The sequence below is a fragment of the Bartonella sp. TS82HLJMH genome (assembly GCF_042193495.1).
Classification (GTDB): domain Bacteria; phylum Pseudomonadota; class Alphaproteobacteria; order Rhizobiales; family Rhizobiaceae; genus Bartonella; species Bartonella grahamii.
The window spans coordinates 1-57,671 of sequence record NZ_JBHILU010000011.1; the positions used below are offsets into that span (position 1 = coordinate 1).

At 38.4% G+C, this 57,671-nt stretch carries 43 protein-coding genes and 2 pseudogenes; 9 read left to right on the forward strand and 36 right to left on the reverse strand.

Going from position 1 to position 57,671, the window contains the following annotated elements; translation table 11 throughout:
- Positions 1 to 473: 473 nt before the first annotated feature.
- The 9 genes from ACFIKO_RS06370 to ACFIKO_RS06410 form a co-directional block, all read right to left on the reverse strand.
- Positions 474 to 1,409, reverse strand: coding sequence for an MFS transporter (locus ACFIKO_RS06370; RefSeq protein WP_375673540.1), 936 nt, complete (start codon positions 1,407 to 1,409; stop codon positions 474 to 476).
- A gap of 1,182 nt (positions 1,410 to 2,591) precedes the next feature.
- Positions 2,592 to 2,837, reverse strand: coding sequence for a hypothetical protein (locus ACFIKO_RS06375; RefSeq protein ID WP_375620141.1), 246 nt, complete (start codon positions 2,835 to 2,837; stop codon positions 2,592 to 2,594).
- Positions 2,838 to 3,281: 444 nt separating this feature from the next.
- Positions 3,282 to 3,446, reverse strand: coding sequence for a hypothetical protein (locus ACFIKO_RS06380; protein ID WP_375673541.1), 165 nt, complete (start codon positions 3,444 to 3,446; stop codon positions 3,282 to 3,284).
- Between the two features lie 171 nt (positions 3,447 to 3,617).
- Positions 3,618 to 4,136: a hypothetical protein gene (locus ACFIKO_RS06385; protein ID WP_375620142.1), complete on the reverse strand. Its 519-nt coding sequence runs from the start codon at positions 4,134 to 4,136 to the stop codon at positions 3,618 to 3,620.
- Positions 4,124 to 5,302, reverse strand: coding sequence for an MFS transporter (locus tag ACFIKO_RS06390; RefSeq protein WP_375620143.1), 1,179 nt, complete (start codon positions 5,300 to 5,302; stop codon positions 4,124 to 4,126). Before ACFIKO_RS06390 ends, ACFIKO_RS06385 begins: the two co-directional genes overlap by 13 nt.
- A 512-nt stretch (positions 5,303 to 5,814) precedes the next feature.
- Positions 5,815 to 7,053: a DUF2087 domain-containing protein gene (locus tag ACFIKO_RS06395; RefSeq protein WP_375673542.1), complete on the reverse strand. Its 1,239-nt coding sequence runs from the start codon at positions 7,051 to 7,053 to the stop codon at positions 5,815 to 5,817.
- 10 nt (positions 7,054 to 7,063) lie between these two features.
- Complete coding sequence (locus ACFIKO_RS06400; RefSeq protein WP_375620145.1) at positions 7,064 to 7,738, reverse strand: hypothetical protein; 675 nt, start codon at positions 7,736 to 7,738, stop codon at positions 7,064 to 7,066.
- A gap of 194 nt (positions 7,739 to 7,932) precedes the next feature.
- Positions 7,933 to 9,135: an MFS transporter gene (locus ACFIKO_RS06405; protein WP_375673543.1), complete on the reverse strand. Its 1,203-nt coding sequence runs from the start codon at positions 9,133 to 9,135 to the stop codon at positions 7,933 to 7,935.
- Positions 9,136 to 9,452: 317 nt separating this feature from the next.
- Entirely contained in the window at positions 9,453 to 10,541 is a 1,089-nt protein-coding gene (locus ACFIKO_RS06410) for a DUF3792 domain-containing protein (RefSeq protein ID WP_375673544.1), read from the reverse strand.
- Positions 10,542 to 10,946: 405 nt separating this feature from the next.
- Here ACFIKO_RS06410 and pyrF point away from each other — a divergent pair, with 405 nt between their 5' ends.
- From pyrF to ACFIKO_RS06430, 4 genes are all read left to right on the forward strand, one after another.
- Entirely contained in the window at positions 10,947 to 11,792 is an 846-nt protein-coding gene (gene pyrF / locus ACFIKO_RS06415; RefSeq protein ID WP_375673545.1) for an orotidine-5'-phosphate decarboxylase, read from the forward strand.
- Between the two features lie 346 nt (positions 11,793 to 12,138).
- Positions 12,139 to 13,626, forward strand: coding sequence for a histidine--tRNA ligase (gene hisS, locus ACFIKO_RS06420; RefSeq protein WP_375673546.1), 1,488 nt, complete (start codon positions 12,139 to 12,141; stop codon positions 13,624 to 13,626).
- 497 nt (positions 13,627 to 14,123) lie between these two features.
- Positions 14,124 to 14,756, forward strand: a complete 633-nt coding sequence (locus tag ACFIKO_RS06425) for a replication protein (protein ID WP_375673547.1) — start codon at positions 14,124 to 14,126, stop codon at positions 14,754 to 14,756.
- 502 nt (positions 14,757 to 15,258) lie between these two features.
- On the forward strand, positions 15,259 to 15,486 hold the full coding sequence (locus ACFIKO_RS06430; RefSeq protein WP_375673548.1) for a hypothetical protein: 228 nt from the start codon (positions 15,259 to 15,261) through the stop codon (positions 15,484 to 15,486).
- 92 nt (positions 15,487 to 15,578) lie between these two features.
- Here ACFIKO_RS06430 and ACFIKO_RS06435 read toward each other — a convergent pair whose 3' ends face one another.
- Positions 15,579 to 16,100 carry a peroxiredoxin gene (locus ACFIKO_RS06435; RefSeq protein ID WP_375673549.1) on the reverse strand — a complete coding sequence of 174 codons (522 nt, stop codon included), beginning with the start codon at positions 16,098 to 16,100 and terminating at the stop codon, positions 15,579 to 15,581.
- Between the two features lie 216 nt (positions 16,101 to 16,316).
- Between ACFIKO_RS06435 and ACFIKO_RS06440 the strand changes: the two genes are divergently transcribed.
- Both ACFIKO_RS06440 and ACFIKO_RS06445 read left to right on the forward strand, forming a co-directional pair.
- Positions 16,317 to 17,945: an alpha-D-glucose phosphate-specific phosphoglucomutase gene (locus ACFIKO_RS06440; RefSeq protein ID WP_375673550.1), complete on the forward strand. Its 1,629-nt coding sequence runs from the start codon at positions 16,317 to 16,319 to the stop codon at positions 17,943 to 17,945.
- Between the two features lie 1,066 nt (positions 17,946 to 19,011).
- Positions 19,012 to 19,347: a zinc ribbon domain-containing protein YjdM gene (locus ACFIKO_RS06445; protein ID WP_015856728.1), complete on the forward strand. Its 336-nt coding sequence runs from the start codon at positions 19,012 to 19,014 to the stop codon at positions 19,345 to 19,347.
- A 1,136-nt stretch (positions 19,348 to 20,483) separates the two neighbouring features.
- On the opposite strand, the gene ACFIKO_RS06450 is transcribed toward ACFIKO_RS06445, so the two are convergent.
- The 4 genes from ACFIKO_RS06450 to murJ form a co-directional block, all read right to left on the reverse strand.
- Entirely contained in the window at positions 20,484 to 21,062 is a 579-nt protein-coding gene (locus tag ACFIKO_RS06450; protein WP_375673551.1) for a NifU family protein, read from the reverse strand.
- Between the two features lie 59 nt (positions 21,063 to 21,121).
- Positions 21,122 to 21,613: a universal stress protein gene (locus tag ACFIKO_RS06455; protein ID WP_273788325.1), complete on the reverse strand. Its 492-nt coding sequence runs from the start codon at positions 21,611 to 21,613 to the stop codon at positions 21,122 to 21,124.
- Positions 21,614 to 21,675: 62 nt separating this feature from the next.
- A complete protein-coding gene (gene trpS / locus ACFIKO_RS06460) occupies positions 21,676 to 22,746 on the reverse strand; it encodes a tryptophan--tRNA ligase (protein WP_375673552.1) in 1,071 nt (356 codons plus the stop codon).
- A gap of 60 nt (positions 22,747 to 22,806) precedes the next feature.
- Positions 22,807 to 24,378, reverse strand: a complete 1,572-nt coding sequence (murJ, locus tag ACFIKO_RS06465) for a murein biosynthesis integral membrane protein MurJ (protein ID WP_375620177.1) — start codon at positions 24,376 to 24,378, stop codon at positions 22,807 to 22,809.
- Positions 24,379 to 24,718: 340 nt separating this feature from the next.
- Here murJ and ACFIKO_RS06470 point away from each other — a divergent pair.
- Positions 24,719 to 24,938 (forward strand): annotated as a pseudogene (locus tag ACFIKO_RS06470) (integrase); the annotation flags it as partial.
- 289 nt (positions 24,939 to 25,227) lie between these two features.
- On the opposite strand, the pseudogene ACFIKO_RS06475 reads toward ACFIKO_RS06470, so the two are convergent.
- The 21 genes and pseudogenes from ACFIKO_RS06475 to ACFIKO_RS06575 all read right to left on the reverse strand — a co-directional run bounded on the left by ACFIKO_RS06475 (position 25,228) and on the right by ACFIKO_RS06575 (position 52,831).
- Positions 25,228 to 28,457 (reverse strand): annotated as a pseudogene (locus ACFIKO_RS06475) (BID domain-containing T4SS effector).
- A gap of 334 nt (positions 28,458 to 28,791) precedes the next feature.
- The gene (locus ACFIKO_RS06480) at positions 28,792 to 30,573 is read right to left on the reverse strand and encodes a BID domain-containing T4SS effector (RefSeq protein WP_375673553.1); all 1,782 of its coding nucleotides are present in this window, start codon (positions 30,571 to 30,573) and stop codon (positions 28,792 to 28,794) included.
- A 210-nt stretch (positions 30,574 to 30,783) separates the two neighbouring features.
- A complete protein-coding gene (locus ACFIKO_RS06485; RefSeq protein WP_375673554.1) occupies positions 30,784 to 32,067 on the reverse strand; it encodes a BID domain-containing T4SS effector in 1,284 nt (427 codons plus the stop codon).
- Positions 32,068 to 32,392: 325 nt separating this feature from the next.
- Positions 32,393 to 33,211, reverse strand: a complete 819-nt coding sequence (locus ACFIKO_RS06490) for a BID domain-containing T4SS effector (protein WP_375673555.1) — start codon at positions 33,209 to 33,211, stop codon at positions 32,393 to 32,395.
- A gap of 319 nt (positions 33,212 to 33,530) precedes the next feature.
- A complete protein-coding gene (locus ACFIKO_RS06495; protein WP_375673556.1) occupies positions 33,531 to 34,916 on the reverse strand; it encodes a BID domain-containing T4SS effector in 1,386 nt (461 codons plus the stop codon).
- A gap of 315 nt (positions 34,917 to 35,231) precedes the next feature.
- Complete coding sequence (locus tag ACFIKO_RS06500; protein ID WP_375673557.1) at positions 35,232 to 36,830, reverse strand: BID domain-containing T4SS effector; 1,599 nt, start codon at positions 36,828 to 36,830, stop codon at positions 35,232 to 35,234.
- A 10-nt stretch (positions 36,831 to 36,840) separates the two neighbouring features.
- The gene (locus ACFIKO_RS06505) at positions 36,841 to 37,041 is read right to left on the reverse strand and encodes a hypothetical protein (protein ID WP_375620162.1); all 201 of its coding nucleotides are present in this window, start codon (positions 37,039 to 37,041) and stop codon (positions 36,841 to 36,843) included.
- A gap of 1,009 nt (positions 37,042 to 38,050) precedes the next feature.
- Positions 38,051 to 39,967 carry a Ti-type conjugative transfer system protein TraG gene (traG, locus tag ACFIKO_RS06510; protein WP_375620178.1) on the reverse strand — a complete coding sequence of 639 codons (1,917 nt, stop codon included), beginning with the start codon at positions 39,965 to 39,967 and terminating at the stop codon, positions 38,051 to 38,053.
- A gap of 182 nt (positions 39,968 to 40,149) precedes the next feature.
- The gene (locus tag ACFIKO_RS06515; RefSeq protein ID WP_375673558.1) at positions 40,150 to 41,778 is read right to left on the reverse strand and encodes a BID domain-containing T4SS effector; all 1,629 of its coding nucleotides are present in this window, start codon (positions 41,776 to 41,778) and stop codon (positions 40,150 to 40,152) included.
- Positions 41,779 to 42,156: 378 nt separating this feature from the next.
- Positions 42,157 to 43,791, reverse strand: coding sequence for a BID domain-containing T4SS effector (locus tag ACFIKO_RS06520; protein ID WP_375673559.1), 1,635 nt, complete (start codon positions 43,789 to 43,791; stop codon positions 42,157 to 42,159).
- A gap of 10 nt (positions 43,792 to 43,801) precedes the next feature.
- Positions 43,802 to 44,017: an antitoxin VbhA family protein gene (locus ACFIKO_RS06525; protein WP_375620165.1), complete on the reverse strand. Its 216-nt coding sequence runs from the start codon at positions 44,015 to 44,017 to the stop codon at positions 43,802 to 43,804.
- 65 nt (positions 44,018 to 44,082) lie between these two features.
- On the reverse strand, positions 44,083 to 45,153 hold the full coding sequence (virB11, locus tag ACFIKO_RS06530) for a P-type DNA transfer ATPase VirB11 (RefSeq protein WP_375620166.1): 1,071 nt from the start codon (positions 45,151 to 45,153) through the stop codon (positions 44,083 to 44,085).
- The gene (gene virB10, locus ACFIKO_RS06535; protein ID WP_375620167.1) at positions 45,150 to 46,310 is read right to left on the reverse strand and encodes a type IV secretion system protein VirB10; all 1,161 of its coding nucleotides are present in this window, start codon (positions 46,308 to 46,310) and stop codon (positions 45,150 to 45,152) included. The genes virB11 and virB10 overlap by 4 nt, the downstream gene beginning before the upstream one ends.
- Positions 46,303 to 47,169 carry a P-type conjugative transfer protein VirB9 gene (virB9, locus tag ACFIKO_RS06540; RefSeq protein ID WP_375620168.1) on the reverse strand — a complete coding sequence of 289 codons (867 nt, stop codon included), beginning with the start codon at positions 47,167 to 47,169 and terminating at the stop codon, positions 46,303 to 46,305. Before virB9 ends, virB10 begins: the two co-directional genes overlap by 8 nt.
- Positions 47,166 to 47,870, reverse strand: a complete 705-nt coding sequence (locus tag ACFIKO_RS06545; RefSeq protein ID WP_375620169.1) for a virB8 family protein — start codon at positions 47,868 to 47,870, stop codon at positions 47,166 to 47,168. The genes virB9 and ACFIKO_RS06545 overlap by 4 nt, the downstream gene beginning before the upstream one ends.
- Positions 47,824 to 48,126 (reverse strand): type IV secretion system protein VirB7, encoded by a 303-nt coding sequence (locus ACFIKO_RS06550; RefSeq protein WP_375673560.1) that lies wholly within the window; start codon positions 48,124 to 48,126, stop codon positions 47,824 to 47,826. Before ACFIKO_RS06550 ends, ACFIKO_RS06545 begins: the two co-directional genes overlap by 47 nt.
- Before the next feature lie 210 nt (positions 48,127 to 48,336).
- On the reverse strand, positions 48,337 to 49,323 hold the full coding sequence (locus tag ACFIKO_RS06555; protein WP_375620171.1) for a type IV secretion system protein: 987 nt from the start codon (positions 49,321 to 49,323) through the stop codon (positions 48,337 to 48,339).
- Positions 49,310 to 49,831, reverse strand: coding sequence for a type IV secretion system protein VirB5 (locus tag ACFIKO_RS06560; RefSeq protein ID WP_375620172.1), 522 nt, complete (start codon positions 49,829 to 49,831; stop codon positions 49,310 to 49,312). The genes ACFIKO_RS06555 and ACFIKO_RS06560 overlap by 14 nt, the downstream gene beginning before the upstream one ends.
- Positions 49,828 to 52,182 carry a VirB4 family type IV secretion/conjugal transfer ATPase gene (locus ACFIKO_RS06565; RefSeq protein ID WP_375620179.1) on the reverse strand — a complete coding sequence of 785 codons (2,355 nt, stop codon included), beginning with the start codon at positions 52,180 to 52,182 and terminating at the stop codon, positions 49,828 to 49,830. The genes ACFIKO_RS06560 and ACFIKO_RS06565 overlap by 4 nt, the downstream gene beginning before the upstream one ends.
- Positions 52,183 to 52,204: 22 nt before the next feature.
- Positions 52,205 to 52,513, reverse strand: a complete 309-nt coding sequence (locus tag ACFIKO_RS06570; RefSeq protein WP_375620173.1) for a type IV secretion system protein VirB3 — start codon at positions 52,511 to 52,513, stop codon at positions 52,205 to 52,207.
- Positions 52,514 to 52,831, reverse strand: a complete 318-nt coding sequence (locus ACFIKO_RS06575; protein WP_375620174.1) for a TrbC/VirB2 family protein — start codon at positions 52,829 to 52,831, stop codon at positions 52,514 to 52,516.
- A 399-nt stretch (positions 52,832 to 53,230) separates the two neighbouring features.
- Between ACFIKO_RS06575 and ACFIKO_RS06580 the strand changes: the two genes are divergently transcribed.
- Positions 53,231 to 53,971 carry a hypothetical protein gene (locus ACFIKO_RS06580; protein WP_375673561.1) on the forward strand — a complete coding sequence of 247 codons (741 nt, stop codon included), beginning with the start codon at positions 53,231 to 53,233 and terminating at the stop codon, positions 53,969 to 53,971.
- A 1,036-nt stretch (positions 53,972 to 55,007) separates the two neighbouring features.
- Entirely contained in the window at positions 55,008 to 55,244 is a 237-nt protein-coding gene (locus ACFIKO_RS06585) for an EexN family lipoprotein (RefSeq protein ID WP_375620176.1), read from the forward strand.
- Between the two features lie 1,051 nt (positions 55,245 to 56,295).
- On the opposite strand, the gene ACFIKO_RS06595 is transcribed toward ACFIKO_RS06585, so the two are convergent.
- Positions 56,296 to 56,631 carry a helix-turn-helix domain-containing protein gene (locus ACFIKO_RS06595; RefSeq protein WP_375673562.1) on the reverse strand — a complete coding sequence of 112 codons (336 nt, stop codon included), beginning with the start codon at positions 56,629 to 56,631 and terminating at the stop codon, positions 56,296 to 56,298.
- Between the last annotated feature and the right edge of the window lie 1,040 nt (positions 56,632 to 57,671).

Sequence of the window (57,671 nt, forward strand, 5' to 3'; positions counted from 1 at the left end):
CCAAAATAAAACCATCGGTTAAGTTGATCTTAATGAGTTTATCGAGGAGTCTATTCGCCGTCAACTCACTCTGCATGTTTGAAAATTTGAGAAAATACTCTGCATGATCAGAAAGGAATAAATGCATTGCGTATTTATTTTTGTATTCGTTCCATTGTTTTTCCATGATAATGCTTTAAGCCTTTAAAGTCTGGACAATTCTGATGCTTGTGGAAGAGCTTTTGGGGGCAAAGTTATGAGAACGTCAATGTTATGATGATTATGGCTGTTTATTCTTGCTATGGATGGCGCTGATGATCTTTTTTCGTAAAAGATATATTATGATAAGCAAAAAGAAAGAGAGAGTCTTGCTTCATATAAGTGGAGAGGGGGGGGTGGGCTTGTCCGAAATTGTCATCTCGATATCGTTGAGTGATGTGCAATCAATCATGGCATGATGGGGGGTGAAGAGGATAATATGCTTTTTCATCAACTTACCTTTTTGCTGAATTTTTGAGTGTGAGGAGAGAGAGGAGGGCGGTACTCAGAGAGGCAATACTCAAGATCTGCCAAACCGATAATCCAAAAAATTCTTGGTTGTAGAAGAGGGAGCCAAGATAACTTTCTGCCATGCCTCCGAAAGCACTGGACAAGCTCATGATTCCAAATGTGCTAGCGATTAAGCGTTCATCTATATTTGTGGCCTCATAATCGAGGCGTATGTAGATCACGATTTCAGCAAAGGAAAAGAGGATGATCGCGAAGAAGAGGTAAAAATAAGAATGCTCAAGAGCGTGGAGGAGGAGGAATGAGATTCCAAACAAAACAAAGGATAATACTTTGGGCGTTTTGGAGTTTTCTTTACATGCCCATTTGGAAACAGACATTTGGAAAAAGATCACGATGAGAGCATTCAAGACAAAAATAAAAGAAGTAGCACTTCCTCCAAAAACCTGATCACTGAACACAGGTATGGTGCTTTCGAGTTGGATATAAAAAAAGGTAAACAAGAATATAAAAAGCGAAACGCCAAGCATGGTCTTGTTGGTGAGCAACGTTCTAAAATCAGAAAAATTTATTTTGTCCAATTTGTTAGTATTAGAGCTTTCTTTTAAGGTGCAGTTCAGAAGAAATAATAAAAAAAAGATCAATCCAACGAAACTAAATAATAAGGAGGGGAGCATTTTAAAAATCAACATTCCAAACAAGGGGCCGATAGAAACCCCTATATTAACAAAGACTGATCTTGTTGCTAAGGCATCCACTTTTTCAGTTCTCGAAACATTTCTTACTAAAAAAGATTTCGCAGCAGGAGTGTATAGATTGCTTCCTAAACCAATGAAGGCGCAAGAGAGGAGGAGGATATAAAAATTATGCGTAAAACCAATGATGAGATAGCCAGGGATTCGTGTTGCTAGACCTAAAAGCATTGTTTTTTTACATGGACATAATCGGAGAGCACCCCTCCTAAGAGAGAGCCTGCCTTTTTGCACAAAAAAGCTACTCCGATGATGATTCCAACTTCTGTTGTACTGAGAGAGTTAAGTTTATTTAAGTAAATCGCCAAAAAAGGGACAACCATAAATATCCCAATATTGCTGAGTAAAGTTGTTATGAGGATGAGTTTTATGCTTGCCTTGAAAGTGAAGAATTTACGCACCATTTTATTTTGCCACCACAAGATTTACTTTTTTTGCTTAAGAAAGTGCATTTAACAGAGCCGTTTCTGAACTTGTTCCTGTGGTCAATAAAATGTCAGCGCATGCAGATTGGTCTCTCAAATTCAGAGTTTTTCCCTGTAAGGTGCATGAGTAGAGAATAGTTTGCTTGCTCCTTGCATGTTGCAAGCGCATTTGCTGAAATTTACCTGTTGTTTTGCATAGACAAGTACTTGACCGATAAAGGTTTGGAGATCAGTTCTTATTTGAAATAATTCAGGTTTTCTTCCTAGTGCACATTCTAAAAATCCTTTGTAGATATTGATGTTAAAAGTTTGGCAGAGTGCTTCACTAATTTGCACGCTTCTTAAGCGTGGATTTATTCAACAACTTTAAAGAAGTTCCCTTCAGTGATGATAAATTCCGTATGTGCAAAGCCCCCATGATAGGAAACAGCTGCTAGGATATTTTTAATCCCCTCTTCTATTCCCTGTAATTGTGCAATGTTCTTGTCTAAGGGAAAGCTGTTACAAGTTTCTTAAAGTCAGGCATGTCTGACATGACCATGCTTGAGAGGGCGAGAAGCTTTTTTTTCCCTCGATAGCTAATGGTTTTAGCACTGTAGAGTGTGTCTGTAAAGAAGGTTTCAATGAGATTTTTTTTGAGGGAAGTATGGTTTTTTATAAATTCCATGATTGCGGTAAATTCCGTTTTATTTTCTGCAAACTATACGTTTTTTGAGTCTGTTCTCTGTGGGGCTTTTAGAATGACAGGATAGGAGAGCTCGTGTGTGGCTTGGAAAGCCTCACGTTCAATAACAGTTACTTGTCCTTTTGTGAGACCTTTTTCACAGAGGATTTTTCTTAAACAAGCTTTGTCTCTACAGATATTTATCGCATAGGCATTTTGGGTTTTATATCCCAACTGGGCGGAGATTTCGTTGACACTTGTCGCTCACGTGTCTGTAAGATTGAGAATGCCACTACAGTTTTTTAAATTTTTGTAATAGGTTATCATTTCCGCATGATGAAATGTATCGCGTTCAATAACACTGAGATGCACGCTTTTAATATAATCCAGTTCATAAAAATCGAGATCTTTATTGTGGGTGAGGAGGTGTAAGTGAAGTGCGAGCGTTTCTGCTGCCTCTATAAGTCTAGCCAAGTCAAAGGTTGAGGCTTCCACCAGTACAAAATGCATCTCTATCTTCTCTTCATGGGAATTATTTGGGGAAAAAAACCGCAAAAATCGTTTGTTTATTCCCTTCAAAATGCGATTATGACAAGGACAACTGTTGTTGATGGACGTTGAAAAAAATGAAAAAGCGCGTATGGGGGCAATAACAATCAAGCGCAAGAGCGCTTGTGGGAAGTTGCAATCTTAGCTTATTTAATTTCCACTAAATCACTATCAGGTACTATAGGATATTGCGAAGTTTGAAAAAAGGATTTTATTTGGGGGGGTATTTTTTCAGAGCTTGAGGAGCGAATAAATTGAGATTTCCGCATAAAGCAAATATGGAAAAATTGCGCTTTATTGATACTCTCTTTTATCAAATAAGAGGATGAGAGCGATGATAAAAGAGCGCTTCTTTTAAGGGTGTGCAGGTGAATTAATGAACAATAAAACTCTATCCACCCGTGTTCAAATTTTTTCACGATAATGCGTTGCATGGTCTTTCGCCGAAAGAGTACAACCTTGAAGATTCAAGACATTTGTTAAATCGTGAATAGAAGTTAAAGCGCCCATAATATTATAAAAGGTTGGTGTTCTTCCTTTCAGGTGTAAGGTATGTTCGTGGTGTTCCACAGTTATATGATTGATCCTATGCAATATGAACACTCTCACCTGTGATGTGCTCAAGTAATGAAGCATCATCAGGATAAAAAAGGATACTCTTCATTCATTGTTTTTAGGCATCATTTTCAGGATGTGTTTTCGCTTGAATGTGTCCTATAAGATGTAAACATTACTGTTTATCTAAAAAACATTGGCAATCTTGGAACACTGGAATCCTATTGGACCAGTTTCTTTTGTGGTAAAGCTAAGAGGTTTAATATCTAATTCAGGGATTATGTCTTTTATTTTCGACACAGATTCAGCTTGAAAGGCTTCCCCAAGATAGAATAGGTTTTTTAGAGTTTTTAATTTTTGCTTCCGAGATATTGTAATAAGTTTATCCGCAAAACTTGGCAGGCATATGATGGTATCGATAGAAAATTCTTCGATAGCTGAACTCAAAGTCTCAAGATCAACCATAGAGGCAAATGGATAATATGTTACTTTGAGCAGTCTACAAATTTCATGTGCAAATAAAAATCCCCCCCATAATCCTCCAGCTGTGAGACAATTTGCAACGGCGTTTACAGAGCAATCTTTAAAGACAGTTTCGAGCTTCTTTGCCGCAGAGTGTGTTACAAACTCATAATTGAGCCATTTATGGCGAAGTGTTTTGGGCACCCTTGTTGTGCCCCCAGTAGCAAAAATTATATGTGACATTGAAGTTCCTTATTTTTTTTAGTTTGCATGAGGCAAAGGCAAGAAGCAAAGGCGGAGATACCAACAATCATGCAAAAGGTGAAAGCGATGTGATTGTTGAAATGGCTGATGATCCATCCACTTGTCCATGAGCCGGCAGCTTGGCCAATATTTGAAATAACAAGAATATAACTAAAAAGAACACTGGCAGAGAGGGATGTAGTTGTTTTCCCTGCTTGATAGTATATTTCTGGAACCATGACAGATTCATAGACACTGTAGGCAATTAATGCAGTCACAGCGGTAAAGACGCCACCCATGAGGAAAAATGCAGCGAAACTTCCCATAAGCCATAATAGGTAGAAAGTTGATTTATCAGAAAGGCTGAGATGTTTATTGATTATTCCTTGCCAGATACAAATACTGATGCCAACAATTGAAAAGAAAATTCCACTATAAGGGGCGAGATTTCTGTCAAATTTATTGAGAAGTGTTGTGGTGGTGATGAAAATTCCCATGAGGAATGCACAAAGCAAAGCCGTGACCAGCAAATAAGCAATAGAACGATTATGTATTATTGTTTTTAAAGAAGAAAGAAAAGGATTCTTTATTTTTTTATTCTTTTCAAGAGATAATGTTTTATGGGGGTAGTGATAAACAATTTGAATGGATAGAACACAAAGATACAAACCAATGAGTGCAAAAAAAACCATTAAGAAGGTCGATGCGTTGTATTTTATGGCACTTGTTGCAACAAGAGGGGCGATAACGACAGCAGCATTTTGAAAAAAAGAATAGAGAGTTAATGCGCGCTTAAGAGCACTTCTCTTGAGATGTTCTGATAAAATTTCTCTCAAAAATGGCTTTGAAATTGCTTTCGAAAAAGCCATTAAGGTAAAAAAGATCAACCATGCAGAAGGTGTGAGCGATAGGATAATGCACACAAAAGCGCTACTCCTTAAAATAAAGGCGGTAGCCATTAAGAGTTTACGCGAAAATCTTTCTAATAAACCCGTTGTGGTTACCATGAGAATGCTTTCAAGGATTACTGATCCAGCGAGATAAAAAGCGACATTGGCAGCAGTTATGAGAGAAGAGTTTCCAAGTAAAGGGAGTACAAAGAAAAAGGAAAATTCAGAAAGAAAAACTGCGCTATAGATGAAAAAAGTTATTTTATTTTTGTCCATGGAATTTCCATAGAAGTGCTGTTAAATGATCAAATACATTTTGTTGTATCTCTTGAGGAAGTTTTGTCAGCCCTGTTTCTGCTGTGCACATTTCGTTGAAATAGTATCCTTCTTGATTCACCAGCCAGTCCACTGCAAGAATATTGTTTTTTGTTTTTTCTACGATGTTTTTAGAAATACCGAGCATGATTTGGATTGAGCAACAGCACTGTGCTCTGATGTTCGCACAACAATCGTAAGATCATTGAGACCTTGATCCTATACCTTCTCCTGATGATTTTGACTATTCCCAATCCTTTTGGATAACCAATTGACATCCCGCATCCTTGCTTTTCCATTGTATCCTTTATGAAGAGGATGTACGAACTCCTCCATAGATTGTCAACATATGAATGGGATGAATGATTTTGTAACCTTTTAATGAAATTATATTTTTTTAGTGGAAGGTTATTCATTCTCTTGAAATAGAGAAGAAAAACGATAGCGTTCGCTAATCATTTTTCAATTCTCTTTTAGCGCATGCGTTGATATTTTCCTCCATGGCGTTGTAAAAAACCTCTCTCAACAAGAGTGCGTCGTAATCGGGCAAAGTCTACTGTAAAGAGGTTGCATATCTTTGAGACTTCAGTTTCGCTATAGATTTTTTCCTTCTGAAAGGCTTCACCAATTTTTGATAGCATCTCTTCTGTTTCTAAATGGCGGTCGCTTAAATTTTCCCTATTCCGCCCATGTTTATTTTCTAGCATTTTCCACACTGTTTCTTCGGCTTGAAATCCTTCTGTTGTGTTGTGAATAAGTCCGAGGTTCAAAAGGCGATTGATGGATTTGTGAATGTTTTTCGCATCTGAATCGACATGTTTGAGGACTTCGGAAAGATTTTTCGCACCAAGGATAATGGCGGCATAAACAGCGCGCAGTGTCGGTGAGGTCATGGCAGAGATCAGTGAATTGCGGGTATCGCGTTTGTGAAGTGCTTCTTTTCCCATGGGCAAAAGATCATTTCGAATGGGCAATTCATTGATTTCTCTTAATTCTGCTTGTAGCGATTGTGCGCGTACAATTTGTTCGGCAGGGGTGCGTTTACGGATGATACCAAGACCACTTTGGCGATATTTGTGGTTTTCAGGGAGTGTTAAAGCTTCATAGGAGCCATCAAGCCGATAGAGGATTTCTTCCCATATGGGAGTTCTAACGCGTCGAACCCGTTGTTCGCCGTTGAGAGCAATTGTTGTTGTCATTGTTGGTTCATGCAAACAAAGATAACCACCAGGAGTGATTTGTTCCCAAAGGGTTATAACAAATCGTACATCATCTGCGGGAGTACCAGCATCAATCCAAGCAAAATCTATAGGCGCCCAAGATTTAAGTGTGCTTTCATCAAGAGAGAAAAAATTCTCATTGATAAATGTTACAGTGTCTTTTTTAACGCTATCTTTAAGAAGTTCTTGCCATACTTCTTCTGCTGATTGACCTTCGGCTGTAAAATCATCAATTGTAATCAGTCGCGGTTCGTAATTCTCAGGAATTCCTGAAGGGTCAAGCAAAGCTGTGCGCTCTTCCCAGGTGGAGGATTCTAAAAGTTTTTTATCTTGTTGCCATGATAATTTCGCTTTTTGAAGTGCTTTTGCGATAAAGCGCGTACTATCACCAGCACCGATTTCAATGATTGTGCGCGGTCTTGCCATTTGAATAAGCGCATGGATAAGTTGAGCACTCTTTTCTGTTCCCATGCCAGGTCTTATCAGCTGCATCTTTTTATCCTTATAATTTTATCAATCGCAGCATTCCTGCTTTTACAAAAAACTTTATTGAATCCTCTAGCGGATATTGAATACGTATTGGTGTGGTGGCTTGCTTCAAGAGATGTTTTGTTTTTTCATGAAGCCGGATTGTACGCCCATTGAGTTGATTAATGGCAAGAGTGTCAAGAGAAGAATTTATGATAATACATGTTGGCTCTCGTAAAAGAGCGGTTGCATCATTTTCTGAAAATGCTTTTTGATCTGTTTTGATGAGACCGTGTCGTAAAAGTGATATCAAAAGACTTCCAGAGGCAAGAAGAGTACCATTGAATTGTATTTCCCTCAGTGATTGGACAAGGCAGCCTTCACGAAGTGCTTCAAATGTGGGAAAGTCGAATCCGCCAAATGCCGCTCCTTTTGTAGAAACAGCCGTGATCGATTGAATTTGGCGTTTTCCAATTAAAGCTGGTTTATTTCTTGTTATCTGTACGTCCTTTGCCCATTGAACGCGTGATAAAGGATTGAGTTCACGTGGGTAGACAGCGAAAGAATTGATGGCTATCGGTGGTGTTGGTTTTTGTAATTCAAGTGTGTGGGAGCTCTCATAATAATTATGTAACATATAGTCTGCCAGTTGCCACACATAGCCGCCTGTTCCATTATAAAAGTTTAGTCCTATAGGGTCTTGTTGCATGATGTTATTGTTTTTTTGCTTTAAAATATCAAGTTTTGGGGAGGGTTGTTAGTTGCTCTACATTAAAGAGTGGTTTATCAAAGTCCTATTGGGTTGGTATGGGGTTGCATGGGAGATACAACGATTTGATCGGGTGGTGATTGTCATGCCATTTTTGGGACATTGTTTGCTTGCTGGACAAACAGCCGAGTCCACTAACCATTCTCAAATTCTCTCTGTTCCTTTTTTTGCACGGCACTGTTCAAGATAAAACCTAATATGCCTGCGATCATTGTGGTGATGCCAATGATAAACAGTGTGCTTTGGGTATGATGAACATGGACAAAACCGGCTCCTATAAAGCCAAGGCATACGGATGTTTGTATGATGAAGAGATAAGCGGGCATTTGACTGTTTCGCTTTTCTTTTTGAATGGCTTTCATCATAAAACTTGCCATTAGAGCATTTTGTACGCCGTTTGCACTCCCAAGGATGAAAAATGACAGCATCATCAGCCATATGAGCTGTGTGAGGGAAAAGCAGAAAATTGCAAATCCAATGATTGCCGCAGCCAGTGATGCACCAGCGGCATTGCCAAAGCGATGAAAAAGGCTGGAGAAACAGAGTGGACCAACCACGAGGCCAAGACTTACCATGCTTGTGATTATCCCATAGGTTTCAGCGCTTAAGTTGAGATCGGTACGAATGCGGACAATCGATAAGACGTTGAGAGCAGAGGTGAGGATGATGGTAATGATGAGGGGAGAAAGAGCATAGACAACATTTTTTTTACGCAAGAGACCCGTTAAATCTAGCCCTTTTTTGCTTTTTTGCGTTGTGTTTGTCGTTTGTGTATGAATTTTTAAACTTTTAAAACAGAAGAGAGTGATAAAGGTGGCAAAAAGAACCATGATTGACAGCGCAAACAATCCTCTTTGCCCGTTCGATAGACCATACAACACCCCCCCTAGCAGTGGTCCGGCAATATAGCCAAGATTACGAACTGTTTGGATAATACGGTTTATACGGTCTAGTTGCTGATCATTGTTTGCAAATTCTGGGACGGAAACGAGGATTGCGGACCAAAAGATTGAACCAGCACAACCTAGTGCGAAAGAAAGTGCAATATAAATCCAAAATTGGTTGGCGATTGCAGCTGTGGCTATAAAGAGTGCTTCAAACAATAAAACAATGGGTACTGTTCGCGCTGGTTGGAAGCGATGCAAGAGGCGTGGTGCAATTGGTCCGGCACAAATTGCCCCGATAAGCCCTGCAAACAGCAGCATTGAAATAGATGCTGTGCTTTCTGCTAAGTGGAGAGCAAATGTAACTTGTGCTGTTTCATCGGCAAAGCTGCTAAAGCCCAAAACAAGGAAAAGTCCCATTTGGGCGAAAATCATGGATTTCTTCTTTGTCACAACGCTCCCCCCAAGATGCTAAAGGTACAATTTTCTTCTGCGTATTTATGGGATATCCCGTGCTTTGTCTAGTTTTTCTTGACGATCAGTTGAGAAAGGAAGTTTTCAGAGCTCTCTTCAAAATAAGCACAATGCCTATTTGCAGCGATGAGCAATTCCTTATGTTTTTTGAAAGGGGAGTATTGAAGGATTATGGGCTGGCGAAGTTATCTGATATGAGAGACAATGATACAAAAGGGCAATCAGGAAATTTTGCAAAAAAGCTGCACGGATTGTACAGCTTTTTATTGGCTTTATACTTTATCAAGAAAAAGTTTTTAAAACTTGAAAGAGTCTCTACGGCTTCTGTAACCATAATAGCCAAACACACTGGAAATAATGGCACCAATCAGGCTTCCTAAAAAAACCCACCATCCCATATGTGATGCTTTTGTAACAGCTTTATTCGCAGTATGACGGGCATCTTTTATCGATTTATCAAGCTTTTTAGAGAGTTCTTCAGCCTGTTCTTCGAGAGATTTGATGGCGTGTTCGGTTTGTTCCTCTGCTATTTGATAGATATGAAGCGCATTGTTAGCAGTTGTTTGTGCGTCCGCACGGGACATACCATTGTTCATAAGGGCATTGATGATATCACTTCGATCAAATTTTGTCGTGATGGCTTCTATACGATCAGAAAGGCGGTCACTGAGATCTTTCAGATATGTGCGATAGTGAGAAGGGTCCTTCTTAAAAGCTGTTATCGCAGAACCAATATCATTGAGAGCTGCCTGATAGGACTGCTTTAAGCGCTCAGGATTAAGAGCAGGAATGTTACTTTTGTTGAGCAGTGTGTGCAATTCACTGCGTAGTTTATCAAAATCAACAGCATTATCTGTTTTTGTTGTTAAAAACTTTTCAAAGTCTTCGCCGTTGAATTTTGAAAGAAGAGGGGAAATATTTGTTTTGAAGCTGTCTACGGTTTGTTGAACCATGGAGCTGTTTTCTAGGGCAGTTTTAGCACCTATTTTTGTTGTACTTGAAACCACGTGAATGGCTTGGATGGTCATGAGAAGTGTTAACAAAGCCCAAGTGAGAAAGCCGTGAAGGGGCCCTGACGATTCTGCAAAACGTCCAGCTACAAAGCCTCCCAAGGCTAGGCTAATCAGTGTAATGATAAGAGAGCCAATGCCAAAAGACAAGAAAGAGCCTTCAAATGGGGTTGAAGAGGTGAAATCCATTTGACTTAAGCCTAACGCTGCAACTAGAAAAGAGAGGCAAATTGAGGTGGCGAGTGCTGTCACTAGTCCGGCAAAGATTGCGGACCATGAAATGGGGGTATAAAAGAGTGGATACTGTTCTTCTAATGAGGTTTCTCCTAGAAAATGTGTATCGAATGATGTGTCTCCTGGAATGCGAGTTTCCATGTGTTTATCTCCTTGAATATGCTGGAGATAAAATGCATCTTTAGCAATTATGTTCCAAAAGGGATAAATAGTCGCTAAAAAGGGATAGGAGAGAGATCTAAAGTTAAGATCGAGATCATCATGGTGGGGCATTTTCTTTAAAAACTTATGTTTAAAGCACGTTCATCGAGAGTTTTTGTTGATTATAAAAAAGGGGTGTGAAAACGACAAGGCACGCTATTGGGCTTTATGAGGTCATTCGACAAAATAATATGAACGCTTTTTTTATTTATATTCTTTCATAAATAAAAGCACACTTTGTATAGAGAGCTCTTTCTTTGTGTTTTCAGTATTGTATTCTTTTGACAAATGCTTTTCTTTTTGATTGTATCAAAAAGTTTAAAGACAGCCGTGTTAGGATATAAAATGTTTCGTTCAACTTTTTTTAAAAATCGTGAAATCTATGGACCACTTTGTATTGGCTTTGATCCTAGTCATAAAGTTTTACAATCGTGGAAGCTAAGCTTTGATTATAAAGGTCTAAAAGATTTTTGTGATATTCTCTTAACGGCAGTTATTGGCAAAGTGGGTATCATAAAGCCGCAAGTCGCATTTTTTGAATTATATGGTGTGGAAGGTCTTCAAGCGCTTAAGGAACTCATTGAAAATGCACACGAACAAAGCTTATTGGTTCTGGCAGATGCAAAAAGAGGGGATATTGGCTCTACTGCTGAAGCTTATGGTAAAGCTTGGCTGGGTCCAAGCAGTGCGTTTAAAGCTGATGCCATAACAGTTAATCCTTTTTTGGGGTTTGAAGCTCTTATTCCTCTGATAAAAGTTGCAGAAGAAACAGGAGCAGGGGTTTTTGTGGTTGTTCAGTCTTCTAATCCCGAGGGGAAACAAATACGAAATGCGCTTATCGGTGATCAGGCACTTTCTCTTCATCTTGCACAGTGCATTTGTGATTATAATATTCAGTCTCCGGTTATTCATCATAATATTGGTCCCATAGGTGCGGTTATAGGAGCGACATTAGGATCTGAATCGAAGGACACAATCGAGCAGTTAAAAAATAGTCTGTTTCTCGTTCCTGGTATTGGTGCTCAAGGTGGAAAAATGGCACAACTGGTACATCAATTTCCACAAAATCTATGGCAGAATGTTATTCCCTCTGTGTCACGCTCTATTACAGATGCTGGTCGAAATATTGTTGATTTAAAAAATGTTATCAATCATTTTGCAGAGCAAGCTCAAAGCACACTTATGTCTTGAGGATTTTTGCATCTGTGATAAATTTGAAAAGCTCTGAGAGAGGGCTTTTTAGGACGGTGCTTCTAGCTTATCCAGAATTAACAGTTGCTTTGTGGTTTCTTTTAAAAAGCACGGATGTCTTTTTCATTGAATGTTAAGCAGGCCTTTCATGTTGATGGGGGGTATGCTCATATTGAAAGTGCAAATATTTTCAGAAGATTGTCTTAAGGGTAAAGGCTTGCATCTTTTAAAAGCAAAAGCTTATGCATGTTGTTACAAATTCTTAGTTGATAAAGTTATTGCAGCGTTTGTTTCTATAAGATAGACACACGGTATCTGTAAATACATATTGTTGTTAGAGAAAAACATGTCATCAAAACAAGAAAAAACCAAAGCCCGTTTACCCCGTGGTTTTGTGGATCGTACAAGTGCACAATTGTATGCAACTGAAACAATGATTGCACAAATTCGTGAAGTTTATGAACTTTATGGTTTTGAAGCACTGGAAACACCGATTTTTGAATATACAGATGTATTGGGGAAGTTTTTACCGGATTCAGACCGTCCAAATGCGGGCGTTTTTTCGCTACAAGATGATGATGAGCAATGGATGTCTTTGCGCTATGATCTTACTGCGCCTCTTGCTCGTTATTTTGCAGAGAATTTTGAAGTTTTGCCAAAACCTTATCGTAGTTATCGTCTTGGCTTTGTGTTCCGCAATGAAAAACCCGGACCAGGGCGGTTTCGGCAATTTATGCAGTTTGATGCGGATATTGTTGGAACACCAACGGTAGCAGCAGATGCCGAAATTTGTATGATGGCAGCAGACAGTTTGGAAAAACTAGGGTTTCAGCATCATGAATATGCTATTCGTCTTAATAACCGAAAAATTTTGGATTGCGTTTTAGAGAAAATTGGTTTGGGGGGAAATGAGCAGGCTGAAAAGCGCTTAACTGTCTTAAGAGCAATTGATAAATTAGATAAATTTGGTCCTGAAGGTGTGCGCTTGCTGTTAGGGCGGGGGCGTTTGGATGAAAGTGGTGACTTTACAAAAGGGGCGGAGCTTAAGGATAAAGAGATTGATTGTATTCTTGCCTTAACTGCTGCTGGAGCTGAAACAGCAGAAGAAACGCTTGAGGCTCTTAAAGGAGTGGTTGGTGATCATGTTCAAGGGTGTGCGGGGATTCGTGAGCTTGAGGAAATGCAAGCAATTTTTGCCGCAAATGGCACTCAGAATCGTGTCAAGATTGATCCATCGGTGGTGCGGGGACTGGATTATTATACAGGGCCTGTTTTTGAGGCTACATTGCTGTTTGATGTACTTAATGATGATGGGCAAAAGGTTGTCTTTGGCGCTGTAGGTGGTGGTGGGCGCTATGATGGATTGGTGGCCCGCTTTCGTGGGGAAAATATTCCGGCAACAGGTTTTTCAATTGGGGTCTCACGCTTGATCGCTGCTTTGCAAAATCTTGGAAAATTGCCTATGAAGGAGATGAAAGGGCCGGTTGTGGTCCTGATGATGGACAAAGAGCCAGAGGCGGTTGCTGGTTATCAAAAGATGGTGATGCAGTTGCGTGGTGCGGGAATTCGTGCTGAACTCTATTTGGGAGCATCGGGGGTTAAAGCACAAATGAAATATGCGGATCGACGTCAAGCGCCTTGTGTGGTGATTCAAGGATCACAAGAACGTGAGAGCGGAAAAATCCAGATTAAAGATTTGATTGAAGGGGCGCGTTTGTCCCACGAAATTAAGGACAATCAAACATGGCGTGAAAGCCGTCCTGCGCAAGTGATGATTGATGAAGAGCAATTGGTTCAAACAGTACAAGATATTTTGGCAGCCCAAAAACGGTAAAGATAAAAGTTTTGTGAAAGCGATTGTTGGGAAAAGCTCGAACATTTCCTCTTCAATTTTCAGAATTTGTATTTTACTTGTTTAGATATTTTTAAAATCGCGTTATTTTTTAAGTTTCTGCGGCATAAAAGCAATTTTTAAAGATAAAAATGCTTTGTCTTCATTATGAAATAAATGCTTTTGAGAGCGCGAGGTAAGTATCTTCGTGAAGCAAGATACTGGACACTGAAGCATTTGAGGTCCTTGACGCAACCCTGTTTAGAAAAATTGATGATCAATAACAGAAAACCAATAGTTTATAGAAATATTGGTCATTCATATGGATTTAATTTTTGAATTCTCATTTGCTGATACCATATTTCTACTGTTTTATTGTCGACAGTCTACAATCTCACATCCATGAGAGATGAAAGAGATCTCAAGAGTTTTATTTTAGAAGATTTTTTAGTTTCAAAAGCAACGAATAACTTAAATCAGACAATTTTTAAAAGGAGAATATGGGAGGCATTATAAGAGATTGTAATGACAACCATTTGAAATTATTAATTTATTACAACAAATTAACTTTTTACGGAGAAATGAAAATGGCCCAATATGATTTTACAGTATTATATGAAAGAAATCCCTTTATTTTGAAAAAACCTGAAGATATTGGAAAATCATTTAAACTTCCTCCTTCAAACTTCGGATTTGAAGATCTTCCGCAAATTATGTTTTCAGGAGCGTCCGATAGCCGGCGTATGATTTTTGGGCTATCATTTAATGGTATGAAAGCATTTTTTCTGATGTTGTGGCAAGTAGGGAAAATGTCAGATGAAGATGATGTGGATTTATGGTTTGATCAGGTAAAATTAGATGAGGATACTCTCAATGAATTTTTGATTTTCGATCTTTCAATTCAAGAACCAGAATATCTTAATTTTGAAAGTTTTAAAGAAGGTATCAAAGAATTAGAAAAGAATAAAATTCTAGCGAAGGGGACAAAAAAATATTGTTATTTCATTAATCCAGATATTTTTGGTCTTCCTGAATGTGATGAAGATTTTGAGCTCGATGAAGAGGAACAGATAGAAGAGGAAGAAATGAAAACACACTTTATGGTAGAATATCCAAATAAACACCTTCTTTAACTGTTTCTCTCTTAGAGAAAAAATAAAAGCTTAGAATAAGTGGCTATGAGAACAGCAATGAGTCTGTTTATGGTATGTGAATTGGAATGTTTACGGAATCTGTTTTTATTTAATATTCTTCATGAACAGTTATTTATGCGGAGCCGTTTTTATGCCATATTTTCTTTCTTGATGCTTTTGTGAACCTTGTAGTAATGATGTTCATAGCTTTTGTATTTTAGAGCGTTTACGAGACGCATTTTTACTCTTTTTAATCGTTTATTCATATGCCAATCATCACGTGCTGATGAGCAAGAAAATAGTTTTAAGAGATTCAATATAAGAAGGGATAAAATAAAACAATCTTATGATATTCAGTGCCTCTCGTTCGACATGAAGAATTATAAATTATCTTTATAAATCAAATTATTGTTTGACACAAAGTTTTTCTCAATAGGAGAAATTTAGCATTGATCTTGCATATTTCATTGATACGTTAGCCCTTGATGTTTCTGAGAGAGTTTTGCGTGAATTTGCGTATTTCGCAATTGCATCCTCATCTTTTGATAGCGTGCAACAGTTTTTAGCTTTTTATTCTTTTAGCACTATAATTGGTTTAGATTTTTTACTGGAAATTTTTCAAGTTTTTTCAAAGCAGTTAAAACGTGAAATACCTATTAAAAAATTATTGCTGGAATATTTTCTCACCGAAAACGCACAACCAATTTATAATGTCTGCTTTGACAAATAGATGTTTCAAAAAATACAAACGACACAAATTTTCTTTACTAAGGAAATTTGTGTCGTTAAATTTTGTTTAAATGGACGATTTGGGGGGCGGAATTAGCCTTTCAAAGCTTTTAAAACATTTTGTGGTGAAGAAACTTCGTAAGGATCTGTTGCACAATTATCTGAAAAACCTGCTTCTTCAAACCATTGCTCAACCACACCATCATTAATAACGGCAGCATAGCGCCATGATCGCATGCCGAAACCAACATTGTCTTTTGCAACCAGCATACCCATTTTGCGTGTGAATTCACCAGAACCATCAGGAATTAATTTCACGTTTTTGATATTTTGTGTTTTTCCCCAAGCATTCATGACAAAAGCATCATTGACGGAAAGGCAATAAATTTCATCAATACCCGCTTGTTTAAATTCATCATAGAGTTTTTCAAAGTCAGGCAGCTGAAAAGTTGAGCAAGTAGGGGTAAAAGCTCCAGGAAGAGAAAAAAGAATAACACGCTTTCCTTTAAAGTAAGCATCGCTGTTAACTTCTTGCCACCGATAAGAATTATTTTCACCCACTTCATCTCGGACACGTGTATGGAATGTTACATTGGGAACAGTTTTTTTCATCATAAGGATGCTCCTATATTTTTTACAAAAATTTCGTTTTAAAACAGCCTTTGTTTTTAAAAGCATATCGGAAAGAACGGTTTAAATAAAAGGGATTCTTTAAGAATTCTTATTTCTAACGAGTGTGCAAATATTTCACACTTCCGTCAAGTAGAATTAATGGTCGACTTTGGATACTCTTCACCTTAAAATTAAAGGAAAGAATATGAAGGTATTTACATGATCATAAAAACAGTTTTGACTAAGGCTTTTGAGGGGCAAAAACTGGGAACGTCTGGTTTGCGAAAAAAAGTATCTGTTTTTCAACAACCTCATTATGTAGAAAACTTTATACAGTCTCTTTTTGATAACATTGGGCCTCTTGAAGGAAAAATGTTGATTCTTGGGGGGGATGGGCGCACTTTTAATCGTACTCTCCTTCAGATTGTGTTGAAGATGGCAGCGGCGCATGGTGTTTCTTGTGTTAAAATGGGAAGGGGCGGTATTCTTTCTACACCTGCTGTTTCGCATCTTATTCGTAAAACTCATGCCCATGGTGGACTTATTCTTTCTGCAAGCCATAATCCTAGTGGTCCAGAGGGAGATTGTGGTATCAAATACAATGTTTCTAATGGTGGACCTGCTCCTAATTCTTTATGTGATGCTATTTTTGCAACATCGCAACGTCTTTCCTTTTATAAAATTCTTGAAGCACCAGATATTGATTTAGATAGGCAAGGTACGATCTTTATGGGAGCCATGCGGATTGATATTATTGATCCTGTCGCTGATTATGTTGCTTTGATGCAGGAGCTTTTTGATTTTGACTGTATTGCCAAGGCCGTTGCTCGAGGTCTTACTTTACGATTTGATGCCATGCATGCGGTAACAGGGCCTTATGCCCATGAAATTTTTGAAAAATGCTTAGGATTTTCTGAAGGAACGGTGGTTAATGGTATTCCTTTGCCAGATTTTGGAGGCGGTCATCCGGATCCCAATTTGGTTTATGCTAAGGCTCTTTATGATTTATTGATGTCAGAGCAAGGACCAGATCTTGGCGCAGCCTCTGATGGTGACGGAGATCGTAACCTCATTATTGGTCGTCAACAATTTGTCTCGCCTTCAGATTCTTTGGCTATTATGGCTGAACATGCACACCTCATTAAAGGATATCGAAAAGGTGTTGTGGGGATAGCACGTTCTATGCCGACGGGGCGTGCTGCTGATCTGGTTGCTGCTAAAAAAGGATTAAACTTTTTTGAAACGCCAACGGGATGGAAGTTTTTTGGAAACCTTTTGGATGCGGAGAAAGTAACTTTTTGTGGTGAAGAAAGCTTTGGAACTGGCTCTCATCACATCCGCGAAAAAGATGGTTTATGGGCTATCTTATTTTGGTTAAATCTTTTAGCGGTAACAGAAAAAACTGTTGCACAAATTGTTCAACAGCATTGGTACACCTATGGGCGTTTTTACACGTTACGGCATGATTATGAAGAAGTCGAAGCAGATAAAGCTTTGGAACTTATAGAACATTTGCGTGCGCACTTACCACATGCAGGAACTGGAATTGCTGGATTTTACGTCAAAAAAGCAGATGATTTTACATATCATGATCCTGTTGATCAGAGCGTTAGCACGCGGCAAGGTATACGTATTTTTTTCGAGAATGGAGCACGGTTGGTGGTCCGGTTGTCGGGAACAGGGACGCTAGGTGCTACTTTACGACTTTATTTTGAACAGTATGAAAGTGATCCGCGCAAACACAATTTTAATCCGCAAGAAGTTCTCCAACCTTTGCAACAGGTGGCACTAAAACTATTAAACATACAACAAGCATTGGGGCGAGATCGCCCTGATCTTATCACCTAAGATCATTGGAATGTTTTTTTGTAAAGGTATGATGATTGATCGCATGATGTATGATTTTAGGGGCGTGATTTTATTGGCCATAAGGCAGATCCTCCATTTTCAAGTTCGCTTTGTTTTTTCCTCCTTTACATATCAATCGGATTCCTAAAACTGCGGGCTTCTTAAAACCGAATGCTGTAGGTAATTATAATCAGGCATAATCGGGGAATTTATGTCCAATGGTTTCTGATGGTTTGATGGAAATGTTTGTTTAATAGGGGAGATGTTCCTCATGCAAAACAAAATACTATCATTGTTGTACATTTCATATGTTTGTCTTAAAGAAGCGTCTTTCTCAAAACACTAAAAACGCATCTTATGTGTGTCACTTTTGAAAGGGATAACCGGACATCCATTGAGCAGCACCGTTTTTATGCTTATGAGAGAGTAAGACCAGCATCATCATTCACTTTGCTCGTTTTCAATGTTGGCTCTTATATTTGAAAATATTTAGTATTTTGAATAATCGTTTTACATGGCTCTTCCTACTTGTAACCTGCAAGCAAAAGACTTTGGTTGATTCAATGTAAAAGGGGGTGAGAGAATCTCAGCTTATTTATTGGCTCTCATTCAATATACAAAACCATTAACTATGATCATAAATCAGTCAGTTCTCTAACATTATGACTGTTATCTTTACTTAAATAAAAGGTCAAGTTGAGGATATCATTTTCTTGTTTCTTAGTTTTTAGCTCTTTGAGAGCGTTTTATGCAGAGAGGTTCCTTTTCTAATTGTTTTTTATCCATTCGTTAATTGCATTGGTGATGTATAAGAAAATGATTTTGATTAATTTATTAGAGAGAATGAAGTGAGTAAATTTTATGATATGTAGGCGGCTCATTTAAGTTATATAATGATCAATCATTTTTATAAACTCATGTATGGTATGTGATAATAGCATTCATGAACACGGTTGGCAGATGAGGTTGAAACAAAGGGAAATGTTTTTCTAAAATAATGGACAATAAGCACTTCTTGCTTTATGACCAGTCATAATGAATGATTTTTCTTTTAAAAGGGGAATTTATGACCCAATATCCAAAATGTCCTCGTTGTGATTGTCTTTATACTTATGAAGATGGTGAAAATTTTGTGTGTCCTGAATGCGCACATGAATGGCCACAAAAAAACGATGATACTGTTCTTTCCGATACTGTTTATGATGCTAATGGTCAGATTTTAACAAACGGAGATACCGTTATGGTGATAAAAGATCTGAAAGTAAAAGGCGCTTCATCTGTTTTAAAAGGTGGTACTAAGGTAAAGAATATTCGCTTGGTGGATGGGGATCATAACATTGATTGCAAAATTCCTGGGATTGGTCAGATGAGTTTAAAGTCGGAGTTTGTGAAAAAAGTTTAGGCATTTATCCCCTTGCAATTGTTTTTGCATTTCGTTGGTTTTTTATTTTTACACTCTTCTCGAATGGGCTTCTTTTCTTGTTTGATATATTACACCAATCAGATAGAGGCAATATATTTTCCTTTATTGCAAAGCCATGTATCGCAGAGGAATAGTGACTCTGTCTTTTCTTTTAATATGCGGTTATAGGTGAAGTTGGATGTTGCCTTACATGCAACAGTAAAAGTATGTGCTTTATGAGAACAATAACGCGGTAAAGCAGACAAACTTATTCCTGCTGAATTGAAGGAATATTCTCATTATTTTATCAGATAATTTCTCAAACAACCATAATAGATCTAGCTTCAATGTATTTATTTTTTACAGGTAGTTACACCGTTTGCGTCATATTTATGGAAATGAGATTGAAAATGATAGAGGGGGAATTCTTGATTTTAAGAATGGAAAAAGGACGGTATGATCTTGATAAGGTCGTACGGTTATGCATTTTCCAGCTCTTAGTGTTGCAACAGTCCCTTAGTAAAAAGTGTGCATAAGAGCTATTAAAAATAGTTTTTGTTATTATCCAGTTTGTGCTGTGTAAGCGGACGATTTTGATTGATGTAATAAAAACAGAATTGAAATAAGAAGAATGTCAGAATTCTCATTGCAAGTTGCAAAATGTGATCTTTGTCGATTGGCTGCTACAAGAAGTATTTTGCGTGATTTATTGTTGGGAGAACTGAGAAAGATGGAGCAAATGGGCACTCTATCTTACAATGTTTTCTTTTTGGATTTTCTTTTTTTGTAACGGGTCGTGTTTTCTTGGTTAAAATTGTATGACAAGATTATGAAACAAAATAAATTTAAAGTACATGCCCATGCTTTGTACTTCTGCGGACGTCATTATTGGTTTGTTGAAACAACTTATGCTTCTTAAAAGGGGCTTTGAAACCTTTTTAAGGCATATGTGGAGGTGAAAGATGAGTGAAGGTATCATTATTAGACAGATTTTTTAACAGTACTATATTTTTATGGCTGCATAGCTTACTTTTAAAGTTTCAGGAATAAAATGACGTAAGATTTTTGCACTCCATGTTTGAGCGCTGTTGAAGAGGGGCAATTGGTGTGGTTATTTTATCTATTGAGGTCAATATTTATTGTGGCATGGCTTCAACGCCTAAGACCTCAGGGATAAAATGGCGTAAAAGATTCTCAATACCATGTTTGAGGGTTGCCGTTGAAGAGGGACATCCAGCGCAGGAGCCCCGCATATTGAGATAAACAATACCATTTTCAAATCCGCAAAAAGTAATGTCTCCACCATCATTGGCAACTGCTGGGCGGATACGCGTTTCAAGCAGCTCTTTAATGGTTAAGACAATATCAGCATCTTTTTCGTCATAAAATTCTTCGTTAAGGGCATGGATTTGTGCTTGTGTTGTAGCGTTGGTGGTGATCACTGGCTCGTTGGATAGAAAATGTTCCATGATTGTGCCTAAAATGACGGGCTTGAGATGTTGCCATTCCCCTTCTTTTTTACTTACGGTGATAAAATCATAGCCTAAAAAAACACCATTGATATTGGGAATATTAAACAGCTTAGCCGCCAAAGGTGAGTTTTTAGCTGCTTCTTCAGGGTCACGAAATTCTAATACGCCCTCAGAAAGAACCACGCGTCCTGGCAGGAATTTAAGTGTTGCAGGGTTTGGGGTGGTTTCAGTTTGAATAAACATAAACTCTCCTTTTATAATGAAGGATTGGGAAGATCTTCCATTGTAGAATATTATATTTTTTAGGCAATAGATCTAATATCTTCATCGGCAAGATTGCTAGGAATAACAATGACAGGGATTGAAAAAGCTGTCCCTTTATTTCCGATTAATTGAACAAGGGGTCCTGGTCCTTCTGTATGTCCACTGGCTGCTAAAACAATGAGTGCAATCCTTTTATCTTCGTCGATCAGTTTGGAAATCTCATCAATTTTTTTTCCTTCACGCACCACTATTTCTGTTTCAAGCGCATGGGTGGTGCGGACTTCACTGGCAATGTCTCCTAGTATTTTATGAGCACTTTGCGTTGATTCTGTGCGCATAACATTGTTTACACCCAGAAAATGTTGAAATTCTACACTATCAACGACACAAAGTAATACCAATGTTCTACTGGTATTTTGGGCATGCTGTGCAGCAAACGCAACGGCACGCCGACACTCTGGTGTTTCATCGATAATGACTAAGTTTTTTTTCTTGGGTTCTTTTTTCGGATTTTTGGGTTTGGAAATCATGCACTTTCTCTAATTTTGTACAAACGATTTTTTGCTCTCTACAGTTTTTAGTTTTATTATCTTTATGTGTCGTGCAAAAATCCAATAATTTCACGAATTTTTTTCATATTTTCTTCTGCGAGCATACTAGCACGTTCTGCGCCATCATGCAAAACAGAGTCAATATAATCACTTTCTTGATGCAGTCGACGTAATTCTTCTGTTATAGGGGCAAGCTTATGGACAACAAGGTCGGCTAGAGCTGTTTTAAAATGCGAAAATTGTTGACCAGAAAATTCTAAGAGAAGCTTTTCTTTGCTAACTTTGGAAAAGGCGGCATAAATACCAAGCAGGTTGTCCACTTCTGGTCGTTCTTTTAAAGCGGTAAGGGTATCGGGAAGAGGGGCCGAATCCGTTTTGGCTTTGCGTATTTTTTTTGCGATAAGATCAGCATCATCGGTCAAATTAATGCGTGAAAAATCTGAAGGATCCGATTTTGACATTTTTTTCGTCCCATCGCGTAAAGACATAACGCGTGTGGCTGTTGTTCCAATAAGCGCCTCTGGGAGGGGAAAGAAGCCTTGTCTTTTTTCTTCATCCGTTTTCATCGAGATACCAAAATTTAATTCGGCAATACGCTGTGCATAGTCGTTGTTAAATTTTTGTGCAATATCGCGTGTGAGTTCAACATGCTGTTTTTGATCTTCGCCTACTGGAACATGCGTTGCACGATAGACTAAAATATCAGCAGCCATCAAAGTGGGATAGGCAAAAAGCCCGATGGATGCTTTTTCGCGATCTTTGCCTGCTTTATCTTTAAATTGTGTCATGCGTTGAAGCCAGCCGATACGGGCAATACAATTAAAAATCCAGGCGAGTTCAGCATGTTGAAAAACACGTGATTGGTTAAAAATAATGTGTTTTTGAGGATCAATACCGCAAGCTAAAAAGGCTGCTGTCACTGTTCTGGTGGATTCGCGTAAAGTAAGGGGATCTGGGTTGATTGTGAGCGCATGCATATCCACAACACAATAGAGGCAGTGATGAGAGTTTTGCAGTTCAACCCAACGCTGAATGGCTCCAAGATAATTGCCAAGATGTAAATGACCACTCGGTTGTACGCCGGAAAAGACAAGTGGTGTGAAGGTATCCATAGGAGTGCTCTTTCTTCAATTAAGGTTATTTGTTTTATTGTTTTTGACAAAGTATAGATATTATGAGCGTTTTTTCAAATTTTTAAGCGTGTGAAAAAAGGAATGGGTGTTGAATAAAAAATAGGCACAAAAATAGATCAAGAATATGCCAAGCATGATCCCAGCTAAGGTGCTGGCGCGCAAGAAAAAGGATGCTTGTGAAGATAAAGGAAAAGATAAAAAACCAAACACATTCAATCCGTAATAGAGGGCTAGTGCACTCAAAAGGGTTGCTATCATGAGACATAATATTCGCTTTATCAGTTGGAAGTCGTATTTCCAATAACCGCGTTTGATAAGGACACCCCAAAGCAACAGGGCGTTGACCCATCCAGAGGTAATTTCAGCAATAACAATGCCTCGTGCAGATAGAATAGGAAATAATGTTAAGGCGAGACTGATATTGATGAAAACGCAAATACCTGTAAAAATCATCGGTGTTTTGGTATCTTCATGGGCAAAAAAATTAGGAATAAAGACCTTAATGAGAACAAAAGCTGGAAGTCCTAGTCCATAAAGTTCCAGTAATTGTGCAACATGGTGTGTTGATTGACTGGTAAATTGTCCTCGCTCAAAGAGCAAACTGACAATAGGAGTGGAGAGCAGCAAAAAAGCGATGGATGCTGGAAGTGTTAACAATAGCGTTAATTCAATAGAGCGGTTTTGTAAATGGTGGGTTTCTTTGTGTTTTTTTCTTCGCAAAGCGCGTGTTAATTCTGGTAAAAGAACGGTTGCAACGGCAATGGCGATTACGCCTAGAGGCAATTGATAAAGACGATCAGCGTACATCAAAGAAGAGACAGCACCCGATTGACTAGAAGCAATGTTAGTATTAATGAGCAAATTGATTTGTGTGATGCCACCCGTGATGGCTGCTGGGAATGCTAAAGTTAATAGCTTGCGAACATTAGGACTTAAGTGGGGCTGTCGGAAGGAAACTTTCATTCCACTTTGACGCAAAGCAAGGGCAATTAAGGTGAGTTGAAGAAGCCCTGCTGCCAATACACCCCAAGAGAGATTTAAGCCGATATGCCAAGCGTCAAGTTTATAGATCCAAGCATAGGCAAGCACACTAATCAGAATAATGTTTAAAAATAATGGGGCAATGGCGGCAATAAAATAGCGTCGCAGAGCATTAAGCATGCCTCCCATCATGGCAGCAAGCGACATGCAGGTTAAATAGGGAAACATGATCGCAGTAAAGTGAATTGTAGCGTTAAATTTTGTTGCATCTTCGGTAAAACCTGGGGCAATAATGGTTCGTACCAAAAAAGGCATACTCAGTTCCATCGCAATCGTTAACAGTAAGAGCATCGAAAAGAGAACGCCAAAGACTTCTTCTGCAAATTTGCATGCTGTTTCTTGACCATCTTCAGTGATTTTTTTTGCAAAAAGAGGAATGAAAGCAGCGTTAAAGGCACCTTCAGCAAAAAAACGACGAAATGTGTTGGGAAAACGAAAAGCAGCGTTAAAGGCATCAGAAACAGGGCCAGTTCCTAGGGCTGCTGCCATAAGCATTTCGCGTACGAAGCCAAAAATACGGCTCATGAGGGTTCCGGAAGCAACTGTTGCAATTTTTTTAATCAATGTCATAAAGATATATCGGGTTCGTTGTAAAAGAGAAGCGATGATAGGAGAAATAAACCGTTTTAAATCGTAAAAATCTGATCTGTATCCCAATCAAGGATACTTTTTGTAAGCGTTTTACGACGGTGTTTATCTTTCTGTCAACAATGGTGCTTGAAGACTTTTTTATGCTCCTTGTTTACTGTTGCATTACACTTTTTATTGTTGCCATAAAATAATTAAAATTTCTTTTTCAAACTGAAATATGGGAGCGACATCATAACAGTTTGAAGGGACATATAGGGATATATAATGTTAATTTCTCTTTATGGTGTGATGTCGTGAATAGTGCACCCCCCAAAATACCCGTTCTGTTTTATGTAAGGGGCATGACCCTATTAAGGAACGCAAATAAAATAAAAGCGTGAAGCAATGTACAATCTCCATTATTTAAAGACAGTGCTTTAGATGTTTTTTAAAGTTGTAAGGCTAAGCTAAAAGGTGATGGCAAAGCTCGTGATTGGTTTTTACCTTTACGGCTTTATATTCTCTCAAAATTAGGCTGCCTTCCCATTTTAGAGATTACATAAACAAAAGAATAGGAAGACGTGATCGTTCAACAGCATTTTGTCTGTTTTTAGCACTATAGGTAATGAAAGTGATTAATTATCATTTTCAAAAATGATTGATCCTTTCATTTTGCTTGTTCAGGTTTCTTTTCACAGTTAATGAGGATAAAATCTGAGGAAATAAGATAAATTTGTTCTTTCATGGTTTCCATTCCCGTTGAGGTGCGATTGATTTGCCAATGAAAGCAGGCGGGTAAAGACTATCATTTTTACCAGAGATGCAAAAAAGTTAAAGTTTATGGACCCTTTAGATATTCATTGTCATTGCTTTTGCGTGCTCTGTTTGGTGAGGTTGAATATTTTCTTGTCTTTTAGGACTCTGATTGACGTTTTCTGTCATTTTTTGCACTTTAATTGCTTCTTTATCAAGAGTGTTGGAATATTTTTTTCATTGTCTTTCTTTATAGATTAATGCTGGATAGATTGATATTGGTTTGGTGCTAAGCGCTCATCGAATTTATGGTTATAAAAATACATGGGTTGTATATGCTGTTCTATCTCTTTTATTTGCTTGATTATGTCCATAATCTCTTTTGCTTTAACGGTTGATGTGCCAAGACTCTTCGCAAGTCTTTCAGGATTATTTTCCTTTATAGCCTCATGCTCGTTCGAGGATAAGCGCTCATTGATTTTTTTGATATAAGTCCTTATCTCTCCCCTTAATTCAGGAGAGTTTGATAAAGTTTCTTGCTGTTGTGCTTTTGACAAGGAAAAGAGATTTTTCATCCAAGCTTCAGGAATTTTTACCGACTGTTCACACCGCCTTTGTTTTACATGATGGGTATGGAGAATATCTCTTTCTGTTTGTTTAAAAATATTGATATAACAATCAATGGCTCTACAGAGGGACAAAATATTTGCTTCAGCATGGGCGCGCGCGTTGTTTTTTATGCCAAATACATTGCTACCAGAAAGCTTAGAAATAGATTGGGGAGAGGTGGCAATTTGATAGGTGAGCTGTTCTCCTTCAGTATGATTTTCATGGATCATCTCAATTCTTTCCTGCAAAATATGACGATTGCCATAAATGATTTGGCACAAAGTTTCGATTTCTTTTCTTCTTGCTTGAATGGATGTGTTGTTTTTTATCCTTGTGGCAATTTCATTATTGGTAAGGGGGGCTATTGTTTCTGTGGGGATAAGCACTTCTTGCTGGTTTTGAACTTTTGGTGCTGTAAAGGAGAGGGCGTCACCGATTTTTAATGTCTGTATTTGCTCTGGGGTGAGATCCTTTTTATTTCCCAAGATGAAAATCCCGTTGGCATCAAGCATGAAGCCATTGGGACCACTGCCTCTGTAGAAGCCTTTATAGGTATGACCTTCTTTCGCTGTTGTAATAAGATGATGATGAATATTTTCAAACCCAATATGTTTCATATTGTCTATGAATTCTTTTAAAATAAGTATTTTTTCTGGATTTGAGATATCCTCAAGCAGATGTTTCATCTCTTCCTTATCGTTATGTTTTAGCGATGCAATACTGGCAAGATTCATGCGTTTTTCTGTTACAAGAGAAAAGTCGAGCGTGTGGCCAGCAACTTGCCCAAGTTTTTCAAAAAACATTCGTTGTGTGCGTCCATTACCTTCTCTGAAGGGATGCGTATAGTTGAGCTGTATCAACATTTCAGTGACATGTTCAACAAATGTTTCGCGGGTTAAGCCTTTTAAGCTATTCGTTTCAGCAAGTATTTTATCTAAATTGTCTAGTCCCTCCTGTATCTGTTTTGTTAAGGCAAAAGAAATACCATCTTTTTTCATCATTGGCATATAAGCAACGGTACCATCTTCAAATGTAAATGGTTTTTCGCGTGTTTGTCCTGCCCATTCAAAAGTATTTTTAAATAGGGTGTGATGAATATATTGGAGATATGTGGAGGTTATTTTTTGTGGTGGCGCTTCTTGGCGCAGATGAATGATTGCTTTTGTTGTATCATGGGCACATTGCACTTTTAATTTTCTATAGTCTTTTATTCCATATTTATTTTTTAAGGTGATACTATTGGGGTAAAAGAAATTACGGTATATTGTCTTATTTTCTTCGGTCTCAGGCGGTGAGGATAATTTCTCCTGTAAGATGAGAGGGACGGTGTCCGTTTTTTTTGTACCAGTATCCCAGTATGCCATTGCTTTTTTTGGGGGCTGTTTTTCTATTTCTGGATGATCAGAGCGTGTTTCCTTTGTCATTTTGACAGATATTGGATCATTTGTCGCTGTATTACTGGTCTGTAAAATGTTTTTTTGAAAATCTTTTTGCATTTGCCTCATGGAGGAATCCGATTGAGCAATTGGTTTGGTCATTTGTTCTTGTTCTTGCAAACTTTGTGGCATAACTTCAATGCTGTCATGTAAAGCATGAGGGGCAATCCATGGTGAAAAATGGGATTTTTCCTTTTTTTTTGTTTGAATGGATGTGTTGTCTTTGCTTTTTTCAGTTATTTCATCGTTTTTAAGAGTGGCTCTTTTTTCTTCTGGAAGCAATGTTTTTTGCTGGGTTTTTTCTGGGTTTTGAACTTTTGGTGCTGTAAAGGAGAGGGGGTCACCGATTTTTAATGTCTGTATTTGCTCTGGGGTGAGATCTTTTTTATTTCCCAAGATGAAAATCCCGTTGGCATCAAGCATGAAGCCATTGGGTCCACTGCCTCTGTAGGTACCATGATAGGTTTCTCCTTCTTTTGCGACGACAGCGAGATGATAATTTTTTTCATCCAATCCAAGCTCTCTCATAGAGTTGGTGAATTCTCGTAAGAGGAGCAATTTTTCTGGATTTGAGATATCCTCAAGCAGATGCTTCATAGGCTCTGGATCACTATGTTCCATGGCAGCGGCGCGGACAAAGTCTTTACGTTTTTTGCTCACAAGAGAAAAGTCTAGCTCATGTCCTGCTGCTTGAGAGAGTTTTTCAACAAACAGTCTCTTTGTGCGCCTATTGCCCTCTCTGAAAGGATGCAAGTGGTGCAAATCTATCATTATACCAGCTGCTTGTTCAACGAATTCTTCGCGAGTTAAGCCTTGTAAATTATTCTTTTCAGCAAGCGTTTTATCTAACTTTTCTAGTCCCTCCTGTATTTTTCTGCCAATCGCAAAAGGTTTTGTAAATTCTTTTCTTTTCAAAATGGGCATAGAAGCAACAGTGCCATCTTCAAATGTAAAAGGCTCTTCGCGTGTTTGTCCGGCCCATTCAAATGCACGGGAAAAGAGGCGTTGATGAAGGTATTTTAGATAAGAGGCATTAAACTGCTCTGGTAGAGGTTCTTGGTGCAGTTTTATCATTTCTTTTTTTACATCATTAAAACAGCGTTCTTTTAATATTTCTTGCTCTTTGATGCGGTATTTATTTTTAAGCACTTTGCTATTGGGGTAGAAAAAATTTTGCGCTTCTTCATTGATTTGCTTTGAAATGGCTGCATTAATTGCAGAGTGTTGCTCTTGCAATTCTTCCTGTGTGGAAGAGGTACAATATTTAGTGTTTTCTTTCATGTATATTTCCTTTCAAAGGTTAACATTATTTTTTGAAAGCTTTTTTTACATTTTTTGCCTTTAATTATTTTCGTAGCGTTTTCTTCAAAGAAGAATGCCTATTTGAATGATTGAAAAAATTGACCTTATTCGCATGGAACCAAGTTAATCATGGAAAAAAGTTAAAGTGTGTAATTTTTATGAAGTATTATCGTGAAATTTTATCAATGAATTCTGTAAAATAATGGGGTGTCTTATTCAAAATTTTCTGTATTTCATACACCGTCTTTGGTGCAATCTTGGCAAGATAATTGCACCAAAGTTTTGGATAAAAAGCCAACAATTAGGAGATTTATCACGACAAAGCTATTGCCTTTGATGTTTCGGCTCTGCGCGGTCGAACATGCGGCTGGTCTTCTTGTCTAGAAGTTTCTGCAACTTCTTGATGCCGCTTTGCTGTTGAGCGTTCAGGCAGCTTTGGGGGCTGCGATAAGCTTTGCTGCTTTTGTAATTTTTTATCGAGATCGGTAGGTGGTTGATAACGTTGTTGTTGTTCTGCCTGATGGTTTTGCACAATGGTTTCTCTTAACTGTTTTACAGTTTCAGCATAATCCTTAATGACGGTACACAGGGTAGGAAGATTTTCTTCAGCGGCTTTGCGTGCTCCATTTTTTATGCCAAGGACTTGCCTACCAGCAAGCGGAGCAAAAGATCTAGAAGGGTTTTCAATTTGAAATACAAGCTCTTCTCCTATATCCGGAATTTTTTGCATATCTTCTATGTTATATTGCAAAATAAATGGATCATTATAAACAATTTGGCACCAATATTCGATCTCTCTTTGACCATATCGAACCGATGGATCTTGTTGAACTCTGCGGGCAATTTCCTCATTTGAGAGAGGCTTTATTTTCTTTTCTGAATTGAGCGGATTTTGTAAATGTTGATTTGTTAGCTCTTCCTCGTGTGTTTGTCGCTGATGTTGTTGTTCCGTGTGAGAACCTTGTAAAATATTTTCACTTTTTGTATATTTTGAAGTATACACATAACCGTTAATGGCAGCACATAGGGTGGGAAGAGTTTCTTCAGCTTTTCTGCGCGCATGATTTTTTATGCCAAGAACTTTTCTACCAGCAAGCTTAGAAATAGACTTAGGCTGTTCTGTAACATCCCATAAGAGCTGTTCTCCCATATCGGGGTTTTCTTTGATTGCTTCTATTCTTTCACTTAAAATAAGCCGGTCGCCATAAACTTTTTCGCACAAAAATCGTATTTCTTCTTGATATGCTACGAGCAATAGCTCTCTTTCCATTGTATTAATAGATGGTTTTTGTCCGTGAGACGATTTTGGTTGTTCAATTGCTGTGTGTGGAGAGGAAGGTTTTTGGACGACAGTATCGCTTTGTTTTCTGTTTTCCATACGGTGCGGTTTTCTTGAAGGCGGGACGGCATATGTTCCACTGTCTTGTGATGATGAACTGCTTTGCTGCCTGACTTTCATATGTAATGGTGTTTTGGGTCTAACACTTGGTTCGTGTGTTTCAGGATTTTGGATTTTTGTGCCGGTTTGTGTTTTTTCTCTCATGCGTGGAGGAGGGGGCGGAGCTACTTTTGTCTGTAGGAAGGGGGACTCTTGAACTGTTGTTTTGTTTTGTTGCCTATCTTTTTCGCGTGGAGGTCTTTGTGGCGCTGCTTTTGTGTGCGGAGAGGAGTTCTCTTGGATTTTTGTGCTGGGGATTTTTGTGCCGGTTTGTGTTTTTTCTCTCATGCGTGGAGGAGGGGGCGGAGCCACTTTTGTCTGTAGGGAGGGGGACTCTTGAACTGTTGGTTTATGTTGTTGTCTCTCTTTTGCACGCGGAGGTTTTGGCGGAGCCACTTTTTTTTGTGGGGGAGGCGTCTCTTGGTTTTTGGCGTTAGGAGGCATTGTGCTGGTTTGCACTCGGTTTTTCATGTGTGTGGGGGGCGGTGGAGCAACCTTTGGGTGGTGTGATAAATTTTCTGGGCGTTTTTGTACAGTTGGTTTTGGCAAACTTTGAGAAACTTGCGGAGGGCGGGGGCTGGTGGGGGATTGTTCAGTCTGTTGTTGAAATTTTTCCATCATTTCGGTGATAAAAGGGGAAGGATTTCTTTTTTTCATATATGTTCCTTTCAAACTCTTCAAATATTGTTTTTAAATACTATTTAAAAATATGCGTTGGTGTTTATTCTATTTTATGCTTTTTTACTCGGTCTTTACGAGAGCAGATATGAAACTGAATTGTTTCACAAGATTGGGCTTTCTTGGCGCAAACACCCCTGTTCTGTGTTGCGCCAAGATGTTGGATTTAATGTGAAAACTTATGTCTGTTTAGCTGGCAAAAGCCATCGCTTTTGGGGCGGCAGTTTTGCGAGGACGAATATCTGTTTCTCTTTGTTGTCCAAGGAGTGTTGTTCCTTCATGCGTTACTGTTGAAGGCTCAGTGCGTTGAGCAGACGGTGAGACGCTTTGTTGTTGATGCAAATCTTGCGCCCGTTTATAAGATGGTTCATGGCGCTTTTGTTTTGCCTGCTCGGTTTGCAAAATGCTCTCTCTTACTTGTGTTACAGCCGTTGCATAATTATCAGTGGCGTCAATGAGGTGGGAAAGACCAGCTTCAGCATGTCTGCGTGCTTGATTTTTAAAGCCACAAAGATTGATACCAGCGTACTTGTGAAAAGATTGAGGATTTCCGACAAGTTGCTGTCCGAGTGCTTCTATCGTTTCAGGGTTTTGGAAAAGCGCTTCTATTTGTGATTGTAAAATATTTTCGTTTCCAAAAACAACAGTGCACCAATATTTGATTTGGGCATGGTGTCTTTTGACTTTTGAATGTTGGTGAATTTGGGTGGAAATTTCTGCCTTTGAAAGAGTTTCTTTTTCACAATGATCTGGTTTTTGTAGAAGTTCAGCGACGGCTTCCTTCCCCATTAAACGTTCATAGTTTTTGAGTTCTTGCTCTGGAGATTGTAAGAGGTTCTCTCTTGCCTGTTTTACAGCTTTTGTATAACAATCAATGGTGAGACTGAGAGCGGAATAACTCTCTTCCGCTTGTCTACGTGCTCGATTTTTGAAGCCCAACGCGCTGGTGCCTGAAAGTTTAGCGATACTTTCAGGATATGCTGCCATGCGCCATGAGAGCTCCTCTCCTGCAGCGGGATTTCTTTGAATTTCTTGCATTTTTTCTTGCAAAATGTTTGGGTTACCATAGGCACTTGCGGATAAACGTTGGATTTCCTTTCGATATGTTTGAACCAATGAATGATGTGGAAGCAATTGAATGATTTCTTCCTCTGAGAGAACTCTTGTTGCCCTTTTTAGAGAAACTTGTGAAGTAACTGTTGAGTGTGTCGTTTCATGTTTTTGCTGCCTTTTGGTAGAGTTGCCTCTTGTTAGAAGCGTTGTTGGATTTGTTGATGCATATACAGCTTCTTCTTTTAAAAGAGATTGTCTTTCCTCATCTTTTTCTGGTATGGATGACAACCTTTTGCTTTGTGAAGGAGCTTCTTTATAGAGGCTTTCTGGGTTTGTAACCTCTGCCGCCGCTTTTTCATAGAGCGCTATAAGTTCTTGTATTGAAGGGGATGGAAAAGGGTGAGGGTGATATTTTTTCATGCATGTTTCCTTTCAATAATTGTTTTAGAAAACCCCTTTGGTGCACACTCTCGCCCTTTATATTTTTATGGTTTTTATAAGAAGATATCAAAATTGAGTGATCTCCAAAGACCGACGCTATTTATCACCATCGTAATGGGAATTTGTGTCTTTTATACAGTTTTTTTGTGAAATTTTATCAATAAGTTTATAGTCAATTACTGAATCCATTTTTAGGACTATTTTCTGTTACAAGATAAAACAATTCTTGGCGCAATCGCAATGAAACGATTTACGCCAAGAGATTACATGAAAACAAAAGTTTATGTGTTTTTACGTTTATGCCTTACACGGCATAAGCCATTCCTTTTTCGGTTGCATGTTTTCGTTGTTGTGAGCTGTGCGCTGGATTAGCGTGTTCTCTTCCTTTTGCGTGATGATGGCGATGATGGTGTTTGTGCTCTGAGTCTCTTTCTGAACTATCGTGTTTTTGACCTCTTTCCTGCTCCCGTGTGAACTGTTTATGGAGCATTTGTGTATTATGTATATGTCTTTCAAGAGCTGCACAAAGGGGAGCAAAACTATCTTCAGCTTCTTTGCGTGCTTGACTTTTTATGCCAAGTGCTTTTCTACCAGCAAGCTTAGCAGGGTTTTCAGGATTTTCTGCAAGGTCCCGTAAGACTTTTTCTGCATTCTTGGGATCGTCAAGAATCTTAGAAAGTTGTTTATTCAAAGCATGTTCGTTACCATAAACAACTTTGCTCCACTCTTGGACTTCTCTTACACCATATTGGAAGCTTGTGTTTTGTAAAAGCTTTCTAGTAACTTCATCTTTCGGAGACCTAGGAGGGGTTGGTGTCCTTTCTGCGCTAGCTCCTGCATGGGCAGCTTGGCTTGTTTGCTGTTGGTGGTGCCCTCTGCTTCCTCCTGTGCTAACCTCGGCGTAGACAGTTTCGCTTGGCTGATGACGGTGCCGCCCTCTGTCTCCTCCTGTGCTAACCTCGGCGTAGACAGTTTCGCTTGGCTGATGATGGTGCTGCCCTCTGCTTCCTCCTGTGCTAACCTCGGCGTAGGTGACTTCCTCTGGGTGGGGGGGGTGAGGCGCTCTGGACGGTTTATTAACCTTTGCGTATAAGGAGTCTGGGTTAGGTTGATTTTTCTTCATGCGAGTTTCCTTTCAATATTTTAGAAAACCTCTTTGGCGCACTCTCCACCTTTACGCTTTAATAGCTTTACTAAAAAGGAGGATGTTCATTTGAATGACTTCCAAAGATCCTCCGCTATTTGCAATTATCGTAATCGATATTTATGACTTTTATACAGCTTTTATGCGGATTTTTTATGAAATTTTATCAATAAGTTACATTAAAATTGCGGGGAGCTATTTTGAAGGATGTTTTTCGTAATATTGCATAAAAAACCTAGCGCACTTCATTTAAAATGACTTGCGCTAAGAGATTAGGTAAAAGGTAGATTGCGTCCATTTACAGTGCAAAAGCCATTCCTTTGGGGCTTGTTTGCCTGCGTGGTTGCACATCATGCTGTGGAGGATCTCGGCGTTGTTCTCTTGCGTGATGATGGTGATGATGATGTGTTCTTTGTGTAGCTCTTCTTTCTTGACTTTCTCTTCTCTCAAGATCTTTTTGTTTTTCTTGGCTCTTTGTAAGGCTCTTGAATTGCTTTTCTACAGTTTCCGCATGCCTTTTAAGAACTCTAGATAGGGATTTTACGCCTTCTTCAGCTTGTTTAAGTTGTGGGGATTTTATACCCAGTACTCTTGTACCAGCAAGTCTACCAACGCTTTCAGGATTTGCTGCAACTTCCTGAGCAATTTTTTCTCCTTGTTCAGGATTTGCGAGAATCTTAGCAAGTTGCTTCTGCAAAGCATTCGGGTTTCCATAAACAATTTGGGACCAATGGTGGACTTCTTTTTCACCGTATTGGACGCGTAAGTCTTCTGTAAGTTTTTTAATTACTTGTTCTTTTGTCAGAGGTACCGTTCTGTTTGGTGTAGCCCCTCCTGCGGAGGCACTTTCTATGGGTCCTTGGGGTGTGTGTCCTCCATTTTTCACCGTGTCAATTCCTTCGTAGAGGGGATTTTTTCGGACTTCATATTCACCTAGATCCCGCAGATCAGTTACTGCATAGGGGTCTACTAGTTTTCGGGGATTTGGCCCACCACGCGGTGCCGCATAGGCAGATTCTGGTGGGTTTTGGGGTGCATAGATAGTTTCTGTTGGTTGTTGGGGGTTCTGGCTATTTTCCACCATGCTAGATGTTTGGTAGAGGGGATTTTCTAGGCGTTGATAGTCTGGCCCCCCATTTCCTCCCACATTAACCTCTTCGTAGATGTGTTCTTCTAATTGTGGATGAGGGGGCTGTCCATTTTGCACCATGCTAGATGTTTGGTAGAGGGGATTTTCTAGGCGTTGATAGTCTGGCTCCCCATTTCCTCCCACCTCAACCTCTTCGTAGATGTGTTCTTCTAATTGTGGCTCTTGGGAGTGCCCTCCATTTTGCACTATGCCAGATCCTTCGTAGAGGGGATTTTTTAGGCTGTAATATCCTGACCCCCCACCTAGATTCTGCAGATCAGTTATTGCATAGGGGTCTACTCGTTTTTGGGGATCTGGCCCACCACGCGGTGTTGCATAGGCAGATTCTGGTGGGTTTTGGGGGGCATAGATAGTTCCTAGTGGGGTTTGGGGGGCATAGATAGTTTCTGTTGACTGTTTGGGTTGTTTCCCTCTGGGCTTATTCACCTTTGCATAGATGGGTTCTGGATTAGATCCTTGGTTAGTTTGTTCAAAGCGTTGTCTTAATCCTTGTATCGAAGGCTTTTTAGAAGGGGATTGTAGATTTATTTTCATGCCTGTTTCCTTTCACGATCTGTTTTTAGAAAACCTTTTTGGCGCACTCTCCACCTTTATGCTTTAATAGCTTTACTACAAAGGAGGATGTCCATTTGAAGGGTCTTCAAAAATCCTCCGCTATTTGCGACTACCGTAATCGATGTTTATGACTTTTATACAGCTTTTTTATGAAATTTTATCAATAAGTTATAGTAAATTACAGGATTCATTTTTAGGACTATTTTTTGTAACATTCTAAAACAACTGGTGAGCGCAATGGAGATAAAATGATTTACGCCAAGAGTTAGTTGGAAGGCAAAAGTTCACGCGTTTTTAGCCGGTAAGAGCAAGTGATGAAGAGCGATTAACTTTTAGGGTGGGAGCTTGACATTGTGCTTCTTTGGTGTTCCTTACAGTATTCGCAATTTCTTTTGCTCTGCTTTCCGATGTCCCAAGTAGGCAAGCTAGTCTGGTGTAATCTTTTTCTTGTACGGCTTTACGATCTTCTGAGGATAGACGATTGTGTAGTTGGCGCGAAAAGTGATGGAGTTCTTGTCGCAGTGAACGAGAATGCAATAAAGCTTCTCTTTGTTGTTCTCTTGGTAAGGCAAATAGGTTTTGTAAATTTTTTTCAGGTGTTTTGACAGTGTGGCTTAGGCGTTTTTGTTCTCTTTGATGTTGCTCTAAAATTTCTTCTTTTGTTTGTTCTGTTATTGTGGCATAGCTCTTAAGGGTTTGGCTGAGTTGTGGAGCAGTTTGTTCCGCCTTTCTACGATTTGGACTTTTCATGCCAAGTATTTTTCTTCCTGCAAGTTTAGAAATTGATTGAGGGTTTTGTAAAATTTCATTGGCAAACTGATCTCCTAAGCTTGGATCTGCCGTTAAGATATCTGTTTTTGTCTTTAATGCGTGGGCTTTACCATAAACAATCTTTGATAAATTTTCGATTTCTTTTCGGCATGCTTCAACATAAGCGTCATTTGAAATTCTTGTGAATAACTCTTCATGTGTAAGAGGTGCTAATGTCTCTTTTGGGATCAGTGTTTCTTGTAAGCTTTGAACGTTGGTTTTTTGAAAGCAGAGGCGGGCACCGTTGAGTAATGTTTTGACGAGTTCTGGGGGGAGATCATCTTTGTGGCCGACGACGAAAGCACCTTCTATTTCCATGACAAAACCTTCTGCTGAAAAACCTCTAAAAATGCCTTTATAGGGGATCCCTTCTTTTGCGGCAACAACAATACGATTGTTAATTTCATCCAGTCCAGCATTTCTCATTTGGAAGATGAATTCTTTTAAAACAAGGGATTTTTGCGGATGCGTGATATCTTCAAAAAGATCTTTCATCGGTTGGGGATTGCCATATTGCATGGCTTCAATACAAGCTGCTGTCATGCGTCCTTTTGTGATGAAAGAAAAGTCAATGGTATATCCTGCTGCTTGTCCAAGTTTTTCCATAAACATTCGATTTACGCGCCCATTTCCTTTTCGGAAAGGATGTGCGTGCTCGAGTACCATAAAAACTTCAGCGGCATTTTCAGCAAATTCTTGGCGCGATAAACCTTTTAAATTGTTCTTCTCATTAAGTGTTTTTTCGAGTTGTTTTAGTTTTTTTTGAATCTGCGGTCCGACGGCAAAAGGGACTTCATAACCTTTGGGACGCATCGCCGGCATATGGGCAGAGGTTCCATCTTCAAATGTAAAGGATACATCGCGGGTTTTTCCAGCCCATTCAAAAGTTTTGTGGAAGAGGCTCCAGTGAATTAATTTTAAATAAGTGGAATCAAATTTTTGTGGAAGTGGTTCATAGCGAAAATTGACCGCTTCTCTGGCGGTATCATGGGCACAGCGTTCATACAGTTTTTTGGGGTCTTTTATGCCATATTTATTTTTGAGTGTTAGGGTACCTTTATATAAATAATTTTTCTCTAACATATAATCTCTCCTAGGTAGGGTGGTGGTTGATAAGCGTCTTAAACGCTGCATGTGAAAAATTCCCCTTCGCGTATTCTTTTGAGATTTTTGGTGTTATGAGAGGGAGTGCTTTTTCCTCAAGTGTATGGATGGTTGTATCGATCGTTTTGTGATACTTGCGAAAGGTTTTTGGTGTGAGAAATGCCAAATGTTCTATTGTGATTGTTTTCATGTATATTTTCTTTTTTCATTTATTTTTGGAAATCTTTTCTGATATTTCTTTTTGTTTATTATCCTGTTGTACTGTAAAATACTGGTATTGAGGGCGCTGATATGAAGCCCATGAGTGGTCAGAAAATGGATTGTCTACAAATTGACTCTGGAAAAACCTTCATTCTTTGAGCTGTAAGGAAGGGGTCAAAAAGAAAAATGTTGCTTAAAATTGTTGGTTTTTTGCTTTTAACAAAGTTATTTGCAAGAGCGCTTTGATGAAGATCGTGGATATGGCGGGTGCAATCGCTCTTGGTTTGCGGATGGAGTTGGTACTTTTCATACACAGTACTCAGATTAGTGAATCTAAGGGCAAAAGCAGTCATCAAGAATTTTTCTCCATTATGTTTTTCTTATTGCTTCATACGAACATCTTGTTTGTGTTTTTTTTAAAACAAATTGTTTTTTATTTTGTATTATTGCTCTCATTGTATTGCACTGCTTTAAGATCCATAAGAGAGGAAACCCTTTCTTTGGTTGGGGAGAAAAGCCTTTTTCAGCGCTTTATCATTAAAATAGAACACTTTATGATATCGTAAAGGGGGAAAAGCTTGTATAAGAATGATTTATTCATTTTGATGTATATCTTAAATATTTTTTGGGAAAAAAATCGATGTTCTTGAGTGTAGGTGTTTTGAGAGTTCTTATCTCAAAGATCAAATTTTGGGTTGTTTGTAGGGGATAAATTATAAACAAAAAGCTTTGTAAGAATGTATTTGCAGGACGTTCTCAAGTGGAAATGTTGGTTTGGTTATAGGTGATTTGAGGGGGGTGGACTTTCTTGTAAAGACGATGGGTACTGGTAAAACGATACACAAAATACAAAAAGGAAAAAACACGGATTTTTTATCATGTTTTCCTTATGTGTGAAGAAGCGGTCAAAAACTTTTTGTTAACGGGTTTTTAAAAAATAGAAATGTATGTTGTTTTTGTGGTTGATCTTTTCATAGTCAAGATCTCATAATAGGAAGTTAGTTTTTCTTTTGTGGAGCAAAGCGGTTTTTTGCAGCTGCGGCTAACATTTCTTTTCTTCTGAAATAGATGGCGCGTCCACATCGCAAAGGGGGTTGTCCTTGCATAAGAATAATTTGTTCATCTTGACGCATTTCTTGAATTACCTCATGGGGTAAAATCAGGGCTCTTTGTTGGTAATTGACGTTGTATGAACTCTTTCCTAAAGATAAGCCTCTTGATTTGTTCGTTCCGGTTACTTCAACAGTCATTTGGCCACAGCGTTCTGAAATATCTTTGGCAGTTTGGAAGTCTTTAATGGCAGCATAGCTGACAAAGGAACAACTTTCAAACCATGAACGTGCTCCTGCTTCTCCAAAGTGGTTGACCAACTGACCAGAGGATTGATAGAAGAGCATCAAGGATGTACCGTATTTACGTCCACGATCGCGCGCTTCTTCTAAAATATTCATATAGCCTAGAAGATCAACTTCATCTAAGACGAATAAAACACGCTTTTTATAGTTACCGTCTGCTGTAACCATGGCATTGAGAAAGGCGCCAATAATCACGCGTCCAATAGCTGGATAACTGTTTAAAATGCTTGCGGGGAGATTGAGAAAAACATCTGTATTGCCATTTGCAATATCTGAGGAAAAAAAATCATCTCCGCAGACAAGATCTGCGTAATTGGACAAAGAAAGCCATTGAGTGTCTTTTGATGCGGTTGTATAGACTCCTGAAAAGGTTTGCTCTGCCATTTCTGTAAAAATACCAACCATTTCGCGAATAAAAGGAGAAGGTGTTGTTTCTTGAATCATACGTAGTTGATTGACAACAGCTGTTTCTGATTGAGAGAGAATTCCACGCAATGTTTTTAAATTGCGCTCGGTGTCGTTATATTCATCAGAAAATATAACATGAGCAAGAAGAGCTGTTAAAAGGTTATGAGCTTGTGTCGAGAAATATTCCGCTGAAGAATTTTCTGATTTTTTATCTGTAAGAAGCAACTTAGCAAAGCTTACAATATTTGCTTCGCGTTGTGTGCGTGGTACGCTGTCGTCTAAAAGCCAATCGATGACATTAAAATTTTTTGTTAAAAATGAATTTGGATCGAGAACAATGACATTTCTATTCCCCATCTTTTGACGCGCAAATTTGACCATTGGGGCAACTTCTGTTGAAGGATCAAGACAAATAATAGACCCTGGATAGGTTAAACACGTGGGAACCACTGTACTTGTTGTTTTATAGCCACCAGAACCAGCAAAAAAGATCATATGAGTTGAACCAAAATCAAGGTTAAAGGTTAGCAAAGGGGCTGTCCCACCCTTTCCCCATGTTGTTTTATTGCCAGGTGCAAAGGGAATTTTGCACACATTATCTTGATCAACACGGTATCTTTCACCCACAACAATTTGCCCATTGGCAGGAAAAATTTTCGCTGCCTCTCTTAAATTCATCCATGCGGATTCACCAAACACACCTTTTTTTGCACGTTTGACCTTATTTTTAGGTGGAGAGGTTGTTATAAATTGGATTGCTAAAAGAAAAAGGCCAATGATGACGCCAAAGACAACCATGGGGTCCATGAATTGAAGCGCATAGTTCCACGTTATTCCTTGTTGGCCTACATAGGGACCTAAACGTTTTATTTCTCCACCAATATAGTAAAGAGCTGTGGTTCCAAAAAAGATAAGGGAAACGAAAGTAATTCCTTTACGTAAGTGCAGTTTTTGCGAGAGACTATAAAACAATGACACAGCAGCTGTTAGTGCTAGGACTAGTAAAGGTTCTGAACGAAGAGTCCAATAAATTTGATTGCTCTTTAGTCCATTTATTATAAACAACAAAAAATGAGGAACAAGGAATATCGTTAAAGAACCTAAAGCAATAGGTGTTAAAATGAGTATCATTTGTGTCTTGGTATATTTCATCATGTCTTACTTTCGGTTTTAGTAGGCGGTTTTGGCGGTCGGTTTTATCGGGATATACTGTAAAATGGTATTTTAAAAATCGGTGATATGGCGCTTAACGCTCCCACTTTTATGGAAAAGAGAGTGTCAAAGCACTCCTTTGCCATGCGTATTCAAAGGAAGATGCAAATTTTCACAGCTTTTTAGCTTGCTATAGCGAGCACATTTGAGCGATTTAGTCTGCGTATGTGGACTTGCTCATGTGCTTCTTTGGCCTTCTGAACAATGTTGGTAATTTCTTGTGCTTTCTGTTCTGATACACCAATACTTTTCGCGAGTGTTTCATAATCATGGTTTCTGATCGCATTATATTCGTTTGATGAGAGACGATGCTCTAAATTGCGTACAAGAGTGCGGAGTTCTTGGTACAAGTGAGGAGATTGAGACAAGACTTCTTTTTGTAATTCCGGTGATAAGGAAAGGAGATTTTGCAAGTCTTTACTTGGCTTCTCGACCGCTTTTCCGCAACGGTCTTGTTCGATTTTATGTTCTTGAGTGATTGCATGACGCATATATTTTACAGCAGTCGCATAATTCGTCACTGCGGTACAGAGCAGATTAACATGATCTTCAGCATTTTGGCGCATTTGACTTTTAAAGCTAAAAATATTGACACCTGCAAGATGAGAAATAGAATGAGGAGAGCGCTCAATCTGATTAGCAAGCTTTTGGCCTGAGTCTGGATTTTTAAAAACTTCTTCCATCCGTTCTTCTAATGCTGCTGAGTTGCCATAAACAATTTTTGACAAATGTTGAATTTGATCTCGAGCTGTGTAGACACGGTTACTATCCGCAACCCTTCTGATAAATTCACTGTTTGTTAGAGGTGCTAATGTCTCTTTGGGGATAAGCGTGTTTTCAAGCTCTTCGGCTTTGGGGGTTGTAAAGACAATTGTACCACCGGGTTTGAATGTTTTTATTTGCTCTGGTGTGAGAGAATCTTTATTGCCAAGGATGTAAGTACCTTGCGCATAGACTACAAAGCTATTCAAACCAACACTTTTATAGGTGCCCATGTAAGTTTCGCCTTCTTTTGCAACCACAACAAGACGATCATTAACATTGCACCCAACTTCTTTCATGTTGTTCATGAATTCTTTTAAAATACATATTTTTTTTGGATTGGAGATATCTTCAAAAAGATCTTGCATCGCTTGTGTATTGCCATATTGTGCTGCTTCGGTATAGGCAGCCATCATGCGTTCTTTTGTGGCAAGCGAAAAATCAAGTTGATGTTCTGCTGCTTTGGCGAGATTTTCAAAAAAGAATTCTGTTGCGTGTTCATTGCCATCTATGAATGGGTGTATATTTTTGAAAGAGATAAACAATTTTACTGCTTCAGAGTTGAATTCTTCGCGCGTTAAGCCCTGCAAATTTTCTTTTTCGGCAAGCATTCTCTCTAATTTTTGTAATTTTTCGAGAATTTCCCCATCGCTTGCAAAAGCATTGCCCAATTCTGCTCTTTTCATTTCTGGCATGGCGGCAACGCTACCGTCTGCAAATGTGAAGGGAACAGTGCGTATCTTTCCAGCCCATTCAAATGTATTTTTAAACAATTGATGATGGATATAGCATAGATAATCAGCATCAAAATATTCTGGTAGGGGTTCTTGACGCAGAACCTTTAATGCCTGTTCTGTGTCATGCGAACATTTTTCCAGAAAGAGTTTTAAATCTTTTTCTCCATATTTATTTTTGAGTATTTGGGTACCAGGATAGACATAATGATGGGGTGAGGGGATTCCTTTTGTTTTCGACTTCGCTTTTGGCATAATAACCTCCTTATAATGTCAATATGATTCATAGGGGTATTAAATTTTTGTGTGAAGTGTTCCTTTTCGCCTGTTCTTCCTATTCTCCTCTTAAATGAAGCTCTTTTCTTTCAAGTGTGTAGATGCTGATTGCTCTGTATTAGATTCTTCTTCGTGATATTTTTATAATTCTTCTAACGTTAAAGTAACCATCGCTGTATCTTACCTTTAATTCTTTTAGTATGGACCATAGTGTGGACCTAAAATGACGGAATAGAGCGTGAAATACTTCCTCCTTTATTGACGATATGGCATTCTTTTTTTCTCATAAGGGAGAGAGTGTTAAAACATCTTCCAACTTATGGGATGTTTAAATGAATTAGAAACCACTCAAAGTGTTTAGCTAGCCATAGCGAGCACTTTTGAGCGGCTGACTGTACGCAATTGCAATTGTTGGTGTACTTCTTTGGCTTGCTTAGTGATTTCGGCAATTTCCTGTGCTTTGTGTTCTGAAACACCAAGACTTTTCGCGAGTGTTTCATGATCACTGTTCTTCAGCGCTCTCTGTTCGCTTAGTGAGAGACGGCTATTAATGTTTTTTACAAAGTCGGTAAGCTCTTTTTGAAGTAAAGGATTTTTTACTAAAGCTTCTTGCTGTAATTCTTTTGGCAAGGTGAAGAGCTCTTGTAAGCTTTTGCTTGGCATTTTTACTATTTTTGCACGACGACTTTGTTCTATTGCATGTTCTTGAGTAATTTCCTTCTCCGCATGTTTTACAGCATGGGCGAAATTTGCAACGGTAGTACAGAGCATCTCAAGATGATTTTTAGCGTTTGCACGTGCTTGATTTTGTAGTCCACATAAACTGAAACCTGCAAGATGAGAAACAGAGTGCGGTGCTCTTTCAATCTGGTTGGCGAGCTGTTGGCCTAAGCTTGGATTTTTGATGATCTCTAGCATCTGTTTATCTAATGTTTTTTCTTTACCATAAACAATTTTTGCCAATTTCTGGACCTGTTTTAGGCTTGCGTGGACACAGGCATCTTGTGCAATCATTTCGGACATTTCATTTTTCGCCAAAGGAGCTAATTTCTCTTCTGGGATGAGAATGCTTTCAAGCTCTTTTGTTTTTGGAACTGTAAAGGTAAATTTGTCACCGGGTTTTAATGTTTTGAGTTGTTCTGGTGTGAGATGCTCTTTATTGCCGATGATGTAAGCACCTTTGACGTTGAGCGCAAAGCCTTCAAGACCAGCACCTCTATACATTCCTGTGTAGGTTTCACCTTCTTTTGCAACCATAACGGGACGATCATTAACATTGCGCCCAAGTTCTTTCATGTTGTTCATGAATTCCTTTAAAAGAAGTATTTTATTGGGATTAGAGATATCCTCAAATAGATGTTGCATTGGTTCTAGATCACCATTTTCTGCTACAGCAACACTGGCGAGCATCATACGTTCTTTTGTAACAAGTGAAAAATCAAGCTGATGGCCTGCTGCTTGAGCGAGCTTTTCAAAAAAGATCCGTTGTGTACGTCCGTTGCCTTCTCTAAAAGGATGGAGTTGATTAAGGAAGTTAAATAAGCTTATTCCTTCAGAGTTAAATTTCTCACGCGTTAAGCCTTGCAAATTATCTTTTTCGGCAAGTGTTTGATCTAATTTTTGTAAACCTTCAGTGATTTCATCACCGAGTGCAAAAGGATTTTCCCATCCTGTTCTTTTCATTTCGGGCATAGCGGCTGTGGTACCATCTTCAAATGTAAAGGGAAGATGGCGAAGATGACCAGCCCATTCAAAGGTATTTTTAAACAACTGATAATGAATAGAGCATAGATAGGAAGTATCAAATTTTTCTGGTAGGGGGGCTTCACGCAGATTAACCATCGCTTTTGCTGTATCATGCGAGCATTTCTCCAGAAAGGATTTAAAGTCTTTTATTCCATATTTATTTTTGAGTGTTGTGGTGTTCGGGTAGACATAATGATGGGGAGAAACTGTTTGGATATTTTTTGTTTTTTCTTTTGCTTTTGGCATCGTAGCTTCCTTATAATGTTACGTTGTCCATGAGAGTATTAAATTCCTCGAGTGAAATATTTCCCCTTGCATATTCTTCTAAAATTTTTAGCGTTTTGGAATGTAGCGCTATTCCCTCTATTGCATGGGTGCTGATGGCTGCTTCAACCGCTTCACGGCGTTGTTTTAATTCTTCCACTGTCATCGATAAAAGATTTTCGCTGTTTTCTGTTGCTTTGGTTTTCATGCATTTTTCCTTTTATGTGCAATCGTCGCTTTAAAAGAGCCTTTAGCAGCCGATGAGATCTTCTTTTAGTCTCCTCCAAAGATGTTTCGTTGTTTGAAGGGATCATAATAAATTTCTGTGACCTTAAATTTTCCTTCAACCCGTTTGCATTGGATGATAATATCAATCATTGAAATCAACAGTCCTCGAATATCATCACGCTCTAAATCACCTCCCCCGTCACTTTCTTTGACCAAAAGGGTCATTTGCTCAAAGGCAGCAAGGGCTGTTGAGGCATGAACCGTTGTAATGGAACCTGGATGACCTGAATTGACATTGCGGATATAATAAAAGGCTGTCCCATCTCGAAGTTCTTGCAAAAGAATACGATCAGGACGCATCCGTAAAGATGATTCAAGCAATTCTTTGGGTCCAACAGAGGCTAAGCCTTGTCCATCTTTTGAATAGAACATCGAGACATGATTAGGGTGCGGTATCACCAATTCTTGTGTATCTTCAATGGTGATAATACGCTCTTCTTGAGGGATTTTGGCGATTAATGCTTTTGATAATGTTGTTTTACCTGAACCAGTTTTTCCTGCAATTAAAATATTTTTCTGGCATTTTACAGCTTGATTTAAAAAGGAGACAAAGTCTTTATTGCAGTAGGCATGAGCTAAGTTATGCTCGATGATTTTGAGTTCGTTAAAACGAGAAAGATAATCATTCAATGGCGTGAAAGATATCTGTTCACAGAGCGAAAAAAGACCTTTATTCGCTAGCTCCTCGAGAGAAAAACTCTTCGATGATGGTTTGCGAATTGTCATACTAATCGTGTTTTTTTCGACAGCTGGCGGAATAACAACTTGAATGCGCTCATTACCTGGCAGAGTAGCCGATAATATTGGATTCTTGGCTGATATGTTTTGCTTGGAATAGGACGCGACAACTTTCGCAATCCCCATAAGCTCATTAAAAGAGAGAGCCGGTGCCTCTATTGTTTTCCATCCATCAATACCTTCCGTCATTACTTGATAGGGACGATTGATAACAATTTCAAAAAGACTTTCATCTTTCAAAAAAACACGGATGGGTTCAAGTTTTGTGAGAACAATCGCGATGGTTTCATCGCTCATGGTATGTAAGTTTGAGTTCATTTTAAAGGTATCGCAGAATTTTTATAAAAGTTTCTTGAAATCGCCCGATTGACAATTTGTTTTTTATTTTCAATCACTTTCAATTTATAAACGCTGGAAAAATCTAAATCGCGAGCAACAAAGATATTCACCATTTCCCCTTGGTTTTTGGATAATGTTGGAGGAATATTAGCGTAATTTTCGACGACAATATTTGCAATATTTTGTCCTGAAGAGAGTGTTTCAGTTTCTTCTTTTTCTTGTTTTTTTGCTAAACGTTTATTGGCATAGTTTGTCACATCTTTTATCAGGGAGACAAGAAGCGCAGATCCAATCCTCTCTAACCAATGGTTATCAATATCTCCATCTATACCAGAACGCCCTAAACTGTCTGTTGCAGGTGAAGCTAAGGATATAATGATACCATTAGGGGTTTTTGCTCTATTCCATAGCACAAAGAGACGTGTTTGGCCTTTTTTCAATCCGGCGCGATATTCGCCAACAATTTGGGTACCTTTATCGAGAAGGACAACACGACCATTGTCTGATAAGATATCTCTGGAGACAATACAACTGGCAAAACCTTGTTGATCACTGTTGATGGCTGTTTCTAAAATACAAGGGATAGAAGTTCCCATCGCGATGATGTAGTTTCGATTGCCAAGGGTTGAAGCACGAATACCTTCAAGCACTGTGGGTTTGAGAAGATGATTAAAACGTTGTGTCGTTTCATCAGGTTTACTTTCAAGTTGGTGAGGCAAAACACCATTATTTGTTTGTGAATCTATTTTGCTTTGTTGTGGATTTGCATAAGCTAATACAGGAGCACGTTGTGCTGCTTCCAGAAGTGAGTCATCAGAATTTAATTGATTGATGTTTGGTATTGGTAGCTCGACTTTTGGCAATAGAGCGTTATTTCGTCGAGGCTGTTCAAGGGGGTAAGGGGTAGGCTTTGCAGGGCGAAAAAGCTCTGTTTGTTTTATAACTTTTCCTTCTTTTGAAGATTCAATTGGTTGTTTTTTTTCTGTAACAAGGGTTGAATAGGCTAAGTAAAGACAGACACTGAAAAGAACAATAAGAGTAATAGCTTTCCCTATATTGTTCTGTTGACTTTTTCCTTGAGCATTTTTAATTGTATCGCGATCATTAATGCTTTTTTCATCCACGGTGTTATTCATGGCTGCTTCCTAGGTTCACTTTACGTTGTACAGATGGTGATGTCGTACCTGTTTCGGGGTTAATTCCTTCTGGTACGAACCTTTTATTAAAGATGCACAATACTTCATTCCCACGCCGTAGCGTGAATTGTGCAGCTGTTGCATGAACAATAACCTTGTTGCCTTTAATCGATTTGGGAATAAGCGCTTCTTGCCCATCAGGCGATACAATGTAAATGGCAGGGATTTCAATGTTGCCTAAAAAGGTAAAGGTTGTTGTTTTCCCATTATCATAGACAGAAGCAGGTTCAATGAGGGATGAGCCTTGGGCTTCATAAGCCCAATTACGTGGTCCAAAATCTTCATGGATATTTAAAACATCATTGACAAAGTTTTCTTCACGTTGTTTTGCTTTTTCTGCTTCGGCTAATTTCTTACGCAAGGCTTCATCTTCTGGATAACGAAACTTTACCAAGAAATACGTCTCATTACCGGCTGAAACATCCCCTTCACGGATTTGCAGCTCGAATTGATAAGATCGTTGTATTCCATCTTGGCGGCTTGTGACAATTTGTAAATTGGTCACAGGTTGGACTTCACGCGGTTTGAGAAAAACAAAGTGACCAGCCGGTGCAACTTGCCAAGCAACAGAATTTCCAATTCCTACATAGGTTACTTCTTCATCATCGGCAAATTCCAGCTGAACTGAAGAGCGAATGGAGCCAATGATTTGTACAACATTGTAGGGGTCATAATTGACAAATCTGATGCGGTTATCTTTACGTGCACTGACAGGCGCTGTTTCTGCAAGTGAGAAGACTGTGTGAAAGCTGAGAGTGATCGTAAAAATTAAAAAGATTGTTTTTAAAAGTCTGATCATTTTATCACCTCTGGATCAGATCTATATTCTGATACTTGAAAACCAAGAGGGTTGATGAGACGATCAGACGTTGAAATGTGTGCGTTCACGTAGGAAAAATTTAAGATTGAAATCCAATGGGAAACATTTTCTTTTTCATTAAAGTCTCTGACCGTTTTATAGTAACGAACTTGGATAAGATCTTTGCTTATAAAAGAGATTGATTTGATTGTGACGGTAGCAATCATGTTATGATAAATATTTTGCGGACTTTCTGGATTATTGCCCGCGTACCATTTTGCAAAACGGTTTTGTTCTTTTGAAGAAGATAAAAGAGAAACTAAACGAAAATTGTTTTCTGCTTCTGATGCTTGAAAACCTTCACGGGCACGAACATATTGGCTGGCAAAATAACGCGTTATCGCTTCATCATAGTCGTTAGGGGATTCTTTGAGGGCGCTTACAGTATCAATAATGCCTGTTGAGTTATCAACGCGGATAACAAAAGGCTCTACCGTTTTTAAAGGCGTCAAAGCTGCGACAGCTAAAGCCAGTGCAATCGTCATCAATCCAAAAAGCACTGTTAAAGCCATGGAAATTTTCATTCGAACGCGCATGCTATGCATGCGATCAATGTCAAATGAGCGCGCTTCTTTTATATATTCTTCAAGGGCATCACTTTTCACGCGTAACCTCCACAGTTTTATCAGATCGTGCTTCATGAATAACCGGCTTTAATAAGGCTGAATTGACTGTTGCTTTTTCACTTTCCAAAGTATTGAGAATGATGGGAGTGGTAACAGGCTTTAGGCTCTTTTCTGGGTGAACAACGTTTTGATTGTCCCAATTCCACTTATCTTTATTTAAAGCACGTGTATGTTTGCCATTACAGCGTGGTGGTTTTTTGGGGCCACTCAAAGAGGCGCAACCAGTAAGAGCTATTGTTAGGACCATAACAAAAGTTATTTTTCGTTTCATTTTTTGAACTCACAAATATCTTGGAATACAATGCATGAGAGCCTTTATTCTGGACACTTTTACAAGTCTATGTGATGCAAGAATTTGATTGGTTTTGTTGTAAGACCCAAGATGGTAGGTCTTATCTGGAACAGGATCATGGCGCGTGCGCCAAAGGGTGCACGCAAGGCAAAAACAAAAATTCTTACTCTTTTAAAGAGGTGCTTTATCTTAAAACCGACCACGACCACCTCCAGATCTTCCTGCTTTTGCTGCCGCGCTTGCCACACCTTTAGTAGCGTTACCGGCAGCACCTGAGATTTGTAAAGCGGCATTTTTTACTGCATTAGCACTTGTTCTTGCACCATTGGCAAGCATTGTGAAAACCTGTGTTCCTGAAGAGACACCTGTGTTAAAGTATGGTCCGCCAGAGGCCAGCGCTGTTGCAATACCGGGAAGTGCACGGAAGATAATAACCCCTATGAGCGAAATGACGATGACAGGGGGAAAAAGAACATAGATTGATTCATATGAAGTTTTGAGAACCTGTAGGATAACTTGACATATAATTGTTCCAAGCATGATCACGAGAACCTGTAAAATGGTAAAATTAACCAAAGTTGTAATCCATGCATCGGTGTATTTTCGCGTTGCATTGAACAAATACAAACTAATGAATAGAGGTCCAAGACCTATAATTAGTACGAGTGCAACTTGTGCAAACATTTGGACAATAAAGCCACCTATACAAAAAAGAATAACGGCTAAAAGCATGATAGAACCAAGAAGCCCCACAACGATCTTTTCAAAAAACCAAGCATTGTATAAAACTTCTTGATAGCGAGCATTTGCCTTTAACAAAATATAATCAAAAACATTGGAGCTTGCAGGATTGCTGTTAAGCGCATTTCCAATAGCGTTGGATAAATCATTGAAGAAAATATCCTTGACATAAGTATTAAATGTATCTGCATTCGTTGCCATTGTTGTCACAACAACGATTTTAACAACGTTATTGAGAAGACTATGCATGGAAAGCGCAACGCGACCTGTCATAACATTATAGCCATAAAGAAAGATAAAAATGATTGCGGCGAGATTTAAGGGCGCTGAAATAGCAGAAGATAACCCACTCACCGTTGAGTCCATCACATTATCGAGGGGGGATAAAATATACCCAGAAATGCTTTCAAATGGAGAAAAACTAAAGTCTGACATTTGTATTCATACTTTCAAGTTTTTCTTTTAATTGTTTTTCTTTTTCTTTTAATTGCGCCTCAAGATATTTATGCTTTTGTTGTTCCTTTTCTTCACGCATTTCGTCTTTTGTTTTCGTATCTCTTGCTTGAATCATATCAAGAGACTGAAGTTTTAAAGAAGCCACTTGAAGATCGGCTTGAAGAAGAGAAAGTTTTACTTGAAGCTCTTGTTGAAGAGCTTGAAGCTTCTGCAATTCTTCAAGGCTAGGTTTTTTTACAGCTTCTGTTGTTGTTGTATCTGTTTGTGACTTAAGTTGTTCAAGTTGATGACTTATTGCTTTAATTTTTTTTGCAGTTTCAGTTGCAGTTTTATATATGCTTTCAGCTGTTTCTGATTTTGCAGCATCTAATTTTTGTGTGTTCTCGAGTGCTTGTTTATAATATTCATCTGCATCGGGTGTCGTTTGTGATATTGCATGAGAAATAAAAGAAAAAGATAACAGTGTAACTAAGCCATATTTTTTCATTGATTTTTTCTCCTTTGATAAAATATGGGCAGCCATTTGTCAGGGGCAGCTCCATATTCGTTGATAATTTCATTCATGAGTTCAATGTTTTTTGTTGTGCCGCTTAAAACGGCGATCTCATCATTCATTCCACGTAAGTTAAGTTCTGCAACGACGGAACTTTGTCCTTGTTTGACGAGAAAACGGCGAGATTCTCTGCTTAATTCTGATTGTATCAGTTCAAATTCACGCTCAGTAAGTTTGAAAGCTTCGACATAATCATTGTAATTTGCTTTTTGATTTGGAAAAAATATTTGGGTGGGGCATTGCTCAATAATTGTGTGCGCGATTGTTGAGTTCAAAGCATCTTTAGGGCTTTGTGTTGCAAAGAGCATCATGCCATTTTGTTTACGGATTGTTTTTAGCCGATCTTGCGCAAAAGCTTTGAATGAATCATCTTCTAAAGCTTTCCAGAATTCATCAACGACAATAATGATGCGCCGCCCATCAATCAAATCAAGAATGCGGTGAAAGAGATACATCATTAAGGGGCGTCGAATTTCTTCATTGTCTAAGAAATCGGTCATGTCATATCCAATGAACTGTGCATTTAAATTGAGATCATCTTGATCATTATCAAAAACCCACCCTAAATCATTGCCTCTAATCCAGCGTTGTAGTCGTATGGCAATACCTTCTTTTGATGTGTTGTCAAAAAACAGTTGAAGTGCACCAAGAGAGCGTTGTGTTGGGGGTAAGTTTTCCAAAGAATCGATGGCTTTGGCGATATCTTGTCGCTCTTCTTCTGTTACGATTTGCCCTTCAGCGGTCACCAACTTTAAGATCCAATTACGAAGAAAGATTTTATTTTTTTCAGTGTATTCCATGCCCTTTAATGGAGAAATCCCTGTGGGCTGCCCATTTTTTAGAGGTTTATATTTCCCTCCTCCAGCTCGTACAAAAATCTCTGCTCCTTGATCTTTGTCAAAAAAAACCATTGTTGGATTGTGTTTTTGTAATTGTGCAAGAAGAAAATTAACAATCACTGTTTTACCAGATCCCGATGGACCACAAACAAACGTGTTTCCAAGATCGCCATAATGAAAATTAAAATAGTAAGGTGAACCAGCCTGTGTTTTTAGCAATGCGACAGCAGCTCCCCAAACATTATCGTTCAGTTTGCCAACAGGGAAAGAATGGAAGGGTGATAAAGCGGCAAAGTTTCTGCTGGTAATGGCACCTGAACGCGCACGATAGCTAAAGTTTCCAGGAAGCTGTGCCCACCATGCTGCTTCCAATCCTAAATCTTCTCTGGCAATTACGGCTCCCCCATTGGTTAAATGGGCTCGCGCTTTTGATAAGTTTTCAGTCAATATTTTGGGATGATCAGCAAAAACAGCTAAAGAAATGTGATGCTCGCCCAAAACAAAACGATTTGATTCTAAATCATCTAGCGCTTCATCGAGTGCATCAATTTGTGAACTAGCACGGTCAGCTGCATTGATCATTTGATTTTGCTTGCGGCTCATAATCGCACTGGCGGCCGCCTTACTTTTAAAGACAAAGGATTGTGTTAAAATGAATTCAAATGGTACCGTAAGCAAACCATCAGTCATACCAGGGCGTGTTTTAGAAGGGTATTCTTTCCATCCAAACATGCCAACAAAGCGTTCATTACTTTCATGGCGAATTTCGATAATTTCTTTGCCAAAAATAACACGATCCGAGTAAATCGTTGAAGCTATAGTTCCAAATGTGAGAGGAATACGCTCACGTCTTCCCCCTACCAGCTGGTGGAGAAATTCACTTTGTTCAGAAAATAAAATACCTTCATGTTCATAGATTGATAGCAGACGGACTTCATACTCTTCTAAACCTTGCATAAGGTCTTGACTTAACTCTTCGAGTTTACGAATAGCTTCTTCATCGGGTTCAGATTGTGTTTTCTTCGCTTTACTCAAGCGCTGAAAAAATGAAACCAGTTGTTCTGTTTTATCTACTGCGGGATTCCAAAGCAGTGAAATAAACAGATCATTTCTATACAGTTCTTGCGAAACCATTTTCTTTTTATATTTTTCATCTAATGCTGTTGCAAAAGATGAAAGAAAATGACCTTCTGGGTAGATCGTTTCACGGCGGCGGATGATGTGAGAATATAAAGCAACCCGTTCATCTGCGATATTTTTTAAAAGGGTGTTTAATTGGTTGTGTAAAGAATTTAATTGATCAATATCCGCAGTGTCAAAATTTACGCCCTCAACAGCCATCACAACCATTAAACAGCGTGAATTTAAAGCAACGACATGTTGGTTGATATAGCGTATATAGGGAATATATTCTTCAGGCAAAGTTTCCCGTTTCATTATTGACATCTGTTTCACCGGCTTGGCTCCTTCAGCGTAGTTCCTTATAAGTGCGGATAAGACTCAAGGGGGAGGTAGAACCTCCTCCCCATCGGTTGAGGTTTTTTTGTTTTCCTCGGGTATTGAGCCAAGCAAATAATACGCGAAATTGGTTGTGATCATGCTTTGTCACTTCACGCAAAATAAAGTGCATCCCAATACCAAAACCAATCACGGTAAAACCACTCGTCAAAATAAAAAGAACGGATGTAGCCATGACATTGAGCGCCATCGCTTCCATTGTGACACCGGCAAACATCGCTGGTCGTGTACAGGCAAGGAAAAGAGTATCTTCGTTCATTTATGCCGTGCTCGCTAATTTACTTACAAGAGTAGGGGCACCGAAAACAATAGCAATACCAAGAACACAGTAAGCTGCTTTGCGTAAATCAATAAAGCCGTACATCCAGCCAATACCTACAGCAGCAACACATATAATTGCAATAAGCTTTGCCGTTGGACCCGTCATCATTGTGACAATGTTACCTAAAACACCATCAAGATTTCCCAGACCACCTCCACTATCAGCAGCAGCATAAGAAAGATCCGATACAAAAACTGCCGTAAAAAGCAGCATGGTCACGATAAAAATGATGTTTAGTAATCTATTATCTGTCATTTTACCTCTCTTTAACAAATAATATTTGTTCATATGTCGACATTCCATTGCCTCTAACAAACTGGAGAGTGCTGTCATTTGATGACATCTTAATTCTCCTCGTTTTTTTTGTTTTAAAAGCCTTGGTAGTGGATCTGTTCACTCTCAAGCTCTTCTTCGTAAAGAGACAGAAGTCTTTTCAAATTGAGATTGTGTTACATGAAAATGGCAATTTTAAGTTGTACTTATTTGTAAAGACAACAATATTAAAACAATGAAAGAAGGAATATTATTCTTTACAAAGTGTAGTTAATATGAAACATAGATATTTGAATTTTTTCTTTAAAAACAAGGGGATTGCTGATAAACAATGTGAAAGGATAGAAAAATAATGAATTTTTTGAGCGAGCGTGTTAGGAAATGCTATTTAAATTGATTGTTATTATTTACATTATGGGTTCCATAGTGTGGGGATTAAGCCAGTATAAAGATAAAATAGATTTCAGTATTCTTAAAACATTTGAGATGCAAGATATACAAGATATTCTCAATTTTTATCGAAAAGAAAAAAATCGAGAAGAAGAAAAGTTGGTTAAATCTATCACCAAACAGCAATTAGAAAAAAATGAATCAGCTCTCGATTTGCAGAAGAGTGTTTCATTAAACGATGTTGCAAATAATGCTGTTGTTTTTCATGGTAAGGCCTCTGTTACAAGTGGGGTTACATTTAAATTACTGACGCCTGCTGCACAATCTTGGCGCTCATATATCACCCGTGATATTCATCTTTATGGTGTAGACACGTGCGCACCACGCCAAAAAGCACGATTAAATGATCAAGAATGGCCCTGTGGTGCGGTTACAACGGCTTGGCTTGTCACCAAAACACTTGGGCAGGATTTATCCTGTAAACAGGCTTTGATGCACAATGGTGTTTATTATGCGCAATGTTTTGTTCAAGGGGTTGATTTAGCTGAGGCAGGTCTTACAGAAGGTATGTTGGTACTCTCAAAAGAGGGAAAAGATCCTATTCCAGCCCAGTATCATCATGCGGAAGACAAAGCACGTGGCAACAAGATTGGTCTTTGGTCAAGTGATTTCACTGAACCTTTAAAATGGCGACGAGATAATGGATCCTACAACCCCTTTGCTAGTCCATGATTGGTTTTAACGGACATATTTGCTAAAATCTTTATAGAGAAAGCTTTATCAATAAAATTGTACCAAATCATAGGGCAAATTTGAATAAATGGTGAGATTATTTTTGTTTATGAAGTAAATGGATGATACTTCTCTTTTCAAGGTAGGTTTGCTCTCAAAATCGCTCTTCTATTTTTACTTATGTGTTTTATAAAAGCAGGAAAATTTCATTGTTGGTGGCAAAGCATTTTTGAGTATTTGTGTTTGAAGGAGAAAATGAGACGATAAAAAAACGCTCAAGAAACGGATTTCTAGAGCGGAGTTGATAAAAGTAAAAAATAAACAGACCTCCAAATGGTGTAACGTTTGATATAACGGATAGAATATTTCACAATGTCTTAAAAAAATTTATAGCAAAAGTTTTTTTCATCAGAATTTTGTCTTCAGGATTGGATCACATTTTTTACTTCTTTAAAAGTGGTCAATCGGTTTCATTCCTTGAAAAGCTTTCATAATTATCTGCTTCTAAATTCAGACTTCTAAAAGATGGATTTCAAACAGACTCTACACAAAGAAATCTTCGTAAAAATGATTTGCATTGTTGATTGTTTTCTATATAGCACAAGACGTTTTTATTTAAGCATTCGATGGGGGAAACAATAATCAACATACAAATAGGTGAAAAGAGCTCATACTTTTTTGTAATGGCTTTGTAGTCTATTGATCGTGATACTTAAGTATTATAATGCTCATAGGCTTTCTATAGGGCGAGGGGCGCGGTTCCTATCGCAATGTCACTATTGAAATCAGTTGGACAAAAACATTAGTGCGCCTTCTAATTTCGTCATTTTACTCAGTTTGGGCTTTTTTCTTCTCATTATATTTTATGACAAACTCATACGATGGCTGTCGTGAGCTCTTCTTTACGTTATTTTACTCAGAGTGTCCACTTTGAAAGCAAGCAAGTGATAGTAAGGCTGTATTCTCGTACAGTATGAAAATTTAAAATCCATTTGGGGGATGATGTTAACAGATAAGGTATTTAAAGAGGGGTAAAATGAAAAAAATTATTTTATTATGCATGGCTCTATTATTCGCTGTGGGGTGTGAAAAAACTTATAGCATAGAGGATTTTAAGAAAGATGCAAAATTAAGGGAAGAATGGGGAAAGAAGTGTTTTCTTTCAGGACAAGCTGTTAAGGAATCTAAAAATTGTCAAAATGTTTTACAAGCAGATACTGAAATGTTTTTCTCGCCAAAGCTTAATTCTACAGATCGTGGTCATTCATTTTAACGGTTATGCATCTCAACAGTAAAGTGTGATATAAAAATTTTAAAATAAAGAAGTTATGGTTCAACGAATAGTTGCTTCTTTAATTTTTATAGCGGAAAATTTATCATTTTTCATCTTTCAGATGAGCTCCCCAAATCATATTTGCAATCCTATTGTTTGTTTCATCTTTGTTAGATTGAAGATTATGATCATGAGAAAACAGGATAGCATTGTCTTATAGAAACATCTCTTAAGGCACCCAATCCTATTTCATGGTGGTGTCCGTGAATGGTATAACGGTAAAGCAATAGAGCACCACTATCTTTACGCTTCATAAAGGTGTAAGCCGGCGCATATTTTCTAGCTCGTGGGTGTTGCTACAGCCCTTGGCACTTGAGACGGTTCATTAGGGGCATTTTTAATCCTTTCTTAATAGTTTTTTATCCACAAGGGCTCTTCCCGCTTGTAACTTGCAAGAGATATGGTTTTGGTTGCTTCAACATGGAACGGGTCTGAAATGAAAGAATCTTACGCTATTCTGGATTCTCATTTAACATGCAAAACAATGAACACTCTTTATAAATCAATGTTTTATCTTATGGTGGAGTTGGTGTGGCATTGAGATTTTAGAGGAAAAATATGCCTTTAAGAATTTATAACAGATAGCAAGTTTTTATAGCAGGTATATTAAATGCAGATCATCTAAAATAAATGGAACGTCCACAGCGAAGAAGGGGCTAATTTTTTAAAATCCGCATGAATGCTTATTCTGTTGTGCTGTAAAAACATCATCGTTTGAGGTGTGGTGTAAGGCATAAAAACTTTATGCATGGGGTGTTTTGATAAGAGAGTGTGGTGAATATTCAAGAGAGGGCTTTCTTGTATAATTTTGTGAAAGGAACCATATGAAATGGGAAGCTGAGAAGGAGCTATTTTTGAGAAGGCGGATTATTCATCAACCGGTTTAAGAAGGGGGGGCATCCTTTGATGTGTGGGAAGGAAGCCAAGAATAGGGCGTGTAGCACCCTATACTTATGTTTTTAAAGGTTTTAATTTTGATCAGAAATTAATTTTAAATTGCTTTTTGTTTGACAGATGTGAGAATTCTAAATCTTTTTAAAAGCAAATATTCCTCTTTGCTCGCTACAATTTCATCATAATGATACGGGATGTGTTTTTTTATGATGATATCAGCGTAAAAAAAGGCAATAGGGACATCCAATATATCGGAAATTTCTTTTAAACGTCCCGCGCTCACGCGATTTAAGCCTTTTTCATACTTTTGGATTTGTTGGAAAGTGACACCTAAATGATGCCCTAATGTTTTTTGAGACATTTTGAGCATTTTTCGCCTAAAGCGAATTTTTTTGCCTACAAAAAGATCAATATTAAGATTTTGATTTTGCATTTTCCCCCTCCGGTTGCGAGCGCCCTCGCATTGGTATTCCGGGAGCTTGAAAACACTGAACCCTAGTCAGCATTTTACTTTTAGTGCTTGGGGCACCTGGACATAGCAAAATCTCCCGGAATTCCGGGATACCCACACAGTGGGTTTATTTTTACGCTAGGGTTTCGGGTTTTCAAGGCCCTATTGGTCGTTGCGTATACGACCAAAACATTTTCTAATTAGTAAAGTAATTTTAGGAGATTGGCAATAAAAATAGTTTTTCTTGAGACGGATAGATTTTTTAAATGAGAGGTTATTTGCCTTTCAACTTTTTAAAACCCGCTTACTAAACTCATGTTTTCAGATTCGCTTTTTACAAAGGTAAACCTTGGTTTTTAAGCTCAAGGCACCGCCTATGGTGCTGTTCTTAACCAATAACCAAAATGACTTGTTTGATGCGTCTGAGATATCATGATGATAGGGGAAAGCTTTTATGAGTAAAGAGCCCTCATGCAAAATAAAATCAAAACAGAATAGATTTGGTTGTTGTATATCCATATGTTTGTTTAAGAAGATCTTTCTCAATGTTAGCGCCCATTTCACGAATGGCGTTTCGTAAAGTGTATAACGTAAAAGCCTCGATGAATGAGATAAAAGCTATTTTTTCTCTCTTCACGTGTTTTTATTTATACGCTCATCCCGCTTATAATGTGCAAGCGAATAATTTTGATTGATTCAATATCAACAGATTTGAAATGAGAAAAGATATTTTTTTCTCATTATGTATGAATAATAAATTATTATTATAAATCAATAATTCTATACTTAAGGAAGCGTTTTTTTAAGGAGTTTTTTGTTCGTTTTTAAGAATGTGCGTGTTTTAGATAAAAAACTGTATCAACGCAGTTATTGTTAGAATTAAAGTTTTTATGAGAAAAATGAGCATTGTGGAATGATAAGCTTTTGATATAAAGCGTTTTAGAACTTTGCACAACTTAACGATAACTTATTTATTTTGTCATTTCTTATGATTGCTATAAGCGATGCAAAGTTGGAATATG

Coding starts and splice junctions, on each gene's coding strand:
- ACFIKO_RS06370 (WP_375673540.1), bottom strand. CDS start 1,409: ATGCTTTTAGGTCTAGCAACACGAATCCCTGGCTATCTCATCATTGGT.
- ACFIKO_RS06375 (WP_375620141.1), bottom strand. CDS start 2,837: ATGCATTTTGTACTGGTGGAAGCCTCAACCTTTGACTTGGCTAGACTT.
- ACFIKO_RS06385 (WP_375620142.1), bottom strand. CDS start 4,136: ATGTCACATATAATTTTTGCTACTGGGGGCACAACAAGGGTGCCCAAA.
- ACFIKO_RS06390 (WP_375620143.1), bottom strand. CDS start 5,302: ATGGACAAAAATAAAATAACTTTTTTCATCTATAGCGCAGTTTTTCTT.
- ACFIKO_RS06395 (WP_375673542.1), bottom strand. CDS start 7,053: ATGCAGCTGATAAGACCTGGCATGGGAACAGAAAAGAGTGCTCAACTT.
- ACFIKO_RS06400 (WP_375620145.1), bottom strand. CDS start 7,738: ATGCAACAAGACCCTATAGGACTAAACTTTTATAATGGAACAGGCGGC.
- ACFIKO_RS06410 (WP_375673544.1), bottom strand. CDS start 10,541: ATGGAAACTCGCATTCCAGGAGACACATCATTCGATACACATTTTCTA.
- pyrF (WP_375673545.1), top strand. CDS start 10,947: ATGTTTCGTTCAACTTTTTTTAAAAATCGTGAAATCTATGGACCACTT.
- hisS (WP_375673546.1), top strand. CDS start 12,139: ATGTCATCAAAACAAGAAAAAACCAAAGCCCGTTTACCCCGTGGTTTT.
- ACFIKO_RS06425 (WP_375673547.1), top strand. CDS start 14,124: ATGGGAGGCATTATAAGAGATTGTAATGACAACCATTTGAAATTATTA.
- ACFIKO_RS06435 (WP_375673549.1), bottom strand. CDS start 16,100: ATGATGAAAAAAACTGTTCCCAATGTAACATTCCATACACGTGTCCGA.
- ACFIKO_RS06440 (WP_375673550.1), top strand. CDS start 16,317: ATGATCATAAAAACAGTTTTGACTAAGGCTTTTGAGGGGCAAAAACTG.
- ACFIKO_RS06445 (WP_015856728.1), top strand. CDS start 19,012: ATGACCCAATATCCAAAATGTCCTCGTTGTGATTGTCTTTATACTTAT.
- ACFIKO_RS06450 (WP_375673551.1), bottom strand. CDS start 21,062: ATGTTTATTCAAACTGAAACCACCCCAAACCCTGCAACACTTAAATTC.
- ACFIKO_RS06455 (WP_273788325.1), bottom strand. CDS start 21,613: ATGATTTCCAAACCCAAAAATCCGAAAAAAGAACCCAAGAAAAAAAAC.
- trpS (WP_375673552.1), bottom strand. CDS start 22,746: ATGGATACCTTCACACCACTTGTCTTTTCCGGCGTACAACCGAGTGGT.
- murJ (WP_375620177.1), bottom strand. CDS start 24,378: ATGACATTGATTAAAAAAATTGCAACAGTTGCTTCCGGAACCCTCATG.
- ACFIKO_RS06480 (WP_375673553.1), bottom strand. CDS start 30,573: ATGAAAAAAAGAAATCCTTCCCCTTTTATCACCGAAATGATGGAAAAA.
- ACFIKO_RS06485 (WP_375673554.1), bottom strand. CDS start 32,067: ATGAAAAAATATCACCCTCACCCTTTTCCATCCCCTTCAATACAAGAA.
- ACFIKO_RS06490 (WP_375673555.1), bottom strand. CDS start 33,211: ATGAAGAAAAATCAACCTAACCCAGACTCCTTATACGCAAAGGTTAAT.
- ACFIKO_RS06495 (WP_375673556.1), bottom strand. CDS start 34,916: ATGAAAATAAATCTACAATCCCCTTCTAAAAAGCCTTCGATACAAGGA.
- ACFIKO_RS06500 (WP_375673557.1), bottom strand. CDS start 36,830: ATGTTAGAGAAAAATTATTTATATAAAGGTACCCTAACACTCAAAAAT.
- ACFIKO_RS06505 (WP_375620162.1), bottom strand. CDS start 37,041: ATGAAAACAATCACAATAGAACATTTGGCATTTCTCACACCAAAAACC.
- traG (WP_375620178.1), bottom strand. CDS start 39,967: ATGAAATATACCAAGACACAAATGATACTCATTTTAACACCTATTGCT.
- ACFIKO_RS06515 (WP_375673558.1), bottom strand. CDS start 41,778: ATGCCAAAAGCGAAGTCGAAAACAAAAGGAATCCCCTCACCCCATCAT.
- ACFIKO_RS06520 (WP_375673559.1), bottom strand. CDS start 43,791: ATGCCAAAAGCAAAAGAAAAAACAAAAAATATCCAAACAGTTTCTCCC.
- ACFIKO_RS06525 (WP_375620165.1), bottom strand. CDS start 44,017: ATGAAAACCAAAGCAACAGAAAACAGCGAAAATCTTTTATCGATGACA.
- virB11 (WP_375620166.1), bottom strand. CDS start 45,153: ATGAACTCAAACTTACATACCATGAGCGATGAAACCATCGCGATTGTT.
- virB10 (WP_375620167.1), bottom strand. CDS start 46,310: ATGAATAACACCGTGGATGAAAAAAGCATTAATGATCGCGATACAATT.
- virB9 (WP_375620168.1), bottom strand. CDS start 47,169: ATGATCAGACTTTTAAAAACAATCTTTTTAATTTTTACGATCACTCTC.
- ACFIKO_RS06545 (WP_375620169.1), bottom strand. CDS start 47,870: ATGAAGCACGATCTGATAAAACTGTGGAGGTTACGCGTGAAAAGTGAT.
- ACFIKO_RS06550 (WP_375673560.1), bottom strand. CDS start 48,126: ATGAAACGAAAAATAACTTTTGTTATGGTCCTAACAATAGCTCTTACT.
- ACFIKO_RS06555 (WP_375620171.1), bottom strand. CDS start 49,323: ATGTCAGACTTTAGTTTTTCTCCATTTGAAAGCATTTCTGGGTATATT.
- ACFIKO_RS06560 (WP_375620172.1), bottom strand. CDS start 49,831: ATGAAAAAATATGGCTTAGTTACACTGTTATCTTTTTCTTTTATTTCT.
- ACFIKO_RS06565 (WP_375620179.1), bottom strand. CDS start 52,182: ATGTCAATAATGAAACGGGAAACTTTGCCTGAAGAATATATTCCCTAT.
- ACFIKO_RS06570 (WP_375620173.1), bottom strand. CDS start 52,513: ATGAACGAAGATACTCTTTTCCTTGCCTGTACACGACCAGCGATGTTT.
- ACFIKO_RS06575 (WP_375620174.1), bottom strand. CDS start 52,831: ATGACAGATAATAGATTACTAAACATCATTTTTATCGTGACCATGCTG.
- ACFIKO_RS06580 (WP_375673561.1), top strand. CDS start 53,231: ATGCTATTTAAATTGATTGTTATTATTTACATTATGGGTTCCATAGTG.
- ACFIKO_RS06585 (WP_375620176.1), top strand. CDS start 55,008: ATGAAAAAAATTATTTTATTATGCATGGCTCTATTATTCGCTGTGGGG.
- ACFIKO_RS06595 (WP_375673562.1), bottom strand. CDS start 56,631: ATGCAAAATCAAAATCTTAATATTGATCTTTTTGTAGGCAAAAAAATT.